This window comes from Streptomyces sp. NK15101, from assembly GCF_020400725.1.
In the GTDB taxonomy this organism is placed as follows: Bacteria; Actinomycetota; Actinomycetes; order Streptomycetales; family Streptomycetaceae; genus Streptomyces.
The window spans coordinates 1-52,996 of sequence record NZ_JAINVG010000050.1; the positions used below are offsets into that span (position 1 = coordinate 1).

Here is a 52,996-nt window from a genome sequence, read left to right on the forward strand (position 1 = left end):
GCTGCCTGCCGAGTGAGCAAAATCAATCAGCTCGTAACCCCTGACCCCCTGTTGCGCTACGCGCGTTGACCCTAGGCTGCGCCCGGACCCAGACTTCCCTTCACATGCACCACAGGGGGGCGCATGCCTACCACTCCTCACCACCAGCACCGCAGACGCCGTACGCACCGGCTCCTCGCGGCCGCGGCCGGCCTCGCCACCGTGGGCGCGCTCACGGCAGCGCTGCCGGGCATCGCGAGCGCCGGCGAGGCCGGCCACCCGGACAAGCAGTCCGGCCGCTACCAGGACATCCAGCTGCTGTCCTTCAACGACTTCCACGGCAACCTGGAGCCCCCGAGGAGTTCCTCGGGGCGCCTCATGGAGCTCCAGCCCGACGGCAGCGTCAAGACCATCGAGGGCGTCGGCGGCGTCGAGTACCTGGCCGGCTCGCTGCGCACGGCCCGTGCGGGCCACCCGTACTCGATCACGGCCGCCGCCGGCGACCTGGTCGGCGGCAGCCCCCTCGTGTCCGCGCTCTTCCACGACGAGCCCACGATCGAGGCGATGAACGCCCTCGACCTGGACGTCACGGGCGTCGGCAACCACGAGTTCGACGAGGGCGCCGCCGAGCTCAAGCGCCTGCAGGAGGGCGGCTGCCACCCGAAGGACGGCTGCTACGAGGAGGGGCGGACCTTCGAGGGCGCGCAGTTCCCGTACCTGGCCGCGAACGTCGTCGACGAGAAGACCGGCAAGCCGATGCTCGACCCCACCTTCGTGTGGGAGAAGGACGGCATCAAGGTCGGCTTCATCGGCGTGACCCTGGAGGGCACCCCGGACATCGTCACCGCCTCGGGCGTCAAGGGCCTGAAGTTCCTCGACGAGACCGAGACGATCAACAAGTACGCGCGCCAGCTGCAGAAGCGCGGCGTGAAGTCGATCGTCGCGCTCATCCACGAGGGCGGCTACCCGGCGTCCGACGCGTACAACTACGGCTGCGACGCGAACGGCCCCGGCAGCGGCATCTCCGGCCCCATCGTGGAGATCGCCAAGGGCGTCGACGCCAAGGTCGACGCGCTGGTCACCGGCCACACCCACACCGCGTACGCGTGCACCATCCCGGACCCGGAGGGCAACCCGCGCACGGTGACCTCCGCCGCGTCCTTCGGCCGTCTCTACACGGACACCACGCTGACCTACGACCGGCGCACCCGCGACATCGTCCGCACGTCGGTGAAGTCCGCGAACCACGTCGTCGTCCGTAAGAACCCGGCCGCGGACATGACCGGCCTGATCGCCCGCTACAAGGCGCTGTCCGCCCCGATCGGCAACCGTCCCATCGGCTGGATCGCCGCCGGCGCCGCCAAGCCCGAGGCACCGGACGACTCTCCGCTCGGCAACCTGGTCGCGGACGCCCAGCTCGCGCACGCCAAGACCCTGGACCCGAGCGCCGACCTGGCGCTGATGAACCCCGGCGGCGTGCGGGAGAGCCTGGTGTACGCGTCCTCCGACGCCGGTGAGGGCGACGGCGTCGTCACCTACGGCGAGGCGTTCGGGGTGCAGCCGTTCTCCAACACGGTGAACCTGCTCGACCTGACCGGCGCGCAGCTGCTCACGGTCCTCCAGCAGCAGGTCACCGGCCCCAAGAACGAAGGGGCGCCGAAGGTGCTGCAGCCCTCGTCGGGCCTCAGCTACACGCTGGACCTCACCAGGACCGGCGCGGACCGTGTCGTCGCCGACTCGGTGCGGCTGAACGGTGCTCCGCTGGACCCGGCGGCGACCTACCGGGTCGCCGTCAACTCCTTCCTCGCGGACGGCGGCGACGGCTTCGGCGAACTGGCGAAGGGGACGAACAGGGTGGTCGGCGCGGACGACCTGACGGCCTTCGAGGCGTACCTCCGGGCCAACTCCTCGGCGAGCGCCCCGCTGCAGGTGCCTGCGGCGGACCGCATCAACGTGGTGTACCCGCCGAAGCCGTAACCGGCGTCGGTGAAGCAGCCCAGGACCCCGCCCGGCCGTGAAGGCCGGGCGGGGTCCCGTGCGTCGGGGGTGTTCAAACGTCCTTTGCCAGAGGCATTGGTCACGCGCGTTTCCAGCCGGAACGGGCCCGTCGGGGGGACGGCGCTCCTATGGTGGACGTGATCTTGTCAGTGCGCGATCAACTTCCGTGATCTCTGGAGGGGCAAGACTGTGAGACCCGTCAGACGCTCCATCACCGTCGTCCTGACGCTGCTCCTGGCATCCGTGGGCGTATCCGCCCCCGCACACGCCAGCTCGACCACCGGCGACCGGGTCCTCTACTGGAACCAGGCGCTGCTCGACGCCTACGTGACCACGGGCGGCTCCCCGGGGCCCCTGGCACGGGCCGGGGCCATGATGCACCTGGCCATGTACGACGCCGCCAACGCAAGCCGCTGTCACAGCAGCGGCGGCTTCAAGCCCGAGAACTGCATCGGGGCGCTCTACACCCCCGGCATCAGCGTGAAGGCCGGCGTCGCTCCCGACGTGAACGCGGCCCTGGACCACGCCGCCTACAACGTCCTCGAGTCCACCTTCCCCGCCCTCGACTTCACGCCCTACCTCACGGCGGCCCGCTCGGGCGAGCCGGTCAACTCCGCCACCGCGGAGGGCCAGAGCGTCGGCCAGAAGGCCGCCACGGCGATGATCGCCCGCCGTACCGGCGACGGCTCCACGGACACCACGCCGTACACCCCCGGCACCGAACCCGGCCAGTGGCGGCCGACGGGCTCCGGCGCGGCGGCGGATCCGAACTGGGGCAAGGTCAAGAAGTTCGTCGACTACGGCAACTACCCGTGGACGTACTACAAGACCACGGCGGCCGACCTGCGTCCGCAGCCGCCCGGTGGGATCGCGACGATGCCCGAGCTGCTGAAGAGCGCCGCCTACACGGCCCAGTTCAAGGAGGTCGCGGAGCTCGGCGCGGCCAACAGCAGCACACGGACGCCGGAGCAGACCCAGATCGCCTGGTTCTGGGCCAACGACCTGAACGGCACCTACAAGCCGCCGGGCCAGCTCTTCACCCACACCCGGACGGTCTCCGCGCAGCGCGGACTCGACCAGACCGCGAACCTGCAGCTCTTCGCGCTGGTCGCGGGCGCGATGGCGGACGCGGGGATCTCCGCCTGGGACCAGAAGTACCAGACCTCCATCGACCTGTGGCGGCCCGAGAGCGCCATCAAGCTGGCCGACTCGGACGGCAACCCGGACACCGTGCAGAACAGTTCCTGGCAGCCGCTCTCGGCCGACGCGGGCGGGAACCACTTCAGTCCGCCCTTCCCCGCGTACGTCTCCGGGCACGCGACCTTCGCCGGAGCGTGGGCCGAGTCGATGAAGCAGTTCTTCGGCAGGGACGACATCTCCTTCACCGGCACCACCCAGGATCCGCACGCGGTCGGGGTCACCCGCACCTTCGCCAACTTCAGCGCGGCGGCCACCGAGAACGCCCGGAGCCGGGTCTACCTCGGCGTGCACTTCCAGTGGGACGGCGACCTCGGCGTCGCGACGGGCCGGAAGGCCGCGAGCCAGATCCTCAACAACGGATACGGCTGGACGAGCCCCAGTGACAGGAATCCCAGTTACCACAGCCCGAGTCTCTCCACCGTGGGCGCAGGATGGCTGATCAAGCCGATGGGCGCCACGAGCGTCGGGAACCTGTACGACGGTCCCCACGAGAACTGGTACTACTGCGACGACTACGGGGCGGACAACGTCTACTACCAGCTCATCTGGAACTCCTACAGCTGTGTGAACGGTTACGACGGCTCCGCGCACGCCTACTACGTCCCGCGCTAGTACCGGAAAGGACGGTCCTCCCGTGAACAGGAAGCACCTCCGACGCCTCGGCGCGACCGCCGGTGTGGTCGCCGCGCTCGTCTCCGTCGCGGTCGTCGGCGCGACGAACGCGACGGGATCGCAGGTCGAGCCCACCGTGCCGGGAACCCTCCGGGTCTTCGCCGGGCCGTACGAGCAGGCGCAGTTCTGCGAGAACGGCCCGACCCCGGTGATCTCCGGCGCGAACGGCGGCGCCCTCGCCGCCTCGCCCGTGAAGTTCGGCAAGGACGCGGGCAAGAACAGGAGCTACCACGCCCTGAAGGCCACCTTCGAGGTCGCCAGGCCGGGCGAGGCCGCGCTCATCACCAAGACGGAGAAGATCTGGCCGAACGGCATGGTCTTCAACCTCGCGCTCGGCGCGGGCGAACTGCAGCCGGGCGGCTACCGGTTCCGCCTGCGCACGGTCGGCGGCGACGAGGCCTCGGCCTGGACGCCCTGGTGCGGGTTCACCGTCACCAGGTGACCCGAAGGACCAGGAAGGCCGGTTCCCCGTCGGGAACCGGCCTTCCCCTCGTTCCGTACGTGACGCACTCTGGTGGTGTTGTCGTGGACCTGCCATAGTCCCGGGTCATGGAGCGACGACGCTTACTCATGGGGGCCCTCGGGGCCGGGGCCGCGCTGCTCGTGGGTGCCCCCGCCGCCTCCGCCGTGGACGTGCGCGCGTGGATGGCCCCGCACGGGGACGGCACCGACCTGCGGCGGCTCACCATCCCCGGCACGCACGACTCCGGCGCCCGGTACGGCGGGCCCTGGAGCGAGTGCCAGAACACCACCATCGCCCAGCAGCTGGACAGCGGCGTCCGGTTCCTGGACGTGCGGTGCCGGGTGACCGGCGGGTCCTTCGCCATCCACCACGGCGCCTCCTACCAGAACATGATGTTCGGCGACGTCCTCGTCGCCTGCCGGGACTTCCTCGCCGCGCACCCCTCCGAGACCGTCCTCATGCGGGTCAAGCAGGAGTACTCCGAGGAGTCCGACGCCACCTTCCGCGCCGTCTTCGACGACTACCTCGACCGGAGGGGATGGCGTTCCCTCTTCCGGATCGGGGACTCCCTGCCCCTCCTCGGCGAGGCGCGCGGCCGGGTCGTGCTGCTCGCCGACAACGGCGGGCTCCCCGGGCTGAGGTGGGCCGACCCGGCCGTCTTCGCCGTCCAGGACGACTGGAACGCGCTGCCCGACGCCAAGTACCCCAAGATCCAGGCCCACTTCCGCGCCGCCGTCTCCCAGCCCGGCCGGCTCTACGTGAACTTCGTCAGCACCTCCGCCTACCTCCCGCCCCGCTGGAACTCCGACCGGCTGAACCCGTGGGTGCACGGCTTCCTGGACGGTTCCGAACTGGCCGGGCGGGTCGGGCTCGGCATCGTGCCCATGGACTTCCCCAACACCCGGGCGGGTCTCGTGGAGGCGCTGCTCCGGCACAACTAGCGCGGCGTCTTCGTCCCGTGCACCGCCGTGTACTCCGCCGCCAGCCACGGGGCCAGGTCCTCGACGAGCATGCGCAGGACCGCAGGACGCGGTCCCGGGGACCGGCCCGCCCGCACCGCCAGGCGTATCTGGTCCGCGCGGTCCGGGTAGGCCACGCCGAAGATCGCCGCCGACCGGTCCAGGTCGCTGGTCCAGCCGCCCCACCGGGGCATGACCAGGGTGAAGCCCGTACGGACGAGCCGGCGGCCGACCGCACGGCCGAGCGCGCGGAGGTCCGTGTCCCCGGCGGCGCGGGCCCGCCAGCCGGGCAGCAGCAGGGCCAGGTCGCCGTTCGTCTCGCGGGCGAGGAGGGACGTGGGGCGGTACGGGGGCAGCTCCTCGGCCAGGTCGGGGCCGAGGAGCGGGGTGCACAGACAGGCCACGAAGAAGCCCAGGTCGTGGCGTTCGAGGTCGCTGAGGAGCGTCCCGGTGCTGCTCAGCAGGATCCCGGCGCCGTCGATCTGCGGCAGGTCCCGGTCGAGCGCGGCCTCGATCTCCCGGGCGGCGGCGCGGTCCGCCTCCGTGGGCTCCTCGTGCAGGGCGAGCTGCACGTCCAGGTCGGAGACGCCGACGACCGCCGTGCCGCGGGGCACGCTTCCGTACAGGTACGCGCTGTGCAGCCGCTCCGGGCCGAAGGCCTCCGCGATCCGGGCGCGCGCCGCCGCCACGACCGGCGCGAAGGCCGCCGGCACGCGCTCCAGGGCGCCCTCGCGCGCGATCGTTCCGTCGGGGTTCAGGCCGTGGTCGTCCATGGGGACAGCCTCGCGGAGGCGCCGCCGGCCGTCGAGCCGGTTCTCAGAGCTCCGGCGGCGGCGTCGGCGCCCCCGGCAGCCGCAGCCTTGCCACCGTGCCGCCGCCCTCCGCCGGTTCGAGCGACACCGTGCCGCCCGCCTGCTGGACCGTGCGCGCCACGATCGACAGGCCCAGGCCCGAGCCCGGCAGGCTGCGGGCCGACGGGGAGCGCCAGAAGCGGTCGAAGACGTGCGGGAGCTCGTCCGGGGCGATGCCGGGTCCGTGGTCGCGGACGGTCAGCTCGCCCCGCATCAGGGTCACCTCGACCGTGCCCCGGGGCGGCGAGAACTTCACCGCGTTGTCCAGGACGTTCACGAGGGCCCGTTCGAGGGCCGGCGACTCGGCCCGTACGTACCAGGGCGCGAGGTCCGTGACGAAGGTCAGCTCCGGGCCGCGCAGCCGCGCCCGGTCCAGGGCCGTCCGCAGGATCGTGTGGAGCGGCACCACTTCGAGGGGCCCCGGCTGCACCGCGTCCGGGCGGGCCAGCTCCTGGAGGTCGCCGATCAGCGCGGCCAGCTCCGTCATCTGCGCCTTCACCGAGGCCATCAGGGCCCGCCGGTCGTCCGGCGGGATCGCCCGGCCGGTCTCCTCGCTGCGGGCGAGGAGCTCGACGTTCGTGCGCAGGGAGGTCAGGGGCGTCCGCAGTTCGTGACCCGCGTCCGCGATGAGCTGCGCCTGCCGGTCCCGGGAGCTCGCGAGCGCCGCCGTCATCGCGTTGAACGAGCGGGACAGGCGGGCGATCTCGTCCTCGCCCTCCACCGGGATGCGGACGGTCAGGTCCTCGGTCGCGGCGACGTGCTCGACCGCGCCGGTCAGCCGGTTCACCGGTTCGAGGCCGGTCCGGGCGACCCACAGACCGGCCGCGCCCGCGCCGACGACGCCGATCCCGGAGACCAGGAGCAGCACCCAGCGGAGCGTGGACATCGAGTTGTCGATCTCGGAGAGGGGGCGGGCGAGGGAGACCGCGAGCAGCCCGCCGGGGCTGTTCTGCGGGTAGGTGTAGACCCGCATCTCGCGCCCGGCGTCGTCCTTCACGGTGTGCAGGACGTACTCCAGCTGCCCGCGCGCCACCGCGAGGTCGCCGGTTCCGGCGGGGATCGCGGCCTTCCCCGAGGTGCACACGCCGCCGTCGGCGAGGATGACCTGCACCGTGTACGAGCCCGCCACCGGCGGTGCCGTCGTGCCCTGGCGGCACCACGCGAGCAGGCCCTGCACGCCGGCCGGGTCCAGGCGGGTGCTGCGCAGCGAGGAGTCCAGCTCGTTCTCCAGCTGCGCCCGCGTCACGAACCAGCAGGCCAGTGACACGGCCGCCACCGCGAGCGCCACGGCGGCCGCGGTGAGCAGCGCGAGCCGCGAGCGCAGCGGCCGCGCGCGGAACCAGTTCCGCAGGGGGGCGACCGCTCTCCGGGGCGCCGCCGTCCTCAGGGGACCGGTCACTCCCCGCCTCCTCCGCGCAGCGCGTAGCCCACGCCCCGTACGGTGTGGACGAGGCGCGGCTCGCCACCGGCCTCGGTCTTGCGCCGCAGATACATCACGTACACGTCCAGCGAGTTGGAACTGGGCTCGAAGTCGAAGCCCCACACGGCCTTCAGGATCTGCTCCCGGGTCAGGACCTGGCGCGGGTGCGCGAGGAACATCTCCAGGAGCGTGAACTCGGTGCGCGTCAGCTCCACGGTCCGCCCGCCCCGGGTCACCTCGCGCGTGGCCAGGTTCATCCGCAGGTCCTCGAAGGCCAGGACGTCGTCCTCGGCGGGGGCGGCGGACGCCGCGGCGTAGGAGCTGCGGCGGAGCAGGGCCCGGATGCGGGCGAACAGCTCGTCCAGCTCGAAGGGCTTCACCAGGTAGTCGTCGGCGCCGGCGTCGAGGCCGGTGACCCGGTCGCCGACCGTGTCGCGGGCGGTGAGCATCAGGATCGGCACGGTCGAGCCGGCGGCCCGGATCCGGCGGGCCGCCGTCAGCCCGTCCATGCGGGGCATCTGGACGTCGAGGACGACGAGGTCGGGGGCGTACGACTCCATCGCGGCGAGCGCGTCGAGCCCGTCGACGGCGTCCCGCGTCGCGTAGCCCTCGAAGGCGAGGCTGCGGCGCAGGGCCTCCCGCACGGCGGGCTCGTCGTCGACGATGAGGATGCGCTCGGCTTCGTTCTGCTGTCCCGTCATGGGGGCAGCGTCCCATGCGTTCAGTTGTCGCCGCCCGAGCGGAGGTCGTCCAGGTCGGCCTTCACCGTGTCGATCGGGATGGCGAATCCGAGGCCGACGCTTCCGGCGGTGGAGCCGCTGGAGGAACTGGGCGAATACATGGCCGAATTGATTCCGATGATCTCACCGTTCATATTGATCAACGCGCCGCCGGAATTCCCCGGATTGAGCGAGGCGTCGGTCTGGATCGCCTTGTACGTGGTCTTCGACGAGCCGGTGTCGCCGTTGAACTGCTGCCCGCCGAACTCGAACGGCCAGCCCTGCCGCGGGTCCCACTGCTGCTGCTCCTGCTGCTGGTCCCGGCCGTCGTCCTTGGCGACGGTCACGTCCCGGTCGAGCGCGGAGACGATGCCGCTGGTGACGGTGCCGGTCAGGCCCTCGGGGGAGCCGATCGCCACGACCTCGTCACCGACCCTGACCTTCGAGGAGTCGCCGAGCGTGGCGGCCTCGAGTCCGGAGGCGCCCTTGAGCTTGATCAGGGCGAGGTCCTTGTCGGGGTCCGTGCCGACGACCTCGGCCTCGTACGTCTTGCCGTCGCTGAGCTGGACGCCGATCGAGGAGGCGCCGGAGATCACGTGGTTGTTGGTGACGATCTCGCCGTCGGAGGTGATGATCACGCCCGAGCCGGTGGACTTGCCGGAGGACGAGGTCGCGGAGATCTCCACGATGGAGGGGGAGACCGCCTCGGCGACCCCGGCGACCGTGCCCTTGGTGCCGGTGGAGACGTTGGTGCCGCTGACGACGGGGGCCGACGCGCTCACCGCGGGGTCGGAGGTGAGCTGCTGCACCAGCGTCGCCGTGCCGCCGCCGACCGCCGCGGCCGCGATGGCCACGGCCGCCATGAGCCCGACCCCGCGCTTGGCGCGGCGGCGGGGCGAGGGGGCCGGAGCGGGGACGGCGGCGATGAGGGGCGGCTCCACCGGCGGCGGCACGTGACCGCCCGAGGGCCAGACGGTCGTGCCCGGCTCGGTGGTGATCGGCCGCGTCGGCTCGTACGGCCCCTGTGCCGGCCGCGAGGACTCGTACGGCGCCCGCGCCGGTCGCGCCGGCTCGTGCGGCGGCCTCGGCGGGTAGTACGGCTGCTGCGGCTGCTGCTCCTGGAAGTCCGTCATGGCTATGACTCTCGGAGCCGTACATGAGAACCGTCTGAGGAGCGGCTGAGAAGCCCGACAGAACCCCGTATGTCCCGTATAAGGACGGGGCCTGGAGGTCTTCTACTCGTGGCAGCCGCAGGAGCGGCGGACGACCAGGGCCGACGGGAAGAGCTTCACGCGCTCGCGGCGCGAGCCCGACACGCGGACCGAGTCGTCGAGGACCAGGTCCACGGCCGCCCGGGCCATCGCGGGACGGTCCGAGGAGATCGTGGTCAGCGGCGGATCGGTGAGCGCCGCCTCCTTCACGTCGTCGAAGCCGGCGACCGCCAGCTCCGTCGGCACCTCGATGCGCAGCTCACGGGCGGCCCGCAGGACGCCGAAGGCCTGGTCGTCGGTGGAGCAGAAGATGGCCGGCGGCCTGTCGGGGCCGGCGAGCAGCTTCAGGGCGACCTGGTAGGCGTCGTACCGGTTGTACGGGGCCTCGAAGAGCCGGCCCTCGGTCGAGCGGCCCGCCTCCAGCATGGCGCGCCGCCAGCCCTCGACGTGGTCGGCGACCGGGTCGCCGACGGCCGGGGTGTTCGGGATGCCGCCGAGGCACGCCACGTACGGGTGGCCGTGCTCCAGGAGGTGCCGGGTGGCGAGCTGGGCGCCGCCGATGTCGTCGGTCACGACGGCCACGTCGTCGATCGCCTCGGGCCGCTCGTGCAGCAGCACCACGCGCGCGTCCCAGGCCTCGATCTCGCTCGCGGCCTGCTCGCTCATGCCCTGGCTGACCAGGATCAGTCCGGAGACCCGCATCCCGAGGAAGGCCCGCAGGTAGTGGACCTCGCGCTCGGTCCGGTAGTCGGAGTTGCCGACGAGGACCATCTTCCCGCGCTCGGCGGCGGCCTGCTCGACCGCGTGTGCCATCTCGGCGAAGAACGGCTGCCGCGCGTCCGGGACGATCATGCCTATGAGGTCGGTGCGCCGCGAGGCCATCGCCTGGGCCACCCGGTCGGGCCGGTAGCCCAGCTCCTTGATGGCGGCGAGGACACGCTCGCGCGTGGCCGGGGCGACCGGCCGGGGTCCGTTGTTGATGACGTAGCTCACGACCGCGGTAGAAGTACCTGCCAGTCGAGCTACGTCATCCCGCGTCACCTTGGCCACGCGCGGCAGTCTACGCGGGGGGACCTACCTACCGGCAGGTCGCACTGTGGCATCTGCCACGTTCCTGTCCTCCGCGAGGGTGATGTCCTCCGTGGCGCCCTTGACGCGACCGTTCGCGCGGGTCCCCTCCTTGGCGCGGGCCTCCTCCGCCGCCCGCTCCACCTTCTCGGGCGTGACGAAGCGGTAGCCGACGTTCCGGACGGTGCCGATGAGCGACTCGTGCTCGGGGCCGAGCTTCGCCCGCAGCCGCCGCACGTGGACGTCGACCGTACGGGTGCCGCCGAAGTAGTCGTACCCCCACACCTCCTGGAGGAGCTGGGCGCGCGTGAAGACCCGGCCCGGATGCTGGGCCAGGTACTTGAGCAGCTCGAACTCCTTGAAGGTCAGGTCCAGGACCCGGCCCTTGAGCTTCGCGCTGTACGTCGCCTCGTCGACCGACAGGTCGCCGTTGCGGATCTCCATCGGGGAGTCGTCGGAGACGATCTGCTGGCGGCCCATCGCGAGCCGGAGGCGCGCCTCGACCTCGGCGGGGCCCGCCGTGTCGAGGAGGACGTCGTCGATGCCCCAGTCGGCGGTGACGGCCGCGAGACCGCCCTCCGTGACGACCAGGATCAGCGGACAGCCGGGCCCGGTGGACCGCAGCAGCTGGCAGAGCGAGCGCACCTGCGGGAGGTCGCGCCGACCGTCGACGAGGATCACGTCCGCGCCGGGGGTGTCCACGAGGGCGGGGCCCTCGGCCGGGGCTACCCGGACGTTGTGCAGCAGCAGACCGAGGGCGGGGAGCACCTCGGTCGACGGCTGGAGGGCGTTGGTCAGGAGCAGCAGAGAACTCATCGCTCCCCACCTACCCGGCTCGTCGTCGGTCCGTGGTGCGTCGTTCGCTCGTCCATGACGTCGGTTCCTCCTCGGTCCCTGCGAGGACGTCTACGTGTGCTCACGTGCGGCTCTCGCGCCCCGAGAGCTTTTGTTCATCCATCCGTAACAACGGTCGGAAAACACAAAAGGACCCGGGGGCTGCGTTGCCCGGATCCTCTGGAAGCAGAATAGCCGACATGAGTTCCGAGGCAGAGGGCCGATTTCACATGGTGGATGTTTCCTCGCTCACTTCCGTCCATCCCCGGGTGCCCCGGCGCACGATGCTGCGTACCGATGACGGTGTCCGGATCGAGGCGGTTTACGAACCCTCACGGGCAAGTGTCACCGATACGGCCGTCGTCCTCGCCCACGGCTTCACCGGGGCGGCCGACCGGCCCGCCGTCCGGCGCGCCGCCGGCGTCCTCGCGGAGCGCGGCGCGGCCGTCGTCACCTTCTCCTTCCGCGGGCACGGCCGCTCCGGCGGCCGCTCCACCGTCGGCGACCGGGAGGTCCTCGACCTGGCCGCCGCCGTCCGCTGGGCCCGTGACCTCGGCCACGCGCGCGTGACGACGCTCGGCTTCTCCATGGGCGGCTCCGTGGTCCTGCGCCACGCGGCCCTTGAGCGGGGGACGGAGGGCCGCGCCGACGCGGTGGCCGCCGTGTCCGCGCCCGCCCGCTGGTACTACCGGGGCACGGCCCCGATGCGCCGCCTCCACTGGGTCGTCACCCGGCCGGCGGGCCGCCTCGTCGGGCGGTACGGCTTCGGCACCCGGATCGACAGCAGGGCCTGGGACCCCGTTCCCCTGTCTCCCGTGGAGGCCGTCCCGCTGATCGCGCCGACCCCGCTGCTGATCGTGCACGGCGACCGCGACGCGTACTTCCCGCTCGACCACCCGCGCATGCTGGCCGCAGCGGGCGACGCGGAGCTCTGGCTGGAGCGGGGCATGGGCCACGCGGAGAACGCCGCCGACGAGAAGCTGCTCGCCCGGCTGGGGGACTGGCTCACGCACGCGTAGCCGGCGCCGGGGCCCGTCTTTCGGATCGGGCTCCGGGCCTGGGGCCGGTCCACGCGCGCATGGCTCATCATGGGGGGCGGCGCGCACACGAACGAAGGGAGTGCCGCTATGGCAGCGGGAACCATCCGCTACTGGGCCGCGGCCAAGGCCGCCGCCGGTGTCGCCGAGGAGCCGTACAGCGCCGGGACCCTGGCCGAGGCCCTCGACGCGGCCCGCGCACAGCACCCGGGCGAGCTCGTCCAGGTCCTCCAGCGGTGCTCGTTCCTGGTCGACGGCGACCCCGTCGGGACCCGGAGCCATGAGACGGTACGGCTTGCCGAGGGCGGCACGGTCGAGGTGCTCCCCCCGTTCGCAGGAGGGTGAACCCCAGAGCAATGAGCAACGACCAGTACTACGGCGGGCAGCAGTACGACCCGTACGCCGACGCCGCGAACGGGCCGCAGAACCCCGCCGACGTCACGCAGACGTGGGAGGGCCAGACCTGGGACACCACGTACCAGCCGGCCGTCTCGTACGACCAGGTCCAGGCCGCCCGGGCCCAGGGCCGGGCCGCCGAGACCCAGGGCCGGCCGCGGGCCGTGCCGCCGCACCGGCACCAGGACCCGGCGGGCCACGGGACGCCGGAGCCGTACCAGCAGCAGCCCTACGAGCAGCAGCCGTACGAGCAGCAGCCGTACCAGCAGCAGCCGTACGAGCAGCAGCCGTACGAGCAGTACCCGTCGCAGGGGAACCCCGCCGCCCACTACGCGGAGCCCGCCGCCGAGCCCCGGCCCGCGCCCGCGGCCTTCGCCGAGCCGCAGCCCGCACCCGCGCCGGTGGCCGCCCCCGCGGCCCCGTCCGCCTCCGTGGCCGACGCCGGGCCCGCCTACTCCTCGCCCACCACCTCCGGGCACACCCGCATGACCGACGCCCAGCGCGCCCGCGCCGAGGGCCGCTCGCCCGTGATCGAACCCGGCATGCAGCCCGCCGCCCTCACCGCCGTCCTCGGCCTGCTGCTCGCGGGCGGCGCCTCCCTCGGCTCGTACGGGCTCCTCGTCCCGCTCGTCCTGCTCCAGGGGCTCACCGCCGCCGGCTGGTTCCGGCTCAACGGCATGTGGCCCGCCCGGCAGGGCATCGCCCTCGCCTTCCTCGGCGGCCTCGTCGCCGACGCCGTCCTGCTCGCCGCCGGCCGGGAGCACGCGGCCGCCGCGATCCTGGGCACCCTCGGCGTCTGGGTGCTGCTCTGCCTCGTCCTCCAGCTGCGCAGCCACGCCGACCCCGACGAGCGCATGTACGGCCTGATGGCCACCATCGCCTCAGCCGCCCTGACCGTCGTCGCCACCGGGCACCTCGGCGCCGCCCCGGACGCGGTGGTCGTCGGCGGGGCCGCGGTCGCCGCCGCCGTCCTCGCCCGGGCGCTGCCGCTGCCCGGACCGGTCTCCCTGGTGGCCGCCCTGCTCGCCTCGGCGGGCGCCGGGATCGCGGCCGGCGGCCTCACCGACCTGGGCACCTCGGGCGCGCTGCTCGGCCTCGGCGCCGGGGTCTGCGCGCTGATCGGCCTGCGGGTGGCCAGCTACGACTACCCGTCGCGGTTCGTCCACATGACCGCGGGCGTCGCGCTGCCGCTCACCGCCGCCGCGCCCGCCGTCCACCTGCTGGGCCGGGCCCTGGTCTGACCTGCGGCCCGTCCCGGGGACGGGAACCAACCGGCCCCCCGGCACGTCGATCTTCGTGTCGGGGGGCCGGAACTTTTACGGGAACCACTACGGGGGGACGCGCAACCCATGCGAGCACTGCGGATTCTGTTGATCGTGGCCGTCGTGCTGGGCGGGATCCTCGTCGGGATCGACCGGCTGGCCGTGTCGTACGCCGAGTCGGAGGCGTCGAGCCGGGTGAAGCTCTCGGCCTCGACCAGCGACTCGATCGAGGTCGACATCAAGGGCTTCCCGTTCCTCACCCAGGTCGCGGACAAGCGGTTCGACGAGGTCGACGTGAAGGCGACCGGCGTGCGGGCGAAGGCGGGCGACAAGGACGTCCGGGTCGGCGAGCTCACCGTGACCCTGCGGGACGTGACCGTGACCGGCGACTGGGCGGGCGCGAGGGCGGGCTCGGCGAGCGGCACGGCCCTCATCTCGTACGCGGACCTCACCGCCGCCTCCGACCGCGAGGCCACCGTCGCCTACGGCGGGAACGGCAAGGTGAAGGTGACCGGCAGCGTGGAGGTCCTGGGCCGCACCCTGACCCGTTCGGTCCTGTCCACGGTGACCGTCGTGAACGGCGACACCATCCGGGTCCGCGCCGACGAGGTGCCGGGCGCCGGCATCCCGGGCGTGGAGGACCTGGTCCGCGCGCGCACCGACTTCGAGCGCCCGATCGGCAGGATCGCCGGCATGAAGGTGGAGAAGGTCGAGCCGCGCCCGGACGGGCTGGCGGTCACCGTGACCGGCGAGGACGTCGTCCTGGCGGGCTGACGGGGGTCCGGACGGTACCCGTGGGCCACATGCTGAGACAGGGCCGTCCGATCCGCAGAAGGAGAAGCGGACACCTCGCCGCGGAGGCGTCCGGAGCCGACTTCCGGGGTGATCGCGTCTCGCACTTCGGACGATCGCGTCTCAAAATACGACACACCGGTGACACGGCCGCCTGTCCGTCCCTACGATCGAGGGCATGAAGCGACAGGCGGATCTCACGAAGCGGCGGGCAGTAGACCTGTGCCGCGTCGCCGCCATGCTCTGTCGCTCCGTCTGAGCGGGACGCCAACTCCCGTATCCCTCAGGCCCGTCGACTGACGTCGGGGCCGCCCTGTGCAGAGCCGTACGCACGTCCGCTGTCCGTACGCACGCGACGACGCGTACCGCACCACACCCGCACCACCGCAGCACACCCCCGCACACTGCCCCGGAGGAGAACAGCATGGCTCGCAGCGACGTCCTGGTCGACGCGGACTGGGTCGAGGCCAACCTCGACAACCCGCAGGTGGCCGTCGTCGAGGTCGACGAGGACACCTCGGCCTACGAGAAGAACCACATCCGCAACGCCATCCGCATCGACTGGACCAAGGACCTGCAGGACCCGGTCCGCCGCGACTTCATCGACCAGGAGGGCTTCGAGAAGCTCCTCTCGGCCAAGGGCATCGCGAACGACACCACGGTCGTCCTCTACGGCGGCAACAACAACTGGTTCGCCTCCTACGCCTACTGGTACTTCAAGCTCTACGGCCACCAGGACGTCAAGCTCCTCGACGGCGGCCGCAAGAAGTGGGAGCTCGACTCCCGCGACCTCGTCGCCGAGGTCCCGACCCGCCCGGCCACCGAGTACAAGGCCAAGCCCCAGGACGCCTCCATCCGCGCCTTCCGCGACGACGTCGTGGCCGCGATCGGCGCCCAGAACCTGGTCGACGTCCGCTCGCCCGACGAGTTCTCCGGCAAGCTGCTCGCCCCGGCGCACCTCCCGCAGGAGCAGTCGCAGCGCCCCGGCCACGTGCCGAGCGCCCGCAACATCCCGTGGTCGAAGAACGCCAACGACGACGGCACCTTCAAGTCGGACGAGGAGCTCAAGGCCCTCTACGAGGCCGAGCAGGTCGACCTGGCGAAGGACACCATCGCCTACTGCCGCATCGGCGAGCGCTCCGCGCTCACCTGGTTCGTCCTGCACGAGCTGCTCGAGGTCCCGAACGTCAAGAACTACGACGGTTCCTGGACCGAGTACGGCTCCCTCGTCGGCGTGCCGATCGAGCTCGGCGCCAACAAGTAACCCCACTTCTTCTTCAGGACAGGACAGCGAACATGTGTGGAGCTCAGGTCGGCGGCCCCGACGTCAGCACGCTCAAGCCCGGTGAGACGGCCATCCAGGGCCAGGTGACCAAGGACGGCGAGCCCGTCACCGGTTACGTGCGCCTCCTCGACGGCTCCGGCGAGTTCACCGCCGAGGTCCCGACCTCGGCCACCGGCCAGTTCCGCTTCTACGCGGCGACCGGCGAGTGGACCCTCCGCGCACTGGTCCCCGGTGCCCAGGCGGACCGCAAGGTCGTCGTCACCGAGGCCGGCAGCCTGACGGACGTGGCCATCGCGGTCTGATCCGCGAGCGCGGTGACGCACCGCACCCGAACGGCCGGAGGGCCGTGCCTCCTGGGGGGTTGGACGCCATTCCAGGTCTTGAGGCACGGCCCTCCGGTCTGTCCGCGTTCGGGGCCCGGTCGTACGCTGAAGGTGTGTACGCGCGACGTCGGCACGTCTACTTCTGGATGATGGGCGCCTGTCTGGCCCTCTTCGTGGGCGCCTGGGCCGTCGTGCGCCTGTTCTCCATGCCGGTCGCCATCGGCATGTGCGTCGTCGCCATGGTCATCCCCCCGGTCGCCGCGATGATCGCGAACCGCCGGGGCCCGGAGGACCGCTGGTGGGACGATCCGTCCGGGGACCCGAAGTCGGACGAGTGGTGGGACGAGCTCGACGGCAAGAAGCGCCGGGAGCCGTAGGCCCTGTGGATCAGTAGACGAGGGCCTGGGTCTCGTCGGACAGCGCCTCCTGGACGAAGACCTGCGCGCCCGCGATGCGGACGCCGTCCAGGACGTCCTCCTCCGTGATCTCGCGGCGGGCCGCGCACTGCGTGCAGAGTGTGATGCGGCCGGCCGACAGGATCGAGTCGATCAGGTCCGGCAGCGGCGCGGCGTGCGGGAGCTCGAACTCCGCCGCGCGGCCCGGGAGGGCGAACCAGGAGGACTCGCCGGTCAGCCAGAGCGAGACCTCGACGCCGCTGGCGACGGCGACGGCGGCCACCGTGAAGGCCTGGGAGCAGCGTTCGGGGGCGTCGGCCCCTGCGGTCACCTTGATCACGAGCTTCTTCGCCATATGCCGAACTGTAATGCGCGGCACTGCAACCTCATGCGTCCCTCGCGTGTCAGCTGTGTGCGCGGGTGACGGAATCCGCGCTTCAGGTCTCGTGGGGGGACTCTTGAGTATCGAAGAAAGTATCCCAAATACGGATACAACATCACCGCCCGAGCCGGAGACGGCTCCGGAACCCACATCTCCGGTCCAGCGGCCGCGCCGCCGGGTCCTCCGCACCGTCGGGCTGATCGCCGTCGCCGCCGTCATCGGCCTCGTCGGCGGCACCGCCGTCGGCTACGGCATACAGGCCGACCGCGAACCGACCGCGCTGCCGCCGCTGAACCAGCCCGGCCTCGCGTACCCGGCGAAGCCGCTGCCGAAGGGGCAGGAGCCGACGCCGCTGTCGGCGAAGGAGGACCGCCAGGCGAAGGCGCAGGGCGACCTGCGGAAGCTGCTGGTGGCGAAGCCGGCCGGGGCGAAGAAGGACGAGTTCGCCGACAACGTCGACGGCTGGATGTCGGTGCCCGTGTACGCCTCGGACTTCAAGAGGCCCAGCTCCGCCCTCGCCTACCAGCTGGACCTCGGCATCCGGCGGGTCGCCGCGACGTCCTGGGCGTCGGGCGAGCACCGGCGGACCGAGGTCCGCCTCGTCCAGTACCGCGCCGGCGACACCCTCGGCGCGCAGGAGCACACCGAGGACCAGCAGGCCTACATGCCGGAGGAGAAGTACGCCCGCAGCGAGGGCACGGCCCTCAAGGGCTCGTCCAACGGCCGCTACTACGTCTTCCCCGTCCGTCGGAAGGCCGGCTACCTGGACATCTACGAGGCCCGGGCCTACTTCCACCGCGGTGACATCGCGGTGGAGATCTTCATGTTCGACACGAAGAAGATCTCCGAGAAGGAGATCCGTTCGCTGGCCGAGCGACAGCTGGGGCGCCTGTGAGTGAGGACCGGAACGACGTGACCGAAACCGTGACCGAGCCCACGGAGCCGACGGCTCCCACGGAGCCGACCGAGCCGAAGACGGGGAAGCGGGGTGCCCGGCGGATCCTGCTCGGCGTCGTCCTGCCCTCCGTGCTCGTCCTCGGCCTGATCGGCGGCGGCGTCACGTACACCGCCGTCACCGTCTCCTCGGCCGACCGCACCGCGCCGACGCGGCTGTGGGACACGGCGGAGGAGACCGGGAAGAACGAGGACCCGGCCACCGCCCTGGCGCGCGGCAAGGCCGGCACGCCGCTGAGCAGGCTCCTGCTGCCCCTGCCGGAGGGGTACGAGTTCGGCCCCGACGAGGAGCTGTACGGCAACGACGGCGAGCTCGGCGCCGCGGAGGCCACCGCGCTGATGAAGCAGGCGGGCGAGGGGCTGTCCGGGAAGAAGCGCCGCGCGTTCGAGAAGGACGTCGACAAGCTCGGCATCGAGGGCATCGGGGTCCGCTCCTTCGCCGACCCGGACAACGACGTCGTCGTCACGTTCGAGCTCGCGCGGATGAAGGACAAGAAGCAGATCAAGACCAGCTACCGGATCCGCAAGGGGGTCATGGACGCCCTGGAGTTCCCGAAGGGACCCAAGGTGAAGGACCACCGGAACGCCGTCTGCTACACGGCGCCCGTGGACGACTCGCTGGACAAGGAGGAGCGGGCCGCGGCGCTGGACGAGATGATCTGCCTCGCGTACGACTCCGAGGTCTTCGTCACCATGACGGCGGCGGGCGCCAAGCCGTTCGACAAGGCGCGAGTGGCGAAGCTGCTGACGCAGCAGCTGGACCACATCGCATCCCCGGGGGAGTACGTATGACCGAGCAGATCCAGACCGAGACGCTCGTTCCCGCGCAGGCGGTGGCCGAGCCCGCCGCCGAGCCGCAGGCCGGGGCCGCGCCGGCCAAGCCGAAGAAGTCCCGCAAGCCCCTCCTCCGGGGCATCGCCCGCTGGACCGCCGCCGTGCTCGTCTGCGGTGGTGTCGGGGCCGGTACGGCCATGGGGATCACCGCCATGGACCGCACCGACGTGCCGGGGCTCGCGACCGAGTCCGACGGGCGCTGGGAGTACCCGAAGCTCGCCCTTCCGGCGCTGCCCGAGGGCGCCCCGCGGCCGTTCACCGACGGCAACGACGGCGAGATCCACCACGCCGACCTGCGGAAACTCCTGCTGCCGGCCCCTGCGGGCGCCACGGTCGACCCGAAGCTGAAGGGTGACTGGACCGGCGTCGACTCGTACCTCGCGCTGCTCACGGAGAAGGACCGGGGCACGGTGAAGGAGTACCTGGCCGACTCGGCGCTCCGGCACGTCGCCGCCCGCGGTTGGACCACGCCCGACGGCACGACCACCCGGATCCACCTGTTGCGGTTCTCGTCGGTGGCGTACGCGGAGGCCCTCAAGGACGAGGCCACGCGCGAGGTCTTCCGCGACGGCCGGCTGCCGGCCGGGGTCGAGTCGGCGGAGATCGACACGTCCACCCAGGACGTCGACGTGCCGAACCTCTCCATCTACTCCTACCGGGAGAAGGCGCCGTACGGCCCCGAGCAGACCCGCTGGGCCTACATCCAGGCCGGGGACGCCTTCGCGGTGGTCACCCAGACCCGGAAGGGCGGGACGCTCACGGTGCCGTTCCAGCAGACGGTCGCGCTCCAGGCGCAGCTGCTCGGCTAGCCGCGCTCCGCTAGACCCACCTCACAGGGTGGGCCGGACCCCCGCCCACTAAGCTGGGGTCCGGCCCGTTCCGCCTTCACCGCTCAGTCGAGGAGCACCCCGTGATCGTTTTCTTCGAAACTCTCCTGGTCCTGGTCGCCGTCGGCGTGATCGCCTTCGCCGGTCTGACCGTGAAGAAGCTGTACCAGGGCCAGCGGTAACCACCTCTAGAGAACGCCAGAGCTGCTCATGATCGAGATCCCGTCCGACCTCAACCCGGACCTCGTCCCCCTCGCGTTCCTGCTCGGTACGTGGGAGGGCGCGGGCGTCTCCGACTTCCCCGGCGCCGAGAAGTGCAACTTCGGCCAGTCCGTGACCTTCAGCCACGACGGCCGGGACTTCCTCGAGTACCACTCGCACTCGTGGGTCCTGGACAACGACGGCAACAAGGTCCGTCCGCTGGAGAGCGAGAGCGGCTACTGGCGGATCGACAAGGACCGCAAGGTCGAGGTCGTCATGATCCGCGACCAGGGAATCGTCGAGATCTGGTACGGCGAGCTCGCCGACCAGAAGCCGCAGATCGACCTGGCGACGGACGCCGTCGCCCGGACCGCGGCCTCGGACGCCTACAGCGGCGGCAAGCGGCTCTACGGCTACGTGAAGAGCGACCTGATGTGGGTCGGTGAGAAGGCGACCCCCGAGGTCCCGCTCCGCCCGTACATGTCGGCGCACCTGAAGAAGGTCGTCACGCCGGAGGAGGTCGCGGAGATGGCCCGCAACCTGCCCGACATGCCGGACGACGGCATCGCCTTCTTCCGCTGAGGCCGACGATCGCCTGAGCGGCGATCCTCACGTTCCCCTCTCCGGGCCCATCGACCTGCTGGTCGGCGGGCCCGGAGTTGTTAACCCGGGCCGACGCGAGCCAAGGGTTAACAAAAGACAGGTGACTGTCATCCTCTTGCGGTGAGGGGCGCTGCGGGGTACCTTCATGGATGCGGGGCCCGGTAACGGAAAACCCCCGGCCGCATGAGGCGTGGCCGGGGGTTTTGCAAGCCGTGCTTCAGGTGGCATGCCGAAGCAGAGGCGATCCTGAAGCGTTCCCGGGAAGCATAGCGCCTGGCGTGGTGGTCCGCCACGGGCCGTTCATCGGCATTCGTCATCAGCGAGGGGGGAAATATGGAGGAAGAGCTGCCCGGATGGATGTCCGAGGTCTTCTCGGAAGCCAGGCTCCGTGCCTACACGGACTTCACGGGTGGGGACCGTACGGCGGCCCTCCGCCTGTACTGGTGGAACGTGGAGGCGTCGGCCGCGCTGTTCGGGCCGTTCCACTGCCTGGAGGTCGCTCTCCGCAATGCGGTCCACGACCGGCTGACGGAGTTCCACGGGCGCCCGGACTGGTGGACCGTGGCTCCGCTCAGAAGCGGAGGGCTGCGCAAGGTGGACGAAGCACGCCGCGCCTGCCAGGACCGGGGGAAGGCCGGTACGCCGGACGAAATCGTCGCCGAACTGTCCTTCGGCTTCTGGCGGCAGCTGCTGACGCGCTGGAACAGCCGGGACTTCTGGGTCCCCGCCGTGCACAAGGCGTTTCCCGGCTACCGGGGTCGTCGAGACGTGCTCGACGACCAGGTCCTGTCGCTCGTGCTGCTGCGGAACCGCATCATGCACCACGAGCCGATCCACCATCGCGACCTGCGGGAGGACCACGCCAAGCTCTACCGGATCATGGGGTACGTGAACCAGGATCTCGCCAAGGAGGTCCGGTCGATGGACCGCTTCCCGGCGGTGCTCGCGGCCAAGCGCGATGCGCTGCGCGGCCGCCGGCCGCCCCGGTTCTGAGAAGGTGACTCCTGTGCGTCCACTCGCCGAACGACTGGTCACCCGGTCGGACATCGCTCGCCTGGCCGGCGTGAACCGCCCTGCCGTCACCAACTGGGCCCGCCGCCACGACGACTTCCCACAGGCCGTCGACTCCGTACGGACCGGCACGGGAGCGGCGGACACGTTCCGGGCCTCCGACGTGGCGGCGTGGCTCGCGACCAGGCGGATCCCGGTCAGCGGGCTCCAGGCGGGCGAGCTGGAGGGGACCACCTACGGGGATCGGTTCCTGGCCTCCCTCGGGGCCGGTTCGCGAACCAGCCCGCAGACCGTTCTCACGCACATCCTCGACAGGCTCCGGGGCGAGAGAAGCACGGAGCGCGTCCTCGACCTGCTGATCGCGGTCACGTACGTCATCGCCGTCCGGCCCGCCGACGAACTGTCCCGGTCCGGCGACGTGTGGTGGGCCGTGCGGCGGGCCCTCGCCGAAGACGGCATCGAAGCGGCGGACCTGGGAGGGCCCGTCGGCGAACGGTGGCGGCATGAAAGTTCCGCGGAGTTCGCGGCTCAGGTGCTCGCCGCCGAGGGCTGGGACCGCGACACGGCGATCGAGGCGTTCGACTGGCTCGTCGAGCAGCGCAGCGGCATCGAGGGGCGGCACGGCAGCGACCTGGTGACGCCCCAGGCGGTGCGCCGCCTGATGGCCGAACTGCTGCCCGCGAGCGATGACGGAACCGAGAGGACGATTCTCGACCCCTTCTGCCGCACGGGGGAGATCCTGGACACCTGCGCCGCCGTCGAGCGGGAGCGGGCGCCGGGGGCGCCGCTCGCCCTGCGTGGGGTGAGCGGTGAGGCGGAGGACGCGACTCTGGCCCGCATGCGGCTGACCCTCCGCGACACCGGCCACACGGTGGACGCCCGCGGCTTCTGGTGGCCGGAGCCCGGACAGCGGTACTCGGGGGTCGTGAGCAACCCGCCGTTCAACCAGCGCAGCGAAGATCCGTACGGCTACGAGGGGTACTTCCCGTACGGCACGCCTCCTCGGCACAGCGGGAACTTCGCCTGGCTCCAGCTCGCCGTCTCCGCGCTCGCGCCGGGAGGCAGGGCGGCCGTCCTGATGCCGAACATCGCCGCGCAGTCGGCCAACCCGGCCGAGCGTGCCATTCGCGCCGCCATGGTCGAGAGCGGTGCGGTGGAGGCGTTGATCGCGCTGCCGCCGCAGCTGTTCGGCAGGGCCACGAGCATCCCGGTGACCCTGTGGCTGCTGCGCAGTCCCACCGGTGCCCCCGGGGACGTCCTGTTCGTCGACGGGGCGTCGCTCGGCAGCATGGCCGACCGTGTCCGGCGTGTCCTCTCGACGGCCGATGTCGCCTCCGTCGTGGATGTCTGCCTCCGATGGCGGGCGGCCCAGGCCGGAGGAAAGGCCTTCTCCGGGCGGAGCGGGTTCAGTGCCTCGGTGTCCCCCGGAACCCTGGCTGCCAGAGACTGGCTGCTCAGCCCCGTCCTGCACGTCGCTGCCGTGGGCCCGGGGAGCACGTCCGACGTGGCGGCGCGGATCGGCCGGTTGACCGACGACCTCGCGCGCCGCGACGAGCAGGCCCGTGAGGCGGATGGGCGGGTGCGGGAGATCCTGTCCGAACTCCAGAAGGAGGGCTGGTGGAGAGCGTGAATCATCCGCGGGAAGCGGGCGCTTCGCGAGAAGCGGGCCGTTCGCGGAGCGCTCCGACGGTGCCCCTGGGCGAGATCTGCGACGTCCAGAGCGGGATGCCGGCGCTGAAGCCGGACCAGTACGCGGCCGAGGGGCTGCCCGTCATCCATCCCGTCGACCTCGTCGACCACCGGCTGACGGCGTCGCCCTCCCGCCACGTGCCCGTGCACGAGGCGGAACGGCTGAGGAGGTATGCCGTCACCGTCGGCGACCTCCTCATGACCCGGTCAGGGACGGTCGGACGTGTCGCCCTGACAACCCCGGACGAACAGGGGTGGCTGCACGGCCCGTCGCTGATCCGGCTCCGGGTGCGCACGCCCGAGTCCGTCGACCCGGAATACCTTCTGGCCTTTCTCTCCTCGTCCGCCTCACAGGAATGGATCGGCCGTGCCGCGGCCGGATCGACCATTCAGCACCTCTCGATGCGCCTGCTCGCCGAGCTCCCCGTACGCCTGCCGGGTCTGGCGGAACAGCGGCGGGTGGGGCGGACGCTCAGGGCCCTGGACGAGAAGATCCGGGCGCACGAGGCCGTGGTGCGTGCGACGCGGGAGCTCCGCGACGCCCTGACGGACACGATGACGAGGGGCGGGGAGCACGACGCGGAGGCTTCGGACCGGTGACTCTGCGGGGGCCCGGCGCGGGGCCGTCCCTCCTACACTGGGGGGCGTGGTGAGCACCGACTGGAAGAGCGACCTGCGGCAGCGCGGCTATCGGCTGACGCCGCAGCGCCAGCTTGTCCTGGAAGCCGTGGACAGGCTGGAGCACGCGACCCCGGACGACATCCTCGGCGAGGTCCGCAGGACGGCCTCCGGGGTGAACATCTCCACCGTGTACCGGACCCTGGAGCTCCTGGAGGAGCTGGGTCTGGTCAGTCACGCGCATCTGGGGCACGGCGCCCCGACCTATCACCTCGCCGACCGGCACCACCATCTGCACCTGGTCTGCCGGGACTGCTCCGAGGTGATCGAGGCGGACGTCGAGGTGGCCGCCGAGTTCACCGGGAAGCTCCGCGAGACCTTCGGGTTCGAGACGGACATGAAGCACTTCGCGATCTTCGGCCGGTGCCGGGACTGCTCGGGCAAGGGCCTGGACGAGGACTCCGGCAAGGACGCCGCCGCCGGGTCGTAGGCTCTCTTACATGAAGAGCCCTCTGTTGTCCCTGCCCGGCGCCGTCCCCGCCGAAGGCCGCGACGAAGGCGTCGCCGCGCACTACGGCGACCTGTTCCGCGAGCAGCGAGCCCTCGCCGAGGGCGACGGCTTCGTCGACCTCTCGCACCGGGGGGTCGTCACCGTCTCCGGCGACGACCGGCTGAGCTGGCTGCACCTGCTCGTCACCCAGCACATGACCGAGCTGCCGCCCGGGCAGGCGACCGAGGCGCTGATCCTCTCCGCGAACGGGCACATCGAGCACGCCCTGTACCTCGTCGACGACGGCGAGACGGTGTGGGCGCACGTCGAGCCGGGGACGCGGGCCGAGCTCATCGCGTACCTGGAGTCGATGAAGTTCTTCTACCGGGTCGAGGTCGCCGACCGCACGGAGGACTTCGCCGTCGTCCACCTGCCCGCCGGCTCCATCGCCGAGGTGCCCGAGGGCGCCGTCGTACGGGAGACCCCGCACGGCCGCGACCTGTTCCTGCCCCGCACCGAGCTGGAGTCCTTCGCGGCCTCGCACGGGCCGGCCGCCGGGATCCTGGCGTACGAGGCGCTGCGGGTCGAGGCGCACCGGCCGCGGCTCGGCTTCGAGACCGACCACCGGACCATCCCGCACGAGGTCGGCCTCATCGGCAGCGCCGTCCACCTCCAGAAGGGCTGCTACCGGGGCCAGGAGACCGTCGCCCGGGTGCAGAACCTGGGGAAGCCGCCGCGCCGCCTGGTCTTCCTGCACCTGGACGGCAGCGAGGTCCTGCTGCCCGCCCACGGCACCCCGCTGCGGCTGGCGTCCGACGGCGAGGAGGGCCGTCAGCTCGGCTTCGTCACGACGGCCGTCCGCCACCACGAACTGGGGCCGATCGCCCTGGCGCTGGTGAAGCGGAACGTCCCGGTGGACGCTCCGCTGATCGCCGGCACGACGGCGGCGGCCCAGGAGACGGTCGTCGAGCCCTGATCACACCTCCAGCAGCACCGTGAACGGGCCGTTGTTCGTGAGGGAGACGCTCATCTTCGCTCCGAAGCGGCCCGTCTCCACGTGGGCGCCCAGTTTGCGGAGCTGGGCGACGACCTCGTCGACGAGGGGTTCGGCGACCGGGCCGGGGGCCGCGGCGTTCCAGGTGGGGCGGCGGCCCTTGCGGGCGTCTCCGTAGAGGGTGAACTGGGAGACGACGAGCAGCGGCGCGTTCACGTCGGAGCACGACCTCTCGTCGTCCAGTACCCGGACGGACCAGAGCTTTCTGGCCAATTGGGCGGCCTTCTCCGGGGTGTCGTCGTGGGTCACCCCGACCAGGACGCACAGCCCTTCGCCGGCGATCTCCCCGACGGTCTCCCCTGCGACGACGACGCTCGCGCCGTCGACCCTCTGCACCACTGCTCGCATGCGCACCAACCTACCGAGCGGGCCCCGGGCCGAAGGACGAGGGGCCGAACGGGTGCAGAGCGCCTGCACGCGCGCGGGCAGGAGTGGCACCATGCGTGTGAGGCGGTGCGGCCGACCGCACCGGTCGAGGGGACGATTCTCATGAGTGCACCTGGCACCGGGCCGACGCCGTCCGGTCCCGTACCGCTGATCCGCTCCGGAGCCCGGGGCGGGGGACAGGGCGGAGGACCCGTGACGCGCCCACCCGCGCAGCGGGCCGTCGAGCCGGCGGACCGGACGCAGCCCGACCTCGGTGCCCTGCGGCTGCCCGAGCTGCGGGCGCTGCGCCGGGACGCGCAGAGCGACGAGGCCGATCTGAGCTACGTGCGCCGGATGCTCCAGGGCCGGATCGACATCCTGCGGGCCGAGCTGGCGCGGCGGACCGATCCGGAGGCCCCGGTCCTCGACCGGCTCTCCGAGATCCTGGCCGACGTGCCCTCGCGGCACCGCAGTTCGGCGCGGCACGTGACGCTGTCGACCCCGCGCGGCGAGGAGTACCGGCGGCTCGCGAACGAGATGCTGTCGGAGGTCGAGCTGTCGGACCTGACGGCCCGGACGGACGACGAGCTGCACGCGGCTATGGGCAGGCTCGCGGGGTACGAGCAGCAGGTCTCGCGGCGCCGGCAGCACCTCCAGCGGACCGCCGACGACTGCAGCGCGGAGATCGCCCGCCGCTACCGGGAGGGCGAGGCGCAGGTCGACGACCTGCTGGCCTGACCGGGGCCGGGAAAAGTCGGGTGCGGGGCCGGCCGCGCCGTGCGTAGGGTCGGAAGATGACTGTCGACGTGCGCGCGGTGACGGAGTCCGAGTTCCACGACTGGCAGCGGGCGCTGCGCACCGGCTTCCTCAGGACCCCGGTGGTCTCCGACGAGGAGGTCGCGGACCGGCTGGCCCACGCGGACCTCGCCCGGACGCTCGGCGCCTTCGACGGGGGCCGGATCGTCGCCACCTTCCGGTCCTTCCGGCAGGAGGTCAGCACGGTCGGCGGGGGCAGCCTGACCGCCGACGCGATCACCCAGGTCACGGTCTCGCCGACGCACCGCAGGCGCGGGCTGCTGAGCCGGATGATGTCCGCGGACCTCGCCGCGGCGAAGGAGCGGGGCGACGCGATCGCGACCCTGATCGCCGCCGAGTACCCGATCTACGGTCGGTTCGGTTTCGGTCCGGCGAGCTGGACCACCGAGTGGAGCGTCGACGTGAACCGGGCGGGTCTCGATCCGCGCCGCTCGGGCCGCCCGGAGGACGGCGGCAGGATCGACCTGACGGACGGCGACGAGATCCGCGAGGTGGGGCCCGGGGTGCACCGCCGGCTGGCCGGCGTCCGCGCCGGGGTCACCCACCGCGACAAGCGGGACTGGGAGCGCGGCACCGGGCTCGGCTACCAGAGCGATCCGTGGCGGGAGCCGTACTACGCGGTGTACCGGTCGGCCTCCGGCGAGGTCGGGGGATACGTCGCGTACACCGCCGACGACAAGTGGGACGACGCGAAGCAGCCGGTGAACACGGCGACCGTGCGGGACCTCGTCGCGGTCACTCCGGCCGCCGAGCGTGCCCTGTGGCACTACATGTGCTCGATCGACTGGATCGCCACGGTCCGCTCGGGCTACCGGGCGCCGGACGACCCGCTGCCGCTGCTGCTGCCCGATCCGCGCGCGGCCAGGGTGCTGACGCACGCGGACATGCTGTGGGTCCGGGTCCTGGACGTGGTCCGGGTCCTGGAGGGCCGGACGTATCCGGTGGAGGACGGCCTCGTCCTGGAGGTGCGGGACGCCGACGGGCTCGCCGGCGGGCGCTTCCGGCTCGACGCGTCCCCGGCGGGCGCGTCCTGTGTCCGTACGGCCGGGCCGGCCGATCTCGCCCTCGACGTCGCGGAGGTGGGCACGCTCGCGTTCGGTGACGAGTCCGCGGTACGGCTGGCCCGGCTGGGGCGCGTGGAGGAGCTGACGCCCGGTGCGGCCGCCCGTGCCGATCTGCTGTTCCGCACTCCGCTGCGGCCCTTCTCGCCCGACGTCTTCTGAGGCCCGGGCGCCGTCGGCGCGGCCTTCCGGACCTAGGATGGCCGTCCTACGAAGGAGGCGCCCGGTGGCGGAGGACGGTGTGACCGGCCCGGCCGGTCTTCGCGAGCGGAAGAAGGCGCGGACCCGGCGGGCCCTGTCGGACGCGGCCATCGCGCTCTTCCTGGAGAAGGGCTTCGACGCGGTGTCCGTCGCGGAGGTGGCCGCCGCCGCCGAGGTCTCGAAGCCGACCCTCTTCCGCTACTTCCCCGCCAAGGAGGACCTGGTCCTGCACCGGTTCGCCGACCACGAGGACGAGTCCGCGCGCGTGGTGGAGGCCGGGCGGGCGCGGGGTGCGGCGCCGCTCGACGCGCTGTACGAGCACCTGGTGGACGGGCTGGAGCGGCGCGATCCGGTCACCGGGCTCTGTGACGTGCCGGCGGTCCTGGCGTACCACCGGCTCCTGTACGGGACGCCGGCCCTGCTCGCCGGGATCCACGGCTACCAGCAGCGGTCGGAGGAGGCCCTCGCGCGGGCGCTCGGCGGCGATCCGCTGCCGGCGCGGCTCGCGGCCGGGCAGATCGTGGCCGTGCTGCGGGTCCTGGCGAACGAGAACGTGGTGCGGCTGACGGCCGGCGAGACCGTGGACGCGGTGGCGGGGGACGCGGTGGCGGCGGCGGAGGCGGCGTTCCGGTCGCTGCGGGAGGGGCTGCCGTACTGATCGTCCGGGAGGGGCCGTCCTCCGGCCATCGATGCGACCAAGTAAAAAATGTAACCCGGTAACACTTTCCGCTAGGCTCGTCGGAATGACGTCACCGGACCATGAGCTCGCCCGCGAACGCTCCCACCACGACGCCTGCCGCGCCGCCCTGATCCGCATGACCGAGGACGTGGCCGAGCAGGTCGTCACCGGCGAGGACGTCGCCGCCTCCGGCGCCGACGCCGAAGCGCTCGGCTACCACCTGCGCAGCCGCGCCAAGGAGATGGGCGAACAGCCGCCCGGACCGCTGTTCTTCGGCCGCCTCGACCGCGAGGACGGCCAGATCCACCACATCGGCCGCCGCCGGATCGCCGAGCACCCGGCCGCCCCGCCGCTCGTCGTCGACTGGCGCGCGCCCGTCTCCCGCGCCTACTACCAGGCCGGCGCCCACGACCCGCAGGGCGTCCTGCGCCGCCGCCGCTTCGGCTGGGCCCCGAACAGCGCCGGCGCGACCGAGGACCTGACCGCCCTGGAGGACGAACTCCTCGCGGACGGCGGGGGCGGGACGGTGAGCGCCCTCGTCACCGGCGAGATCGAGCGCCCCCGCGTGGGCCCCATGCGGGACATCGCCGCCACCATCCAGCCCGAACAGGACGACCTCGTGCGCTCCGAGCCGGCCGCCTCCCTGTGCGTGCAGGGCGCCCCCGGCACCGGCAAGACCGCCGTGGGCCTGCACCGGGCCGCGTACCTCCTCTACACGCATCCGCAGCGGATCCGCCGCTCCGGCCTCCTCGTCCTCGGCCCCCACCGGGCCTTCCTCTCGTACATCGCCGAGGTGCTGCCCTCGCTCGGCGAGACCGGGATCCGGCAGGCCACCCTCGACGAGGAGATCGCCCGCCATCAGGTCCGGGCCGAGGACGACGAGGCGGCGGCCCGGGTCAAGCACGACGCCCGCATGGCCGGGCTGCTGCACCGCGCGCTGTACGGCAGGGTCGACGCGGCCCCGGCGGAGGACCTGGCCGTCCCCGACGGCTCGTACCACTGGCGGCTTCCCGCGGCGGAGCTCGCCGCGATCGTCTCGGCGGTACGGGAGGAGGCCCCGCCCTACGCGACCGGCCGCGAACGGGTCCGCGCCCGCGTCGTCCGGGCCCTCCAGCTCCGGGCCGAACGCCGCTCGGGGCCGATGGGCGCGGCCTGGGCGCGGCGGATCGAGCGGGCGCGGCCGGTGACGGCGTTCCTCGACCGGTGCTGGCCGAGGACGACACCGGAGGAGGTCCTCACGGAGGTACTGACGGATCCGGCCGGTCCGGCGCTCGAAGGGGGCCTGACGGATGCCTCCGGTCCGGCGCTCGCGGGGGGCGGATTCACCGGGGCCGAGCTCGCCGCGATCCGCTGGGCGCGGCCGCCCCGCTCGTACCGCTCGGCGCGCTGGACCGCCGCCGACCTCGTCCTCCTCGACGAGCTCGCGGGCCTGATCGAGCGCCCCGAGAGCTACGGGCACGTCGTCGTCGACGAGGCCCAGGACCTCTCGCCCATGCAGTGCCGGGCCATCGCCCGTCGCACCGAGTTCGGTTCGCTCACCGTCCTCGGGGACCTCGCCCAGGGCACCACCCCGTGGGCGGCCCGCGACTGGCACGAGCAGCTGGCGCACCTGGGCAAGCCCGGGACGCCCGTCGTGCCGCTGACCCTCGGCTACCGGGTGCCGGCGGCGATCGTCGACCTCGCCAACCGGCTCCTGCCGCTGCTCGGCGCCGACGTGCCCGCCGGACGTTCGGTGCGCCGGGACGGCGAGGTGACGGTCCACCGGACGACGGACCTGGCCACCGGGGCCCGCGAGGCCGTGCGGGCCGCGCTCGCGGCGGAGGGCTCGGTGGGGGTCGTCACGGCCGATCACCTCGTCGACGCGGTGGCCGAGGAGGTGAAGGGGTACGGGGAACGGGTGACCGTGCTGCCCGCGACCGTCGTCAAGGGCCTGGAGTTCGACCACGTCGTGGTCGTCGAACCGGCCGCCATCATGGCGGCCGAGGCGCGCGGCGCGAACCGGCTGTACGTGGTGCTCACCCGGGCGGTGTCGCGCCTCGCGCTGGTGCACGAGCGGGAGCTTCCGGAGTTCCTGGCGCCGACTCCCCGTACAGCGCGGTGAGTTCGGCGCCGATCCGGGCGAGGGCGGTGCGTGCCCCGGGCGGGTCGAGGGGCTCCACGCGGGCGCCGAGACCGGCCAGCCGGGCGGCGATCACCTCGGGGGAGGGGCCGTCGGCCTCGAAGGGCGTCCAGCCGTCCGGGCCGCTCTCCCCGTACCGTACGCGCCCGCCGAGCAGGCCCTCCAGGACGGACTCGGTGTCCGGCGCGGCCCGGCCCCGGACCGTCGCGGCGACCATCCGGTCCTCCATGCGGGCGGCGAGCGCGCGCCAGGCGGTGGCGAGGTCGAAGCCCTCGGGACGTGCGGCGGGGGCGCCGGTCTCGGCCACCGAGGTGACCCGGCCGACGCGGAAGGCCCGCAGGCCCTCGGCCGTGTCCGCGAGGAGGTAGCGGACCCCGGACTTCGCTGCGATGCCCAGCGGCTGGACGGTCCGCTCGCGCGGGGCGCGGCCGGGACGCGCGTACCCGATGCGCAGTTCCCTGGCGTCGACCACGGCCCGCTGGAGCAGGGCCAGTTGGGCTTCCTCGGTCTCCGCGCCCGTCCAGTCGGTGCCGTCGGCGATCCCGGCGCGGGCGGCGGCCTCGGCGCCCTCGCGGAGGGGAGCGGGGAGGGCCCGGACGAGCTTGCGGAGGGCGGTCCTGGTCCGCGGGCTCGCATCCGCGTCGGGCCCGGTCAGCAGGAACAACTCGCGGATCTCGGGGGCGGTCAGGCCGGTCAGGTCGGTACGGGCTCCGCCGACGAGCGACCAGCCGCCGCCCTGTCCCGCCCGCGAGTACACCGGGGTCCCGGCGCTCGCGAGCGCTTCGAGGTCCCGGCGGGCCGTGCGCTCGGACACGCCCGGTTCGGCGGCGGTGACCCGCCGCCGGGTCTGGAGGAAGAGCAGGGCGGCGACGAGTCGGTCGGCTCTCATGCCGCCATTGTCATCTGCCCGTTCTCCTGCCCGTTCTCCTGTCCGGTCTTCTGCCGGTGCTTCTCGGCGGCCGGGCGCAGGACGGTGAGGGCGATGCCCAGGGCGAGGAGGAGGAGACCGGCGCCGACGCCGAAGGCGAGGTGGTAGCCGCCCGTCAGCGCCTCGGGTCCGGGCCGGCCGGCCGCCGTGAGGGACTCGGTGCGGGCGGCGGCCAGGGTGGAGAGGACCGCGACGCCGAGGGCCATGCCGATCTGCTGGGTGGTGTTGAAGACGCCGGAGGCCAGGCCGGCGTCCTCCTCCCGCGCGCCGGACATGGCGAGCGCGGTGAGGGCGGGGAGCGCGAGGCCGAAGCCGGCGGCGAGCAGCATCACGGGGAGCAGGTCGGTGACGTACGAGGCGTGGACGGGGACGCGGGTCAGCAGGCCGAGGACGCCGACGAGCAGGACGAGGCCGGTGAGCAGGACGTTCCGCTCGCCGAAGCGGGCGATGAGGGGCGCCGAGACGCCGAGTGAGACGGCGCCGATGACGAGCGCGGCGGGCAGCATCGCGAAGCCGGTCCCGGCGGCCCCGTAGCCGAGGACCTTCTGCAGGTAGAGGGCGACGAGGACCTGGAAGGAGAAGAGCGCGGCGACCATCAGCATCTGGACGGCGTTCGCGCCGGCGACGTTGCGGGAGCGGAGGATCCGCAGCGGCATCAGGGGGTTCGCGGCCTTCGCCTGGCGGAGCAGGAAGCCGGCCAGGAGGACGAGGGCGAGGGCCCCGAAGCCGAGGGTGTGCACCGAACCGGCCCCGTACTCCTCGATCTTGACGACGGCGTAGATCCCGGCCATGAGGCCGGCGGTCACCAGCAGCGCGCCGGCGACGTCGGCGCCGGCCTTCAGCCCGAGGCTGCGGTCGGCGGGGAGGGCGCGGAGGGCGACGAGGAGGGTGGCGGCGCCGATGGGCAGGTTGATGAAGAAGATCCAGTTCCAGGCGAGGGCGTCGGTGAGGACGCCGCCGAGGACCTGTCCGAGGGAGGCGCCGGCGGCGCCGGTGAAGCTGAACACGGCGATGGCGCGGGCGCGTTCGCGCGGTTCGGTGAAGAGGGTGACGAGGATGCCGAGGCCGACGGCGGAGGCCGTCGCACTGCCGACGCCCTGGAGGAAGCGGGCGGCGATCAGGACGGCCGGGGAGGCGGCGACGCCGGCGAGGAGGGAGGCGGCGGTGAAGATCCCGGTGCCCGCGAGGAACATCCGCTTGCGGCCGACGAGGTCGCCGAGGCGGCCGGCGAGGAGGAGGAGCGAGCCGAAGGCGATCAGGTAGGCGTTGACGACCCAGCTGAGGCCGGCGGGGGTGAAGCCGAGGTCGCCCTGGATGGCGGGCATGGCGACGGTGACGATGCTGCCGTCGAGGACCGTCATCAGCATGCCGGTGGCGAGGACGCCGAGGGCGAGGCGGGGGCTGGGAGGCGTGGTGGCGGGCATGGGGAACTCTCCTGTCCGTCGGAGGCGACAGGAGAGACGTTAGCAGAAGGTTTTGTTGCAGACTATTTTTTACGGAACGACTGACGGTCCTATCCGCGCTGGCGGGCCCGGCGGGCGGGCGTCGGGCTCTCCACGGGGGTCTCCAGATGGCCGGTGGCCAGCCGGTCCAGGGCGCGCAGCAGGACTTCGCGCTCGCCGTCGGGGAGGGAGGTGAGGGCGCTCTCGTGGACGGCGTCGACGATCTTCTGGCTCTGGTGGGCGACTTCGGCCCCCGCCTCGGTCACCGCGATGATCCGCGCCCGGCGGTCGGTGGCGGACGGCCTGCGCTCGGCGAGGCCGGCCTTCTCCAGGGCGTCGACGGTCACCACCATCGTGGTCTTGTCCATGTCCCCGATCTCGGCGAGCTGCGCCTGCGTCCGCTCCTCCTCCAGGGCGTGCACCAGCACGCAGTGCATGCGCGCGGTGAGTCCGATCTCCGCGAGCGCGGCCGCCATGCGTGTCCGCAGGACGTGACTGGTGTGGTCGAGGAGGTAGGAGAGGTCGGGTTCGGTGCGGGTGGGGGCCATGGAAGTCATGTCCGCCAGCGTAACGAGAATCGATCCGTCACGGATGGTCGCGAAGCGGACGACTCTGCGGCGACCCCTGCCGCGCGGGCGCCGCGCCTGACGGGGTGGCGCCCCTCGCCCCGCCCGTGCGGGCCGCGCTTCCGCCCGTGTGGGCAGTCGTTCCGCTGGGGCAGGGGGGTCCCTCCTGCCCCAGCGAAGCCGAGAGCTTGGGGGAGGGTGGGCACAACGGGACGGCGCCCTCAGCGGGGCCTCGGCTCCCGCGCCTGGACCCGCACCACCAGGGAGCTGTGCACGGGGTGCGGGTTCAGGCGCGGGAGCCTCGGGCGCCGGCAAGGGCGCCGTCCGTTGTGCCCACCCGTTCCGCCCCAGCGGAACGACTGCCCACAACGGGGGTGCGGGATGGGCACCGCCAGTGGAGCGGAGGGGCGCGACGGGCCGGGGCTACACCCCCCTCGTGCCGTCGATGCGCTCCCGGAGGAGGTCCGCGTGGCCGTTGTGCCGCGCGTACTCCTCGATCATGTGGACGAGTACCCACCGCAGCGAGACCCTCCCGCGCCACGCGTCCTCGCCCGAGACGTCGAGGTGCGGCGCCTCGCGCGTGAAGCGGTCGGAGAAGTCCACCGCCGCCCGCCAGGCCTCCCAGGCCTCTTCGACGGCCGCCGGGTCGGGCGTGGCGCCGTCGAAGTCCCCGTCCGGGTCCTCCGGGGAGGAGAAGAGGGGGCGCGCGTCCTTCTGACCGGCGAGGATCTCGCGGAACCAGTGGCGTTCGACGTCGGCCAAGTGCCGGACCAGGCCGAGCAGGGACAGGGTCGACGGTTCCGCCGCCCTGAGGGCCAGCTCCTCCTCCAGGCCCGCGCACTTGAGGACCAGGGTGGCCCGCTGGTCCGCCAGGAACCCGGCGAGCATGGGCAGTTCGTCCCCGGTCGCGGGACCGGTGAAGCGCCCAGGCCCCGGGACGGCCGTCTCGTCGAGGACGTCCGCTCGCCGCCGGGGGTTCGTGATGTCGTCCAGCTCGTCAACTGTCATGCCGTTCCTCCTCGTCGGGCTCCGCACATGCTGGCACGGCGGGGCCCGGAGCGGAGGTTCAGGCCTTGGGCCGGGCGAAGCGGATCATGTTGCCGGCCGGGTCGCGGAAGGCGCAGTCGCGGACGCCGTAGTGCTGGTCGACCGGCTCCTGGAGCACCTCGCCGCCGGCCGCCCGGACGCGTTCGAAGGTGGCGTCGACGTCATCGGTGGAGAAGATCACGCCGCGAAGCAGGCCCTTGGCGAGGAGGTCCGTGACCGCCCGGCGGTCGGCCTCCGAGGCGTTGGGGTCGGGGAGCGGGGTCTCCAGGACGACCGCCACGTCCGGCTGCGCGGGCGAGCCCAGGGTCACCCAGCGCATCCCCTCGTAGCCGACGTCGTTGCGGACCTCCAGGCCGAGGGCGTCGCGGTAGAAGCCGAGCGCCTTGTCGGCGTCGTCGACGGTGATGAAGCACTGTGAGAGCTTGATCTCGTTCATGCCGTCGACGCTACGGGGAGGCGCTCGGAGCCGCTTCTCCGTTCCTGACCGGTTCGGCGCCGCGCGCGGGTCCGCCGTTCTTCACCGGCCGGGTGAGCACCTTGGCGACGCACGCGGGGATCGCGGCGTCCTCCTCGTGGCTCCGCGTGTCGTGGCTCCGCGCGCGGTACGCGCTCGGCGTCTCGCCGACCAGTTCGGTGAAGCGCGAGCTGAACGATCCGAGCGAGGTGCAGCCGACCTCGAAGCAGACCTCGGTCACGCTCAGGTCGCCCCGCCGCAGCAGCGCCTTCGCCCGCTCGACGCGGCGGGTCATGAGGTAGCTGTACGGCGTCTCGCCGAACGCGGTGCGGAAGCTGCGGGCGAAGTGCCCGGTCGACATCAGGGCGATCCTGGCCAGGGCCGGGACGTCCAGCGGCGACGCGTAGTCGCGGTCCATCGTGTCCCGCGCGCGGCGCAGGCGTTTCAGATCGTCCAGGTCCACGCCCCCAGCATGGCACGGCCCGCCCCGCCCCGGACGCGACTTTTGCAAGCGGGTGCTTGCAATAGTTAGCAGCGACTGGCATGGTCGGGGGCATGGCATCGCTCAACGTCGGCAATCTCGGCGAGTACCTCCGCGAGCAGCGGCGGACCGCGCAGCTCTCCCTGCGGCAGCTCGCCGACGCCGCCGGGGTGTCGAATCCGTACCTCAGCCAGATCGAGCGCGGGCTGCGGAAGCCCAGCGCCGAGGTCCTGCAGCAGGTCGCGAAGGCGCTGCGGATCTCCGCCGAGACGCTCTACGTACGGGCCGGGATCCTCGACGAGAAGGAGCGGGAGGAGCTGGAGACGCGCGCCGTCATCCTGGCCGATCCCTCGATCAACGAGCGGCAGAAGCAGGTGCTGCTCCAGATCTACGACTCCTTCCGCAAGGAGAACGCCGCAGATGCCGCCGCGGCCGACAAGGACGCCGTGCCGCCTTCGAGCTAGTACGTCCCAGTACGTCACATCCGGGAGGACCACCAGCATGGCCATCATCGACGAACTGCGTACCCCCCTCTACTTCGCCGCCGGCACCGCCGACCTCGCCGTGCGGCAGGCCAAGAAGGTTCCCGGCCTGATCGAGCAGCTCGCCGCCGAGGCGCCGGCCCGCATCGACGCCGTACGGAAGACCGACCCGAAGGCCGTGCAGGAGAAGGTGACCGCGCAGGCCAAGGAGGCCCAGGCCACCGTGCAGTCGAAGTTCGCCGAGGTCGTCGGCGGCCTCGACACCGACCTCAAGAAGCTCGGCGAGACCGCCCAGGACCTGGCCCTGCGCGGGGTCGGCGTCGCCGCCGAGTACGCGGTCAAGGCGCGCGAGAAGTACGAGGAAGTCGCCGCGCACGGCGAGGAGGCCGTCCGGGCCTGGCGCGGCGAGGTCGCCGAGGAGATCACGGAGATCGCCGTCGTCGTCGAGCCGGAGCCGGCGAAGAAGCCGGAGTCCGAGGCGAAGGCGGGGTCCGAGGCGAAGGCGGACGAGAAGCCGGAGGCCCGGGCGGACGAGGCCGGGAAGGCGCCCGCGCGGAAGACCACCGCCCGCAAGGCCCCCGCCAGGAAGACGGCCGTCGCCGCCGAGAAGGAGTAGGACGGGCACCAATTCGGGTACCCGGTGCGTTGTACCGGGTACCTTGACCGCGAGGCGCTCTCTCTCCATCCCCCTAGGCGGTGCTCAGCATGTTGCGCGCGGGATTCGACTCCCTTCTCTCCCTGGTGATGTTCCTGGTCTTCACCGGCTTCGCCGTCGCCGCGCTCGTCTTCGCCGCCATGGCGCGCGAGGACGCCTACCGGGCCGCCGACAAGCAGACGAAGAAGTTCTGGCTGATCATCCTGGGCGTCAACCTCGTCCTGAACCTGCTGCTGCCGATGCTGTTCCTGCAGATCGCGGGGCTGATCGCCGCCATCGTCTTCATGGTGGACGTGCGCCCCGCGCTCGCGCAGGTCTCCGGCGGAGGCCGTGGCGGCCGCCGTGGCGGCGGCTCCAGCAGCGACGGACCGTACGGCCCCTACAACGGCGGCCGGTAGGCAGGCGAAAAGCGCGAAGGCGGGACCCGGGAGGCACTCACCCCCGGGTCCTGTCCCTTTCCAGGGCCAGGACGGCGACGTCGTCCGTCAGCTCGCCGCCGTTCAGGGACCGGACCTCCGTCACGGCCGCCTCCAGGAGCTCCTCGCCCCGCAGGCCCGAGGCCAGCTGCCGGTTGATCATCTCGACCATCCCGTCCTGGCCGAGCCGCGGCGAGCCGGGGCCCGCCGAGCGGCCCTCGATGAGCCCGTCCGTGTACATGAGCAGGCTCCACGCCCCGCCCAGCTCGACCTGCCGGCGCGGCCAGCGGGCGCGCGGCAGCAGTCCGAGGGCCGGGCCGCCGTCCTCGTACGGGAGGAGGCGGGCGGCCCGCCCCTGCCGGGCGATCAGCGGCGAGGGGTGGCCGGCCAGGCAGAGCCCGGCCCGGCGCCCGTCGGGCGCGATGTCGACGGTGCAGAGGGTCGCGAAGATCTCCTCGCTCTCCCGCTCGTGCTCCAGGACCTGCTGCATCGTCGAGAGCAGCTCGTCCCCGCAGAGGCCCGCGAAGGTCAGGGCCCGCCAGGCGATCCGCAGCTCGACGCCGAGCGCGGCCTCGTCGGGGCCGTGCCCGCAGACGTCGCCGATCATGGCGTGGACGGTGCCGTCGGGGGTGCGGACGGTGTCGTAGAAGTCGCCGCCGAGCAGGGCGCGGGAGCGGCCGGGCCGGTAGCGGGAGGCGAACCGCAGGTCGGAGCCCTCCAGGAGCGGCGTCGGCAGCAGGCCGCGCTCCAGCCGGGCGTTCTCCTGGGCACGCAGCCGGGACTCGGCGAGCTTCACCTGGACGGCGTCGGCCCGCTTGCGTTCGACGGCGTACCGGATGGCCCGGCTGAGCAGCCGCCCGTCGAGCTCCTCGCGGAAGAGGTGGTCCTGGGCCCCGACGCGCACCGCCTCGGCCGCCAGCTCGGCGTCGGCGGAGGCCGCGAGCGCGAGGACCGCGTGGCGCGGCGCGAGGCGCAGGATGTGCCGCAGCGGGGCGAGCGGGTCGTCGCCCGCGGCGGCGCGGGGGCCGGGCAGCGAGAGGTCGACGAGGACGCAGTGGACGTCGTCGGTGAGGAGCCGCTCGGCCTCGGTGAGGTTCCGGGCGGTGCGTATGCGGACCCGAGTGCCGGCGGCGTCGGCCGCGTCGAGCAGTTCGGGTACGGCGAGGGCACCCGCCGGGTCGTCCTCGACGACCAGGAGAGTGAGATCGCTGCGATCGGTGCCTGTGACTGTGCCTGTCATGGGAGTGGCGTCCATTGGGGTGGTGTCGCCGGGTCCCGCAGCGGCAGAGACGTTTCTCTGGCGCGGTACGGATACGGGCATCGGTCCGGGTTTCCTTCCCTCCCCCCGAGGGTGCGCAGGGCGCCGGGTGGCGTCCCGCCCGTCCCGGACCATAGCGGTAGGGCGGTGCGCAGCGGAATGGTGATCAGCCCCTGAGAGGGCGCGCCGTGCTTGGCATATGCCGCGGAAGGGGAGGTACTTGCCCCCGTACGGTCCGCACGGGGGCTCCGGACCCATGAGAAACGTCACGCCCCGGACGTGGCTCCCGTCACGCCCGCCGGACCGCGAAGGTGGCTCGTGTCACGTCGGGCGGCCCGGTGACGGAGGACGCGTCACGTCGGGCGGACCACTCCCAGGATCTCCATCGACCCGGCGCCCGCGAGGGTCACGTTCCGCCCCGGGCGCGGCGCGTGCACGATCATCCCGTTCCCCACGTACATCCCGATGTGGCTCGCGTCCTCGAAGTAGACGATCAGGTCGCCGGGCCGCATCTCCTTGATGTCCACGTGCGGCAGGAGCCGCCACTGCTCCTGCGAGGTGCGCGGGATGTCCCGGCCGGCCGCGCCCCAGGCGCGCTGGGTCAGCCCGGAGCAGTCGTACGAACGCGGTCCCTCGGCGCCCCAGACGTACGGCTTGCCGATCTGGCCCGTCGCGAACTCGACCGCCTTCCTGCCCTCCGCGGTCGCGCCCTCCTTCAGGTCCTTGAGGACGCCGGTGCCGAGCCAGGTCGTCTGGGCCCGGTTCTGGGCCTGCACCTCCAGGAGCCGCAGCCGCTCGCGCTCCTCGGCGGCGAGCTCGGACTCCAGCTTCTTGGCGGCGGCGATCTTGTCGTTGATCTCCTTCTTCGCCTTCGCCTGCCGGACGCGGTTGGCCTCCAGCCTGGTCCAGTTGGTGCTGGCGTCCTGGGCGTACGTGTCCAACTCGGCCTGGGCGCGGGTCATCTCGCCCAGGAGGTCGTGGGTGGCCTTGGCGCCGGCCTTGAGCCGTCCGGTGGCGTCGAGGAAGAGCTGCGGGTCGTTCGTGAGGACGAGCTGCGCGCCGTCGGGGAGCCCGCCGTTGCGGTACTGGGCGCGGGCCTGGGCGCCGGCCTTGGCCTTGAGGTCCGCGATCTTCTCGCGGCCGTCCACGATCATCCGGGCGAGCCGGACGATCTCGGCGGACTGCTCCTCGGTCTTCTCCTCGGCGAGGTTGTACGCGTCGGTGGCGACGGCGGCCTTCCGGTACAGGTCGTCGATCTCCGCGCGCACCTCCTCCAGGCTCTTCTTCGGCGGGGGAGGCGGGAGCGGCGCGGCGGCGGCCTGGAGGGTCAGCGCGGGAGAGGCCAGCACGGTCAGGGCGCAGATCACGGTGATCGCGGCAGTGGCGTGGCGGCGTCGGTTCACGAGCTCCCCCTCGAGTGACCCAAATCTGATTTACCGTCAGTAACTTGATGGTGACCTGGCGATAGTGCCATGCGAAACCGGAAAGCAACAGGGGAAACAGGGGCCTGTCGGCCCCGTTCCCCTCACGGGGGACGAGTGATGTGCGTGTGGCGTTCCCCGCGTACGGGAAATTCAGCGGGAGTTGGGGAAAACGGGGGAAGGATCCGATCGGATCCCTGCCGACGCGCCGTCACCCGCGTGGCGCCGCCGCTCCTCCTCGTGCCGTCACCCGCGTGGCGCCGCCGCTCCTCCTCGTGCCGTCACCCGCGTGGCGCCGCCACCGCCCCCCGTGCCGTCACCCGCGTGGCGCCAGCGCCTCCCAGCGCACCGTCACCTCGCCCTGGCGCCAGCGGCGCGGGTCGTCCGTCAGCGGCCAGTCCGCCGCGAGGTCGCGGACGGAGCGGATCCACCGCTGCCGCGCGCCCAGCGAGGCGTACGGGGCGGCCGCCGCCCACGCCCGGTCGAAGTCCCGCAGGAAGGCGTGCACCGGCTCGCCCGGCACGTTCCGGTGGATCAGCGCCTTCGGCAGCCGTTCCGCGAGGTCCGAAGGCCGGTCGAGCGAGCCGAGCCGGGTCGCGAAGGTCACGGTGCGCGGCCCGTCCGCGTCGAGCGCCACCCACACGTGCCGGCGGCCGATCTCGTCGCAGGTCCCCTCCACGAGCAGCCCGCCGGGCGCGAGCCGCCCGCGGAGCCTCGCCCAGACGGCCGCGACCTGGTCCTCGTCGTACTGGCGCAGCACGTTCGCCGCCCGGATCAGGGCGACCCGGCCGGGCACCGGCACCTCGAAGCCGCCGTGCAGGAAGGAGAGGCCCTCCCGCTCGTACGGCTTCGCGGCCTCGACCCTGGCCGGTTCGATCTCGATGCCGTAGAGCCGGGTGCGGGGCTCGGCGGTGCGCAGCCGGGCCAGGAGCTCCACGGCGGTCCAGGGGGCGGCCCCGTATCCGAGGTCCACGGCGAGCGGCGGCTCGGGGGAGCGGCGCAGGGCGGGGCCGTGGACGGCGGCGATCCAGCGGTCCATGCGGCGCAGCCGGTTCGGGTTGGTGGTCCCGCGGGTCGGAGTGCCGACGGGGCGGGTGGTGCGCGGGGCCATGCCATGAGCGTAAGGGGTACGGGGGAGGGGGCGGGCCCCCGGCCGGGGGCCCGCCGGGGCCGGGATCCATACCCTGGCCGGGCGGCCGGGAGCCGCCCTCGGCGGACTGACCGGGAGCCGTCCCGGCCGGACCGGCCGGGAGCCGCCCCGGCCGGATCAGCCAGGACCCGTCCCGCCGGGCGACCGGGACCCGCCCCCGCCGGGGCCGGGACCCGCCCCCGCCGGGGCCGGGACCCGCCCCGCCGGACGGCCAGACCCCGCCCCGGCCAGATCAGCCGGGGCCCGCCCCGCCGGGCGACCAAGACCCGCCCCCCGGACGGCCAGATCCCGCCCCGCCGACGGCCAAGAGGAGGCCTCTCGGCCCCTCCGCCCGGCAACGAATTGGCAAAGCACCCCTTCCGTCGGAAATGAAAGGGGCCATTCCGGTGTTGTGGCGGCTGGAGGACGCCCGCGCCCTCCACCTGCCATGCCCGACCAGCTCAGCCCAGCCCCGGGGCCCGTGAACGGCCCCCGAGCGGAAGGACCGCCGACGTGAGCCAGTACGTGTCCCGGTTCGCCGGTACCCGGCACCGGCACCCGGCGCCGGCCAGGCTCCGGCTCCCCGGCCGGCACCGCGCCCCCCGGCGCGTGGCCATGCTCAGCGTCCACACCTCGCCGCTGCACCAGCCCGGCACGGGCGACGCGGGCGGCATGAACGTGTACATCGTCGAGCTGGCCAAGCGGCTCGCGGCCATCGACATCGAGGTGGAGATCTTCACCCGGGCCACCACCGGCGGCCTCCCGCCGGTCGTGGAGCTGACCCCGGGCGTGCTCGTGCGGCACGTGGACGCCGGCCCGTACGAGGGTCTGGCCAAGGAGGAGCTGCCGGCGCAGCTCTGCGCCTTCACGCACGGCGTGATGCAGGCGTGGGCGGGCCACCGTCCCGGCCACTACGACCTGGTGCACTCCCACTACTGGCTCTCCGGCCACGTCGGCTGGCTCGCCGCCGAGCGCTGGGGCGTCCCGCTCGTCCACGCCATGCACACCATGGCGAAGGTCAAGAACGCCGCGCTCGCCGAGGGCGACACGCCCGAGCCCGCGGCCCGGGTGATCGGCGAGACGCAGATCGTCGCCGCCGCCGACCGGCTGATCGCGAACACGGCCGAGGAGGCCGACGAGCTCGCCCGGTTCTACGAGGCCGACCCCGGCAAGATCGCGGTCGTGCACCCGGGCGTCAACCTCGACCACTTCCGCCCCGCCGACGGGCGGGCCGCGGCCCGTGCCCGGCTCGGCCTGCCGCAGGACGCGTTCATCCCCGTCTTCGCCGGCCGGATACAGCCGCTGAAGGCCCCGGACATCCTGCTGCGCGCCGCCGCCCGGCTCCTGGAGCAGGACCCCTCCCTCCGCTCCCGGATGGTCGTCCCGGTGGTCGGCGGCCCGAGCGGCAGCGGCCTGGCCAAGCCGGAGCAGCTGCAGAAGCTGGCCGCCAAGCTCGGGATCTCGGACGTCGTGCGCTTCCACCCGCCGGTGGGGCAGGACCGCCTCGCCGACTGGTTCCGCGCGGCGAGCGTCCTCGTGATGCCCTCGTACAGCGAGTCCTTCGGCCTGGTCGCGATCGAGGCGCAGGCGGCCGGCACCCCGGTCGTCGCGGCGGCGGTCGGCGGTCTGCCCGTGGCCGTACGGGACGACGTGACCGGCTTCCTGGTGCAGGGGCACGACCCGGCGGACTACGCCCGGGCGCTCGGCCGGTTCGCGGCGGACCCGTCGCTGTCGGCCCGGATGGGGCAGGCGGCGGCGCTGCACGCGAGTTCCTTCGGCTGGGACACGGCGGCCTCGGGCACGGCGGACGTGTACACGGCCGCCGTGCACGACCACCGGCTGCGCGAGAACCGCCGTCGCGTACGCTCGCACCATGGCTGAGGACGTTCGGCGGATCATCGAGGACACCTTCAACGACGCGGAGCTGGACTGGGAGGCCCCGGAGCCCGGCTCGTACGTCGTGAAGCTCCCGGGCACGCGCAAGCTGTTCACCACCCTGTCGCTCCGGGTGGGCCGCCACTCCCTCTCCCTCAACGCCTTCGTCATCCGGCACCCGGACGAGAACGAGGCGGGCGTCCACCGCTGGCTCCTGGAGCGCAACCTCAAGCTGTACGGCGTGAGTTACGCGGTCGACGGCCTCGGTGACGTCTACCTCGCGGGCAAGCTCCCGCTCTCCGCCGTCACGCCGGAGGAGCTGGACCGGCTGCTCGGCTCGGTCCTGGAGGCGGCGGACGGCGACTTCAACACGCTCCTGGAGCTGGGCTTCGCGTCGGCGATCCGCCGGGAGTACGAGTGGCGGGTCTCGCGCGGCGAGTCGACCCGCAACCTGGACGCGTTCAGGAACCTGACCCAGAAGCCGGCGAGCTGACCTGAGTCGAGCTGAGGCGGAAACCTGTCCCCCTGCCCCTTCACGCGGGGGGCTTCTGCTGCCATGCTCACGCCCGACGCAGATCTGAACACCGTTCATGTACGTGAAAGGGCTCAGGTTCATGGCACTCAGCAGAAGGCAGTTCGTCGGCGGCGCGGTGGCGGTGGCGGTGGCGGGGGGCACGGGCGCGACGGGGTTCGTCCCGTCGGTCCGGTCCGCCGGCCTCTGGCGCGAGTTCGAGGCCGCCCCCTACACCCACCCGCAGATCCCCTACGTGGGCCGGGCCGGCGCCCATGCCGGCGCCCGCCGCGCGCCCCGCCCGCCGGTCGTCGCGAACGCCGTCGCCCACGGGGCGACCCCCGACGGTTCGACCGACTCCGCCCCCGCGATCAACCGGGCCCTCGCGGAGGCCGGGGAGCGGGGCGGCGGCACGGTCCTCCTGCCGCCCGGCACGTACCGGATCGACGACTACCTCCGGATCGGCCACAGCGGAGTCGTCCTGCGCGGCGCGGGCTCCGGCCGCACGACCCTGCTCGCCACCCGGAGCCTCACCGAGCTGATCGGCCCGTACGGCTCCCGCTACGGCGGCGACAAGTCCTCCTGGTCCTGGGCGGGCGGCCTCATCTGGCTCTCCCCGCGCGCCCGGCACGCGTCCCTGACCGCCGCGATACGGGACCGGGCCTGGCCCTTCGAGGGCTGGACCGGCAACCGGCGCGACGAGTGGACCACGCTCACCGCCCTCCGCCCGGCCCGCCGGGGCGACCGGAGCGTCACGACCGAGGACCCGTCGGGACTCCGGTCCGGCGACCTGGTCGTCCTCCGGCTCGCCGACGACGCCGGGCACACCCTCCTGGAGCACATGGCGGGCGGCGGGCCCGGCCCCGAGGCGTACGCCTGGGACGACAAGACGAAGCTGACCTCGTACGTCCCCTACGAGCGGCCCGTACGGATCACCCGGATCGCGGGCCGCGAGGTCACCCTCGAACGGCCGCTGCCCCTCGACCTCCGCCCCGAGTGGGACCCCCGACTCGTCTCGGGGGCCGAGCCGCTCACCGACTCGGGGGTCGTCGGTCTCACCCTGGAGGCGGTCGAGACCCCGCAGTCCCCCCACCTCCTCGACAAGGGCTACAACGGCGTCACCTTCCAGTGCGCGTACGACTGCTGGGCCGAGGACGTGGTCGTCCGCCACGTCGACAACGGCTTCGGGCTCGTCGCGGCCTCCGCCTGCACCCTGCGCCGCACGCGCGTGGAGGGGCGCGGCTCCCACCACCCGTACTTCTGCCGGGAGGGCGCGCACGACAACCTCGTCGAGGACTTCCGCATCGCCGCCCGTACCGTCCCGGCCCCTGCCGGCACCCAGCTCCACGGCATCAACGTCGAAGGCCTGTCCAGCCACAACGTCTGGTCGCGCGGGGTCATGGAGATGGGCACCTTCGACACCCACCGCGGGATGCCCTTCGCCAACGTCCGCACCGAGATCACGGTCGAGAACAACGGCCGGCACGGCGGCGACGCCTCCGCCGGGCCGCTCTACGGAGCCCGGTTCGCCCACTGGAACGTGACGGTCACCAACGGCCGGGCCGGCCTGGTGAAGATCGACACCGTCGCCCCGTACAGCGCCACGGTCGGCATCAGCGAGGTCCGCGAGTTCGACCAGACCGACGTCCCCGACTTCACGGGCGACCTCCACGCGCGCGTGGAGGCGTACGGCGGGCCGGGCACGGTCCGCCCGGGAAACCTGTACGAGGCGCAGCGGGCGCTCAGCCGCCGGTGGTGATCCCCGCCCGGTACTGCCCCGGCGTCATGCCGAACTCGCGGCGGAAGGCGTGGGACAGGGCGTACGGCGAGCCGTAGCCGACCCGGCGGGCGACGGCGGCCAGGGGGTCACCGGTGTCCCTGAGCAGGGCGGCGGCACGGGTCAGCCGCCACCAGGCGAGGTACGCCATCGGGGGCCGGCCCACCAGGGCGGTGAAGCGGCGGGCCAGGGTGGGGCGGGAGACGCCCGCCGCGGCCGCGGGGCGGGCGACGGGCCAGGGCGCGGCCCGGGCGGCGGGCAGGGCGCGCAGCGCGGCGGCGGCCGGGTCGGCGTGCAGGGCGCGCAGCGCGGCGGCGGCCACCCGGTCGCCCAGGGCCGCCGGCCAGGCTCCGGCCGTGCTCTCGGCCGTCCAGGACCGGATCATGTAGACGAACAGCAGGTCGAGCAGGCTGGGCAGGGCGAGCGAGGCGCCGGGCCGCCGCTCGTCCAGCTCGCCCTCCAGGAGGCCGATGGCGGCCCGGAGTTCGGGGTGGGCGCCGGCGCGGGCGGGGAGGTGGACGAGGGGCGGGAGTTCCGCGAGCAGCGGGTGGGCGCGGGTGCGGTCGAGGCGGTACTTGCCGCAGAGCATCTCGACCTCTCGGGCGCCCGGGGCGGGCCGGGGCGGTCGTGGGTGGAGGGCCCACCGCTCGAAGGACACCGCCCGTGCGACCGCCGCCGCGTCGGCGGGGGAGTCGGCGATGACGTGCCCGGTGCCGTGCGGGAGCAGCACCGCGTCGCCCGCGCCGAGCACGACCGGCTCGCCGCCGTCGGGCAGCAGCCAGCAGCCGCCCCTGAGGACGACGTGGAAGCCGGCCCCGTCGTACGGGTCGAACCGCGCGCACCAGCGTCCTCCGACCCGTACCCGGTCGGAGGACGGCCGCCCGACGCGTACGGCCGAGATCGCGTCGCTGACCACGTCCACCATGGCGGGGAGCGTACCCCCGTACGGGCCGGGGGTGAGCGTCTCGCGCATCCGGAGGAGCAGGACGGGCATTGAGGGTCTCACTCACCCCTCCCTACTGTCGGTCGCATGACGAACGAGAGCGCACGGAGCATCGTCCTGGGGGACGTCGAGATCGTCCGGGTCGTCGAGTGGCGGGGGCCGTTCGCGCCCGCCCGCACCCTGGTGCCGGACGCCGGGGCCGAGGTGTGGAAGGACGGGGAGGAGTGGCTGGCGCCGGACCACTGGGCGCCGGAGAGCGACAGCGCGGTGATGGCGCTGCAGACCTGGGTGCTGCGCAGCGGCGGACGGACCGTCCTGGTCGACACCGGGGTGGGCGACGGGCGGGAACGGCCGGACTCGCCGCACTTCCACCGGCGGCGGGACGGTCTCCTCGGCCGGCTGGAACGGGCGGGCGTCCGGCCCGAGGACGTCGACGTCGTCGTCAACACGCACCTGCACGCGGACCACGTCGGCTGGAACACGTACGACGGGGGAGGGGACTGGACGCCGACGTTCCCGAACGCCCAGTACCTCCTCACGGCCGCCGACGACTTCCACTTCGGCCCCGGGAACGCGTACGGCGGCGGCCTCCGGGAGGAGGACCGGCTGGTCTACGAGGACAGCGTGGCGCCCGTGCACCGCGCGGGTCTGATCACGCTGTGGGACGGGTCCCACCGCATCGACGAGAACCTCGTCCTGGAGTCGGCGCCCGGCCACACGCCGGGCTCCGCCGTGCTGCGGCTGGCCTCCGGGACCGACCGCGCGGTCTTCGTCGGCGATCTCCTCCACAGCCCCGTGCAGATCCTCGACCCGGCGCGCGCGAGCTGCTTCTGCCTGGACCCGGCCGGGGCGGCGGCCAGCCGCCGCCGGGTCCTCGAACGGGCCGCGGACGAGCGGGAACTGGTCGTCCCCGCGCACTTCGGCGGGGCGGGCGCCGCCGAAGTGCGCAGGGAGGGGGCGGGGTTCGCCGTGGCCGCGTGGGCGGCCTACGGCACCGACGGGGTCAGGCGCTGACGGAGGAGGGAGGGGCGTCCTCGGCCCTGACCGGTTCGGCGGCGCTGACGACGTTCTCCTGGGCCTCCCCGGTCTCGTCGGAGAGGGCCCTGCGCAACCGGGTCAGGTACCCGACGGCGGCGACGACGCCGATCGCGGTGGTCGCGGCCCACAGGACGTCGGGGCCGGGGCCGCCGACGATGGCGCCGGCGCCGATCGGGGCGACGAAGCCGGCGACGGCCCAGGACATGCCCATCACGCCCTGGTAGCGGCCCCGGGCGTGCTCGGGGGCGAGGCGGGCGGTGGCGGCGGCGTTCGTCGGGACGTGGATCATCTCGCCGACCGTCCAGACGACCACGGTCGCGGCGAAGGCCACGGGGGAGCCGGCGAGGGCGGTGGCGCCGGTGCCGAGGGCGAAGAGGAGGGCGGAGAGGGTCAGCAGGAGGACCGGCGAGCGCTTGTCGGTCAGCTTGTTGACGAGCAGTTGGAAGCCGACGATCACGATGCCGTTGACGGCGATGACGACGCCGTACGAAGAAGGGGAGAGGCCCTGGTCCGCCATGGTGAGCGGCAGGCCGATCCAGGGGGCGGTGAAGACGAGGCAGACGAGGAGGTTGAGGAGGACGAGCGTCCGGAAGGGCGCGTCGCGCAGCACGGTGAGCATGCTGACCTTCGCCTCGGCGACCGGCTCGCCCTGCTCGCCGACGGCGGCCTCGGGGCGGGTCTCGGGGAGCCGGAGGAAGACGATGACGGCGCAGAGGGTGGTGGCGACGGCGTCGACGACGAAGAGGGTGCGGTAGCCGAGGAAGGCGGCGGCGCCGCCGCCGATGGAGGCGATGGCGAAGCCGAGGTTGAGGGCCCAGTAGTTGAGGGCGTACGCCCGGCGCACGTCGTGGGCGGGGACCATGTCGGCGATGGTCGCGTTGATGGAGGGGCGGACGGCCTGCATGGCGACGCCCATGAGGAGGACGACGGCGGCGATGGCCCAGGCGCTGGTGACGACGGCGAGGGCGGCGGCGCAGGCGGCGGCCGCGAGGTGCATGGAGACCATGGTGGGGCGGCGGCCCCAGCGGTCGGTGAGCGTGCCGCCCAGCGGGGATCCCGCCACGCCGCCGAGCCCGTGGAGGGCGACGACGAGTCCGGCGAACCAGGCGGAGTGCCCGAGCTCCACGGTCAGGTAGAGGGAGAGGAAGGTCAGGACGAAGGCGCCGGTCCGGTTGACCAGGGTCGACAGCCAGAGCCACCAGAAACCCGGAGGGAGACCGGAGACCGTCTCGCGGGCCGATCGTCTGAGCGAATCGATGGACATGTGAGGCGCCCCCCTGCTGTGTGTAAGCCCTGCTTCCGCCTCCCGTAACTTACGCATCTCAGGGGTCGGACGCCAGCGAATTGACGACGCGCGTCAATCGTCAGCGGTCGATTAGGCTCGTACGCATGGCCGACGCACCGTACAAGCTGATCCTCCTCCGCCACGGCGAGAGCGAGTGGAACGAGAAGAATCTGTTCACCGGATGGGTGGACGTGAACCTCACCGCCAAGGGCGAGAAGGAGGCGACGCGCGGCGGCGAGCTGCTCAAGGACGCCGGCCTGCTGCCCGACGTGCTGCACACCTCCCTCCAGAAGCGCGCCATCCGCACCGCGCAGCTGGCCCTCGAGGCCGCCGACCGCCACTGGATCCCGGTCAACCGCTCGTGGCGCCTCAACGAGCGCCACTACGGCGCCCTCCAGGGCAAGGACAAGGCCCAGACGCTCGCCGAGTTCGGCGAGGAGCAGTTCATGCTGTGGCGCCGCTCGTACGACACCCCGCCGCCGGCCCTCTCCGACGACAGCGAGTACTCGCAGGCCCACGACGCCCGCTACCAGACGATCCCGCCGGAGCTGCGCCCGCAGACCGAGTGCCTCAAGGACGTCGTCGAGCGGATGCTCCCCTACTGGTACGACTCGATCGTCCCGGACCTCCTCGCCGGCCGCACGGTCCTGGTCGCCGCCCACGGCAACAGCCTCCGCGCCCTGGTGAAGCACCTGGACGGCATCTCGGACGCCGACATCGCGGGCCTCAACATCCCGACGGGCATCCCCCTCTCCTACGAGCTCGACGAGGACTTCAAGCCCCTCAACCCGGGCGGCACCTACCTCGACCCGGAGGCCGCGGCGGCCGCCATCGAGGCCGTCAAGAACCAGGGCAAGAAGAAGTAAGAAAAGCGATCACGCCTCCCACCTGCGCATATGGCGCGGATGGGAGGCGTTTTCATGCGCTGGGCCCACTCCGGACCTGGATGCCGGTGCGAGGACCTGGCGATCCTCTGTACGGGGACCTGATTCAGCCCAGGCGCGCTGCAAGCGCTTCTTCCTCCGGCCTCGTCGTCGGCGAAGTGCGGACGTGGCACCACGCGCCGTGGATCTGGGTGGACCTCACGGCACCCGGTGACGGCGAGGGCTGACCGCGACCCCGTGTCGGCGGGGGGTTCCGGGGGCGTACCAGGTGTGTGACATCGCGGGGCGGGGCGCTGTGCACGGCGTCGGCGCGTTGCTACGTTCCCCGCAGCGGCGGCCGGGTGGTGGTCGCCCGTGGAAGAGGGGGACCTCCCGATGAACGCCGACCGTCCCAGACCCGCCGCCCTCGCGCTCGCCGCCCTCGCGCTGACCGTCGTGCTCACCGGGTGCCAGGAAGGCGGTGCCGCCGCCGGCGGTGCCGCGCCCGCCGCGAGCACCGCGGCCCCCGCGCCGACCGGATCGGCCGGGGGCGCCGGGCCGACCTCCGCCCCCTCCGATGTCCCCTCCGCCGCCCCGACCGCCGCTCCGGCCGTGAAGAAGCCCGTCGCCCCGAAGACCGCCGCGCCCGGCTCGACGCCCCCGCCCGCGCCGAAGCCCGAGCCCGCTCCGGCCGGTGGGGACTGCGTCGACTCGCCGCCCGCGCCCGAGGACGTCGACCCCGACGAGTTCGCCCTCTACCGGATCGAGGAACTCGACGGCAGCACCGGCAAGGTGAACCTCGTCGTCCAGCACGGGGCCTGGGGTTGCGGATCGCCCGACTCCGACGGAGCGCCGTTCGTCGTCACCGGCGAGGAGAGCCGTTGGGCCCTCGACCAGGCCGCGTACGTCACCGTCACCAACCCGATCGTCACCAGCACCGAGAACCGGCGGATCGGCGTGCAGGAGCTGATCGACTGGGTGAACGCCCACCCCGACTCGGGGCTCGTCTTCCGGTACGAGACCGGGGACGACGGGGCGATCCACCGTCTCGAAGAGGTCTTCACCCCCTGAGGCCCGTCCTTGCGCCGGACGAGTGAGGGCGAAACCTTCCGGCCGGAGCGTGCCGCTTGGGGGACGGCGGCGGGGGCCAGGAATGGGACGACCTTGGTCGTCTCCACCGAAACGAGAACCCCCGTGCGTCTCCGCCGTTCCGTCGCCGCCGTCTGCGGCGCACTCGCCCTCACCGCCGCCCTGGCTTCTCCCGCCCACGCCGCCACCGGCGACTTCGGCTACTCGTTCGCCGGCCTCGACGGTGAACCGCAGCGGGGCACGCTGCACGACCCGGCGCGCGGCGAGTGCCTCACGGTCCCCGAGGCCGCCGACCCCGGCGCCTCCGAGCCCGCCTTCGCACCGCACAACGACACGGACGAGTACGCGATGGTCTTCACGGGGACCGACTGCTCGGGCGACCACTGGACGCTCCGTCCTCACGGCCGCCCGGCCACCGATCGGTTGAAGCTGCGTTCCGTGTTGTTCTTCCAGCGGTAGCGGGATCCGGCCGCCGTCGGTGTCCGCGCGTGTCCCGGGCCGGGAATTCGCGCGCGGACACCACGGTGACTCGCTACCGTCCCCGCATGAGCACGTCACTCCGTCTGGAGCAGGTCACCCCCGCCACCATCGACGCCGCACTCGAACTGCGCGTCCACCCCCACCAGGAGCGCAACGTCGCCCCCGTCGTGCGCTCCCTCGCGGAGGCGTACGCCTTCGGGGAGAACGCCTGGCCGCGGCTGATCTTCGACGGCGACGAGCTCATCGGGTTCCTGATGGCCTTCCTCGACATCCCCTGGAACGAGGAGAAGGACCCGGACGACCGGCGCAGTGGTCTCTGGCGCCTCAACATCGCCGCCGCCGGACAGGGCAAGGGGTACGGACGCTTCGCCGTCGAGGCCGTGCGCGACGAGCTGCGCCGGCGCGGCGAGCGGCGGCTCTACGTCACCTGGGAGCCCGGCGAGGACGGGCCCGGCGGCTTCTACGACAAGCTGGGATTCCGTACCACCGGAGAGGTCAGCGGCGGTCAGGTCGTCGGCGTGCTCGACATATAGGGAGAAGGGGGCGCGTGTGAACGCGCCCCCCTCACCGGTCAGCCCGAGCAGCCCCCGCACTGGCACGGGGAGCCCGACTGGCAGCCGCAGCCGCAGCCCGAGCCGCAGCCGCAGGCGCCGAGCACGGGCAGGAACACCGCCTCGCGCGGTGCCTCCGGCGTGGCGTCGGTCGTCATGGGGGATTCGGCCATGGGGTCCCTCCCTATTCGAGGCGAGCTTCGCCTCCCCCCATTGCATGCCCACCCGGACCGGCGCATCAACGGCGCATCGGCGCCCGCGCTCCTATGCGCCCTCCACCGGCGCGTCCGACGTCTGCAGCTCGTCCGCGTGCTCGCCCGTCACCAGGTACACGACGCGCTTCGCCACCGACACCGCGTGGTCCGCGAACCGCTCGTAGTACCGGCCGAGCAGCGTCACGTCCACGGCCGTCTCGATGCCGTGCTTCCAGCGGTCGTCCATCAGGTGCTGGAAGAGCGTGCGGTGCAGCAGGTCCATCTCGTCGTCGTCCTGCTCCAGCTGGAGCGCCAGGTCGACGTCCTTCGTGATGATGACCTCAGCCGCCTTCGCCATCAGGCGCTGCGCCAGCTGTCCCATCTCCAGGATGGTCGCGTGCAGGTCCCGCGGCACCGCGGTGTCCGGGAACCGCAGCCGCGCCAGCTTCGCCACGTGCTGCGCCAGGTCGCCGGAGCGCTCCAGGTCGGCGCTCATCCGCAGCGAGGTCACCACGATCCGCAGATCCGTCGCCACCGGCTGCTGCCGCGCCAGCAGCGCTATCGCCCGCGCCTCCAGGTCGTGCTGGAGGTCGTCGACCTTCTGGTCGGCCGCGATCACGCTCTCCGCGAGCTTGAGGTCCGCGTCGAGCATCGCCGTCGTGGCGCGCCCGATCGCCGACCCGACGAGGCGGGCCATCTCGACCAGGCCCTCGCCGATCGAGTCCAGTTCCTCGTGGTACGCGTCCCGCATGGTGTCCCTCTCTACGCAAAACTCCGGGGTCCGGGTGGGGCTTCGGACCCCCACGCTCCCACGTTCGGCCCCCTGTGCGTCCGGTTCCACCCCCTGATGTGAACCGTCACTTTCCCCCAGGTGAACTCTGGGCGACACGCGCCACCCTGCTCGCCGGGGCAAATGAATCACCCGCATCTCCTCGGTGAACTCTGGGCGACGACTGTTCGAGCAGCCGCTCGGACGGCTGGGAGAGTGTCCATGGCCCCGCATAACCTGGAGACATGGACGTGAACGCGGCGGTCGCCGCATTGGCAGCGATCGCCGGAGTGTGCACCGGCGTGATCGCCATGCTGGCGTTCCGCTGGAGCGAGCGCGACCAGGCGCGCCCGACCCGTACCTCACTGCACACCGACGCCGTGCTCCCGCCCGGCGTCGACACCGTGCTGTCCGTGCTGCGCTCCTCCGCGGTCGTCCTCGACGAGAGCGACTCCGTGGTGAAGGCCAGCTCGGCGGCGTACGCGCTCGGCCTGGTCCGCGGCGGCAAGCTGGCCGTCGAACCCATGCTCAACATGGCCCGCGACACCCGCCGCGACGGAGAGATACGGCAGG

57 protein-coding genes and 1 pseudogene are annotated in these 52,996 nt (G+C 72.8%); 37 read left to right on the forward strand and 21 right to left on the reverse strand.

Features of this window, described 5'->3' with window-relative positions; genetic code table 11:
* Positions 1 to 123: 123 nt before the first annotated feature.
* The 4 genes from K7G60_RS24545 to K7G60_RS24560 all read left to right on the forward strand — a co-directional run bounded on the left by K7G60_RS24545 (position 124) and on the right by K7G60_RS24560 (position 5,253).
* On the forward strand, positions 124 to 1,956 hold the full coding sequence (locus K7G60_RS24545) for a bifunctional UDP-sugar hydrolase/5'-nucleotidase (RefSeq protein WP_225803106.1): 1,833 nt from the start codon (positions 124 to 126) through the stop codon (positions 1,954 to 1,956).
* Positions 1,957 to 2,166: 210 nt separating this feature from the next.
* The gene (locus tag K7G60_RS39235; RefSeq protein WP_225803107.1) at positions 2,167 to 3,789 is read left to right on the forward strand and encodes a vanadium-dependent haloperoxidase; all 1,623 of its coding nucleotides are present in this window, start codon (positions 2,167 to 2,169) and stop codon (positions 3,787 to 3,789) included.
* A 22-nt stretch (positions 3,790 to 3,811) separates the two neighbouring features.
* Entirely contained in the window at positions 3,812 to 4,291 is a 480-nt protein-coding gene (locus K7G60_RS24555; protein ID WP_225803108.1) for a hypothetical protein, read from the forward strand.
* Between the two features lie 107 nt (positions 4,292 to 4,398).
* The gene (locus K7G60_RS24560) at positions 4,399 to 5,253 is read left to right on the forward strand and encodes a phosphatidylinositol-specific phospholipase C (protein ID WP_225803109.1); all 855 of its coding nucleotides are present in this window, start codon (positions 4,399 to 4,401) and stop codon (positions 5,251 to 5,253) included.
* On the opposite strand, the gene K7G60_RS24565 is transcribed toward K7G60_RS24560, so the two are convergent.
* The 6 genes from K7G60_RS24565 to K7G60_RS24590 form a co-directional block, all read right to left on the reverse strand.
* On the reverse strand, positions 5,250 to 6,044 hold the full coding sequence (locus tag K7G60_RS24565; protein ID WP_225803110.1) for a nucleotidyltransferase: 795 nt from the start codon (positions 6,042 to 6,044) through the stop codon (positions 5,250 to 5,252). The two genes, K7G60_RS24560 and K7G60_RS24565, sit on opposite strands and share 4 nt — an antisense overlap.
* Before the next feature lie 43 nt (positions 6,045 to 6,087).
* The gene (locus K7G60_RS24570; protein WP_225803111.1) at positions 6,088 to 7,521 is read right to left on the reverse strand and encodes a cell wall metabolism sensor histidine kinase WalK; all 1,434 of its coding nucleotides are present in this window, start codon (positions 7,519 to 7,521) and stop codon (positions 6,088 to 6,090) included.
* Positions 7,518 to 8,243: a response regulator transcription factor gene (locus K7G60_RS24575; RefSeq protein WP_225803112.1), complete on the reverse strand. Its 726-nt coding sequence runs from the start codon at positions 8,241 to 8,243 to the stop codon at positions 7,518 to 7,520. The genes K7G60_RS24570 and K7G60_RS24575 overlap by 4 nt, the downstream gene beginning before the upstream one ends.
* 20 nt (positions 8,244 to 8,263) lie before the next feature.
* Complete coding sequence (locus tag K7G60_RS24580) at positions 8,264 to 9,394, reverse strand: S1C family serine protease (protein WP_225803113.1); 1,131 nt, start codon at positions 9,392 to 9,394, stop codon at positions 8,264 to 8,266.
* 102 nt (positions 9,395 to 9,496) lie between these two features.
* Positions 9,497 to 10,522 carry a LacI family DNA-binding transcriptional regulator gene (locus K7G60_RS24585; RefSeq protein ID WP_225803114.1) on the reverse strand — a complete coding sequence of 342 codons (1,026 nt, stop codon included), beginning with the start codon at positions 10,520 to 10,522 and terminating at the stop codon, positions 9,497 to 9,499.
* A 24-nt stretch (positions 10,523 to 10,546) separates the two neighbouring features.
* Positions 10,547 to 11,356, reverse strand: coding sequence for a response regulator transcription factor (locus tag K7G60_RS24590; protein WP_225803115.1), 810 nt, complete (start codon positions 11,354 to 11,356; stop codon positions 10,547 to 10,549).
* 218 nt (positions 11,357 to 11,574) lie between these two features.
* Between K7G60_RS24590 and K7G60_RS24595 the strand changes: the two genes are divergently transcribed.
* The 8 genes from K7G60_RS24595 to K7G60_RS24625 all read left to right on the forward strand — a co-directional run bounded on the left by K7G60_RS24595 (position 11,575) and on the right by K7G60_RS24625 (position 16,846).
* The gene (locus tag K7G60_RS24595) at positions 11,575 to 12,393 is read left to right on the forward strand and encodes an alpha/beta hydrolase (protein WP_225803116.1); all 819 of its coding nucleotides are present in this window, start codon (positions 11,575 to 11,577) and stop codon (positions 12,391 to 12,393) included.
* A 108-nt stretch (positions 12,394 to 12,501) separates the two neighbouring features.
* A complete protein-coding gene (locus tag K7G60_RS24600) occupies positions 12,502 to 12,756 on the forward strand; it encodes a MoaD/ThiS family protein (RefSeq protein ID WP_225803117.1) in 255 nt (84 codons plus the stop codon).
* A gap of 11 nt (positions 12,757 to 12,767) precedes the next feature.
* A complete protein-coding gene (locus K7G60_RS24605; protein ID WP_225803118.1) occupies positions 12,768 to 14,048 on the forward strand; it encodes a hypothetical protein in 1,281 nt (426 codons plus the stop codon).
* Between the two features lie 108 nt (positions 14,049 to 14,156).
* Positions 14,157 to 14,843: a DUF2993 domain-containing protein gene (locus tag K7G60_RS24610; protein WP_225803119.1), complete on the forward strand. Its 687-nt coding sequence runs from the start codon at positions 14,157 to 14,159 to the stop codon at positions 14,841 to 14,843.
* A gap of 196 nt (positions 14,844 to 15,039) precedes the next feature.
* Positions 15,040 to 15,120, forward strand: coding sequence for a putative leader peptide (locus K7G60_RS39470; protein ID WP_350497993.1), 81 nt, complete (start codon positions 15,040 to 15,042; stop codon positions 15,118 to 15,120).
* Positions 15,121 to 15,285: 165 nt separating this feature from the next.
* On the forward strand, positions 15,286 to 16,125 hold the full coding sequence (locus K7G60_RS24615) for a sulfurtransferase (RefSeq protein WP_225803120.1): 840 nt from the start codon (positions 15,286 to 15,288) through the stop codon (positions 16,123 to 16,125).
* 32 nt (positions 16,126 to 16,157) lie between these two features.
* Positions 16,158 to 16,448: a DUF1416 domain-containing protein gene (locus K7G60_RS24620; RefSeq protein ID WP_030693674.1), complete on the forward strand. Its 291-nt coding sequence runs from the start codon at positions 16,158 to 16,160 to the stop codon at positions 16,446 to 16,448.
* 98 nt (positions 16,449 to 16,546) lie between these two features.
* Positions 16,547 to 16,846 (forward strand): DUF3099 domain-containing protein, encoded by a 300-nt coding sequence (locus tag K7G60_RS24625; protein ID WP_263986279.1) that lies wholly within the window; start codon positions 16,547 to 16,549, stop codon positions 16,844 to 16,846.
* A gap of 10 nt (positions 16,847 to 16,856) precedes the next feature.
* On the opposite strand, the gene K7G60_RS24630 is transcribed toward K7G60_RS24625, so the two are convergent.
* Complete coding sequence (locus K7G60_RS24630; protein ID WP_225803121.1) at positions 16,857 to 17,219, reverse strand: DsrE family protein; 363 nt, start codon at positions 17,217 to 17,219, stop codon at positions 16,857 to 16,859.
* 103 nt (positions 17,220 to 17,322) lie between these two features.
* Here K7G60_RS24630 and K7G60_RS24635 point away from each other — a divergent pair, with 103 nt between their 5' ends.
* The 9 genes from K7G60_RS24635 to K7G60_RS24675 all read left to right on the forward strand — a co-directional run bounded on the left by K7G60_RS24635 (position 17,323) and on the right by K7G60_RS24675 (position 25,449).
* Positions 17,323 to 18,141, forward strand: a complete 819-nt coding sequence (locus K7G60_RS24635) for a hypothetical protein (protein WP_225803122.1) — start codon at positions 17,323 to 17,325, stop codon at positions 18,139 to 18,141.
* 17 nt (positions 18,142 to 18,158) lie between these two features.
* Positions 18,159 to 18,992, forward strand: coding sequence for a hypothetical protein (locus K7G60_RS24640; protein WP_225803123.1), 834 nt, complete (start codon positions 18,159 to 18,161; stop codon positions 18,990 to 18,992).
* Entirely contained in the window at positions 18,989 to 19,843 is an 855-nt protein-coding gene (locus K7G60_RS24645; RefSeq protein WP_225803124.1) for a hypothetical protein, read from the forward strand. Before K7G60_RS24640 ends, K7G60_RS24645 begins: the two co-directional genes overlap by 4 nt.
* A gap of 228 nt (positions 19,844 to 20,071) precedes the next feature.
* Positions 20,072 to 20,644 (forward strand): FABP family protein, encoded by a 573-nt coding sequence (locus K7G60_RS24650; protein WP_225803125.1) that lies wholly within the window; start codon positions 20,072 to 20,074, stop codon positions 20,642 to 20,644.
* A gap of 354 nt (positions 20,645 to 20,998) precedes the next feature.
* Positions 20,999 to 21,658 (forward strand): hypothetical protein, encoded by a 660-nt coding sequence (locus K7G60_RS24655; RefSeq protein WP_225803126.1) that lies wholly within the window; start codon positions 20,999 to 21,001, stop codon positions 21,656 to 21,658.
* 70 nt (positions 21,659 to 21,728) lie between these two features.
* The gene (locus K7G60_RS24660) at positions 21,729 to 23,306 is read left to right on the forward strand and encodes an N-6 DNA methylase (RefSeq protein ID WP_225803127.1); all 1,578 of its coding nucleotides are present in this window, start codon (positions 21,729 to 21,731) and stop codon (positions 23,304 to 23,306) included.
* Positions 23,307 to 23,365: 59 nt separating this feature from the next.
* Entirely contained in the window at positions 23,366 to 23,965 is a 600-nt protein-coding gene (locus tag K7G60_RS24665; RefSeq protein ID WP_225803128.1) for a restriction endonuclease subunit S, read from the forward strand.
* 46 nt (positions 23,966 to 24,011) lie between these two features.
* Complete coding sequence (locus K7G60_RS24670) at positions 24,012 to 24,473, forward strand: Fur family transcriptional regulator (RefSeq protein WP_225803129.1); 462 nt, start codon at positions 24,012 to 24,014, stop codon at positions 24,471 to 24,473.
* A 10-nt stretch (positions 24,474 to 24,483) separates the two neighbouring features.
* On the forward strand, positions 24,484 to 25,449 hold the full coding sequence (locus tag K7G60_RS24675; protein ID WP_225803130.1) for a folate-binding protein YgfZ: 966 nt from the start codon (positions 24,484 to 24,486) through the stop codon (positions 25,447 to 25,449).
* On the opposite strand, the gene dtd is transcribed toward K7G60_RS24675, so the two are convergent.
* Positions 25,450 to 25,875 (reverse strand): D-aminoacyl-tRNA deacylase, encoded by a 426-nt coding sequence (dtd, locus tag K7G60_RS24680; RefSeq protein ID WP_225803131.1) that lies wholly within the window; start codon positions 25,873 to 25,875, stop codon positions 25,450 to 25,452. It lies immediately after the preceding gene.
* A gap of 141 nt (positions 25,876 to 26,016) precedes the next feature.
* On the opposite strand from dtd, the gene K7G60_RS24685 reads away from it, so the two are divergent.
* The 4 genes from K7G60_RS24685 (at position 26,017) to K7G60_RS24700 (ending at position 30,751) form a co-directional block, all read left to right on the forward strand.
* Entirely contained in the window at positions 26,017 to 26,631 is a 615-nt protein-coding gene (locus tag K7G60_RS24685; RefSeq protein ID WP_225803132.1) for an ABC transporter substrate-binding protein, read from the forward strand.
* A gap of 56 nt (positions 26,632 to 26,687) precedes the next feature.
* Positions 26,688 to 27,932, forward strand: a complete 1,245-nt coding sequence (locus K7G60_RS24690; protein ID WP_225803133.1) for a GNAT family N-acetyltransferase — start codon at positions 26,688 to 26,690, stop codon at positions 27,930 to 27,932.
* A 37-nt stretch (positions 27,933 to 27,969) separates the two neighbouring features.
* Positions 27,970 to 28,629, forward strand: a complete 660-nt coding sequence (locus tag K7G60_RS24695) for a TetR/AcrR family transcriptional regulator (protein WP_374115672.1) — start codon at positions 27,970 to 27,972, stop codon at positions 28,627 to 28,629.
* A gap of 85 nt (positions 28,630 to 28,714) precedes the next feature.
* Positions 28,715 to 30,751 carry an AAA family ATPase gene (locus tag K7G60_RS24700; protein WP_225803135.1) on the forward strand — a complete coding sequence of 679 codons (2,037 nt, stop codon included), beginning with the start codon at positions 28,715 to 28,717 and terminating at the stop codon, positions 30,749 to 30,751.
* On the opposite strand, the gene K7G60_RS24705 is transcribed toward K7G60_RS24700, so the two are convergent.
* The 6 genes from K7G60_RS24705 to K7G60_RS24730 all read right to left on the reverse strand — a co-directional run bounded on the left by K7G60_RS24705 (position 30,666) and on the right by K7G60_RS24730 (position 35,669).
* Complete coding sequence (locus tag K7G60_RS24705; RefSeq protein ID WP_225803136.1) at positions 30,666 to 31,658, reverse strand: YafY family protein; 993 nt, start codon at positions 31,656 to 31,658, stop codon at positions 30,666 to 30,668. The genes K7G60_RS24700 and K7G60_RS24705 overlap by 86 nt on opposite strands.
* The gene (locus tag K7G60_RS24710) at positions 31,655 to 33,121 is read right to left on the reverse strand and encodes an MFS transporter (RefSeq protein ID WP_225803137.1); all 1,467 of its coding nucleotides are present in this window, start codon (positions 33,119 to 33,121) and stop codon (positions 31,655 to 31,657) included. The genes K7G60_RS24705 and K7G60_RS24710 overlap by 4 nt, the downstream gene beginning before the upstream one ends.
* 89 nt (positions 33,122 to 33,210) lie before the next feature.
* The gene (locus K7G60_RS24715) at positions 33,211 to 33,696 is read right to left on the reverse strand and encodes a MarR family winged helix-turn-helix transcriptional regulator (RefSeq protein WP_225803138.1); all 486 of its coding nucleotides are present in this window, start codon (positions 33,694 to 33,696) and stop codon (positions 33,211 to 33,213) included.
* Positions 33,697 to 34,128: 432 nt separating this feature from the next.
* Complete coding sequence (locus K7G60_RS24720) at positions 34,129 to 34,713, reverse strand: DinB family protein (RefSeq protein ID WP_374115673.1); 585 nt, start codon at positions 34,711 to 34,713, stop codon at positions 34,129 to 34,131.
* 58 nt (positions 34,714 to 34,771) lie between these two features.
* Entirely contained in the window at positions 34,772 to 35,188 is a 417-nt protein-coding gene (locus K7G60_RS24725; protein WP_225803139.1) for a VOC family protein, read from the reverse strand.
* 10 nt (positions 35,189 to 35,198) lie between these two features.
* Positions 35,199 to 35,669 carry a helix-turn-helix domain-containing protein gene (locus K7G60_RS24730; protein ID WP_225803140.1) on the reverse strand — a complete coding sequence of 157 codons (471 nt, stop codon included), beginning with the start codon at positions 35,667 to 35,669 and terminating at the stop codon, positions 35,199 to 35,201.
* A 92-nt stretch (positions 35,670 to 35,761) separates the two neighbouring features.
* Here K7G60_RS24730 and K7G60_RS24735 point away from each other — a divergent pair, with 92 nt between their 5' ends.
* From K7G60_RS24735 to K7G60_RS24745, 3 genes are all read left to right on the forward strand, one after another.
* Positions 35,762 to 36,151: a helix-turn-helix domain-containing protein gene (locus K7G60_RS24735; protein WP_225803141.1), complete on the forward strand. Its 390-nt coding sequence runs from the start codon at positions 35,762 to 35,764 to the stop codon at positions 36,149 to 36,151.
* Positions 36,152 to 36,188: 37 nt separating this feature from the next.
* Complete coding sequence (locus K7G60_RS24740) at positions 36,189 to 36,785, forward strand: hypothetical protein (protein WP_225803142.1); 597 nt, start codon at positions 36,189 to 36,191, stop codon at positions 36,783 to 36,785.
* Positions 36,786 to 36,874: 89 nt separating this feature from the next.
* Entirely contained in the window at positions 36,875 to 37,222 is a 348-nt protein-coding gene (locus K7G60_RS24745; protein WP_225803143.1) for a DUF2516 family protein, read from the forward strand.
* Positions 37,223 to 37,259: 37 nt separating this feature from the next.
* On the opposite strand, the gene K7G60_RS24750 is transcribed toward K7G60_RS24745, so the two are convergent.
* The 3 genes from K7G60_RS24750 to K7G60_RS24760 all read right to left on the reverse strand — a co-directional run bounded on the left by K7G60_RS24750 (position 37,260) and on the right by K7G60_RS24760 (position 41,030).
* On the reverse strand, positions 37,260 to 38,495 hold the full coding sequence (locus tag K7G60_RS24750) for a PP2C family protein-serine/threonine phosphatase (RefSeq protein WP_225803144.1): 1,236 nt from the start codon (positions 38,493 to 38,495) through the stop codon (positions 37,260 to 37,262).
* A 356-nt stretch (positions 38,496 to 38,851) separates the two neighbouring features.
* Positions 38,852 to 39,901, reverse strand: a complete 1,050-nt coding sequence (locus K7G60_RS24755) for a C40 family peptidase (RefSeq protein WP_225803145.1) — start codon at positions 39,899 to 39,901, stop codon at positions 38,852 to 38,854.
* 334 nt (positions 39,902 to 40,235) lie between these two features.
* Positions 40,236 to 41,030 (reverse strand): trans-aconitate 2-methyltransferase, encoded by a 795-nt coding sequence (locus K7G60_RS24760; protein WP_225803146.1) that lies wholly within the window; start codon positions 41,028 to 41,030, stop codon positions 40,236 to 40,238.
* A 531-nt stretch (positions 41,031 to 41,561) separates the two neighbouring features.
* Between K7G60_RS24760 and mshA the strand changes: the two genes are divergently transcribed.
* The 3 genes from mshA to K7G60_RS24775 all read left to right on the forward strand — a co-directional run bounded on the left by mshA (position 41,562) and on the right by K7G60_RS24775 (position 45,193).
* A complete protein-coding gene (gene mshA, locus K7G60_RS24765) occupies positions 41,562 to 42,929 on the forward strand; it encodes a D-inositol-3-phosphate glycosyltransferase (RefSeq protein WP_225803147.1) in 1,368 nt (455 codons plus the stop codon).
* Positions 42,922 to 43,416, forward strand: a complete 495-nt coding sequence (locus tag K7G60_RS24770) for a YbjN domain-containing protein (protein ID WP_225803148.1) — start codon at positions 42,922 to 42,924, stop codon at positions 43,414 to 43,416. The genes mshA and K7G60_RS24770 overlap by 8 nt, the downstream gene beginning before the upstream one ends.
* A gap of 121 nt (positions 43,417 to 43,537) precedes the next feature.
* Positions 43,538 to 45,193: a glycoside hydrolase family 55 protein gene (locus K7G60_RS24775; RefSeq protein WP_225803149.1), complete on the forward strand. Its 1,656-nt coding sequence runs from the start codon at positions 43,538 to 43,540 to the stop codon at positions 45,191 to 45,193.
* Here the strand turns inward: K7G60_RS24775 and K7G60_RS24780 are convergent.
* Positions 45,177 to 46,133, reverse strand: coding sequence for an AraC family transcriptional regulator (locus K7G60_RS24780; protein ID WP_225803159.1), 957 nt, complete (start codon positions 46,131 to 46,133; stop codon positions 45,177 to 45,179). The genes K7G60_RS24775 and K7G60_RS24780 overlap by 17 nt on opposite strands.
* A 108-nt stretch (positions 46,134 to 46,241) precedes the next feature.
* Here K7G60_RS24780 and K7G60_RS24785 point away from each other — a divergent pair, with 108 nt between their 5' ends.
* Positions 46,242 to 47,168, forward strand: a complete 927-nt coding sequence (locus tag K7G60_RS24785; RefSeq protein ID WP_225803150.1) for an MBL fold metallo-hydrolase — start codon at positions 46,242 to 46,244, stop codon at positions 47,166 to 47,168.
* On the opposite strand, the gene K7G60_RS24790 is transcribed toward K7G60_RS24785, so the two are convergent.
* Positions 47,158 to 48,456: an MFS transporter gene (locus K7G60_RS24790; protein WP_225803151.1), complete on the reverse strand. Its 1,299-nt coding sequence runs from the start codon at positions 48,454 to 48,456 to the stop codon at positions 47,158 to 47,160. The two genes, K7G60_RS24785 and K7G60_RS24790, sit on opposite strands and share 11 nt — an antisense overlap.
* A gap of 125 nt (positions 48,457 to 48,581) precedes the next feature.
* Here K7G60_RS24790 and K7G60_RS24795 point away from each other — a divergent pair, with 125 nt between their 5' ends.
* The 4 genes from K7G60_RS24795 (at position 48,582) to K7G60_RS24810 (ending at position 51,442) form a co-directional block, all read left to right on the forward strand.
* A complete protein-coding gene (locus K7G60_RS24795) occupies positions 48,582 to 49,343 on the forward strand; it encodes a phosphoglyceromutase (protein WP_225803152.1) in 762 nt (253 codons plus the stop codon).
* Between the two features lie 393 nt (positions 49,344 to 49,736).
* On the forward strand, positions 49,737 to 50,411 hold the full coding sequence (locus K7G60_RS24800; protein WP_225803153.1) for a hypothetical protein: 675 nt from the start codon (positions 49,737 to 49,739) through the stop codon (positions 50,409 to 50,411).
* Between the two features lie 123 nt (positions 50,412 to 50,534).
* A complete protein-coding gene (locus tag K7G60_RS24805; protein WP_225803154.1) occupies positions 50,535 to 50,888 on the forward strand; it encodes a hypothetical protein in 354 nt (117 codons plus the stop codon).
* 86 nt (positions 50,889 to 50,974) lie between these two features.
* The gene (locus tag K7G60_RS24810) at positions 50,975 to 51,442 is read left to right on the forward strand and encodes a GNAT family N-acetyltransferase (protein WP_225803155.1); all 468 of its coding nucleotides are present in this window, start codon (positions 50,975 to 50,977) and stop codon (positions 51,440 to 51,442) included.
* Positions 51,443 to 51,480: 38 nt separating this feature from the next.
* On the opposite strand, the gene K7G60_RS24815 is transcribed toward K7G60_RS24810, so the two are convergent.
* Both K7G60_RS24815 and phoU read right to left on the reverse strand, forming a co-directional pair.
* Complete coding sequence (locus K7G60_RS24815) at positions 51,481 to 51,633, reverse strand: hypothetical protein (RefSeq protein WP_225803156.1); 153 nt, start codon at positions 51,631 to 51,633, stop codon at positions 51,481 to 51,483.
* A 91-nt stretch (positions 51,634 to 51,724) separates the two neighbouring features.
* Positions 51,725 to 52,405 carry a phosphate signaling complex protein PhoU gene (gene phoU, locus K7G60_RS24820; protein ID WP_225803157.1) on the reverse strand — a complete coding sequence of 227 codons (681 nt, stop codon included), beginning with the start codon at positions 52,403 to 52,405 and terminating at the stop codon, positions 51,725 to 51,727.
* A 263-nt stretch (positions 52,406 to 52,668) separates the two neighbouring features.
* Here phoU and K7G60_RS24825 point away from each other — a divergent pair.
* Positions 52,669 to 52,996 (forward strand): annotated as a pseudogene (locus K7G60_RS24825) (two-component sensor histidine kinase); the annotation flags it as partial.

Coding starts and splice junctions, on each gene's coding strand:
- K7G60_RS24545 (WP_225803106.1), top strand. CDS start 124: ATGCCTACCACTCCTCACCACCAGCACCGCAGACGCCGTACGCACCGG.
- K7G60_RS24560 (WP_225803109.1), top strand. CDS start 4,399: ATGGAGCGACGACGCTTACTCATGGGGGCCCTCGGGGCCGGGGCCGCG.
- K7G60_RS24565 (WP_225803110.1), bottom strand. CDS start 6,044: ATGGACGACCACGGCCTGAACCCCGACGGAACGATCGCGCGCGAGGGC.
- K7G60_RS24575 (WP_225803112.1), bottom strand. CDS start 8,243: ATGACGGGACAGCAGAACGAAGCCGAGCGCATCCTCATCGTCGACGAC.
- K7G60_RS24580 (WP_225803113.1), bottom strand. CDS start 9,394: ATGACGGACTTCCAGGAGCAGCAGCCGCAGCAGCCGTACTACCCGCCG.
- K7G60_RS24590 (WP_225803115.1), bottom strand. CDS start 11,356: ATGAGTTCTCTGCTGCTCCTGACCAACGCCCTCCAGCCGTCGACCGAG.
- K7G60_RS24595 (WP_225803116.1), top strand. CDS start 11,575: ATGAGTTCCGAGGCAGAGGGCCGATTTCACATGGTGGATGTTTCCTCG.
- K7G60_RS24600 (WP_225803117.1), top strand. CDS start 12,502: ATGGCAGCGGGAACCATCCGCTACTGGGCCGCGGCCAAGGCCGCCGCC.
- K7G60_RS24605 (WP_225803118.1), top strand. CDS start 12,768: ATGAGCAACGACCAGTACTACGGCGGGCAGCAGTACGACCCGTACGCC.
- K7G60_RS24610 (WP_225803119.1), top strand. CDS start 14,157: ATGCGAGCACTGCGGATTCTGTTGATCGTGGCCGTCGTGCTGGGCGGG.
- K7G60_RS39470 (WP_350497993.1), top strand. CDS start 15,040: ATGAAGCGACAGGCGGATCTCACGAAGCGGCGGGCAGTAGACCTGTGC.
- K7G60_RS24615 (WP_225803120.1), top strand. CDS start 15,286: ATGGCTCGCAGCGACGTCCTGGTCGACGCGGACTGGGTCGAGGCCAAC.
- K7G60_RS24620 (WP_030693674.1), top strand. CDS start 16,158: ATGTGTGGAGCTCAGGTCGGCGGCCCCGACGTCAGCACGCTCAAGCCC.
- K7G60_RS24630 (WP_225803121.1), bottom strand. CDS start 17,219: ATGGCGAAGAAGCTCGTGATCAAGGTGACCGCAGGGGCCGACGCCCCC.
- K7G60_RS24645 (WP_225803124.1), top strand. CDS start 18,989: ATGACCGAGCAGATCCAGACCGAGACGCTCGTTCCCGCGCAGGCGGTG.
- K7G60_RS24650 (WP_225803125.1), top strand. CDS start 20,072: ATGATCGAGATCCCGTCCGACCTCAACCCGGACCTCGTCCCCCTCGCG.
- K7G60_RS24655 (WP_225803126.1), top strand. CDS start 20,999: ATGGAGGAAGAGCTGCCCGGATGGATGTCCGAGGTCTTCTCGGAAGCC.
- K7G60_RS24675 (WP_225803130.1), top strand. CDS start 24,484: ATGAAGAGCCCTCTGTTGTCCCTGCCCGGCGCCGTCCCCGCCGAAGGC.
- dtd (WP_225803131.1), bottom strand. CDS start 25,875: ATGCGAGCAGTGGTGCAGAGGGTCGACGGCGCGAGCGTCGTCGTCGCA.
- K7G60_RS24685 (WP_225803132.1), top strand. CDS start 26,017: ATGAGTGCACCTGGCACCGGGCCGACGCCGTCCGGTCCCGTACCGCTG.
- K7G60_RS24690 (WP_225803133.1), top strand. CDS start 26,688: ATGACTGTCGACGTGCGCGCGGTGACGGAGTCCGAGTTCCACGACTGG.
- K7G60_RS24695 (WP_374115672.1), top strand. CDS start 27,970: ATGGCCGTCCTACGAAGGAGGCGCCCGGTGGCGGAGGACGGTGTGACC.
- K7G60_RS24700 (WP_225803135.1), top strand. CDS start 28,715: ATGACGTCACCGGACCATGAGCTCGCCCGCGAACGCTCCCACCACGAC.
- K7G60_RS24705 (WP_225803136.1), bottom strand. CDS start 31,658: ATGAGAGCCGACCGACTCGTCGCCGCCCTGCTCTTCCTCCAGACCCGG.
- K7G60_RS24710 (WP_225803137.1), bottom strand. CDS start 33,121: ATGCCCGCCACCACGCCTCCCAGCCCCCGCCTCGCCCTCGGCGTCCTC.
- K7G60_RS24715 (WP_225803138.1), bottom strand. CDS start 33,696: ATGACTTCCATGGCCCCCACCCGCACCGAACCCGACCTCTCCTACCTC.
- K7G60_RS24720 (WP_374115673.1), bottom strand. CDS start 34,713: ATGACAGTTGACGAGCTGGACGACATCACGAACCCCCGGCGGCGAGCG.
- K7G60_RS24725 (WP_225803139.1), bottom strand. CDS start 35,188: ATGAACGAGATCAAGCTCTCACAGTGCTTCATCACCGTCGACGACGCC.
- K7G60_RS24735 (WP_225803141.1), top strand. CDS start 35,762: ATGGCATCGCTCAACGTCGGCAATCTCGGCGAGTACCTCCGCGAGCAG.
- K7G60_RS24740 (WP_225803142.1), top strand. CDS start 36,189: ATGGCCATCATCGACGAACTGCGTACCCCCCTCTACTTCGCCGCCGGC.
- K7G60_RS24745 (WP_225803143.1), top strand. CDS start 36,875: ATGTTGCGCGCGGGATTCGACTCCCTTCTCTCCCTGGTGATGTTCCTG.
- K7G60_RS24750 (WP_225803144.1), bottom strand. CDS start 38,495: ATGGACGCCACTCCCATGACAGGCACAGTCACAGGCACCGATCGCAGC.
- K7G60_RS24760 (WP_225803146.1), bottom strand. CDS start 41,030: ATGGCCCCGCGCACCACCCGCCCCGTCGGCACTCCGACCCGCGGGACC.
- K7G60_RS24770 (WP_225803148.1), top strand. CDS start 42,922: ATGGCTGAGGACGTTCGGCGGATCATCGAGGACACCTTCAACGACGCG.
- K7G60_RS24775 (WP_225803149.1), top strand. CDS start 43,538: ATGGCACTCAGCAGAAGGCAGTTCGTCGGCGGCGCGGTGGCGGTGGCG.
- K7G60_RS24785 (WP_225803150.1), top strand. CDS start 46,242: ATGACGAACGAGAGCGCACGGAGCATCGTCCTGGGGGACGTCGAGATC.
- K7G60_RS24790 (WP_225803151.1), bottom strand. CDS start 48,456: ATGTCCATCGATTCGCTCAGACGATCGGCCCGCGAGACGGTCTCCGGT.
- K7G60_RS24795 (WP_225803152.1), top strand. CDS start 48,582: ATGGCCGACGCACCGTACAAGCTGATCCTCCTCCGCCACGGCGAGAGC.
- K7G60_RS24800 (WP_225803153.1), top strand. CDS start 49,737: ATGAACGCCGACCGTCCCAGACCCGCCGCCCTCGCGCTCGCCGCCCTC.
- K7G60_RS24810 (WP_225803155.1), top strand. CDS start 50,975: ATGAGCACGTCACTCCGTCTGGAGCAGGTCACCCCCGCCACCATCGAC.
- K7G60_RS24815 (WP_225803156.1), bottom strand. CDS start 51,633: ATGGCCGAATCCCCCATGACGACCGACGCCACGCCGGAGGCACCGCGC.
- phoU (WP_225803157.1), bottom strand. CDS start 52,405: ATGCGGGACGCGTACCACGAGGAACTGGACTCGATCGGCGAGGGCCTG.